At 54.5% G+C, this 50,804-nt stretch carries 50 protein-coding genes and 3 pseudogenes; 28 read left to right on the top strand and 25 right to left on the bottom strand.

What is annotated here, in order from left to right:
* Positions 1-2,971: 2,971 nt before the first annotated feature.
* Together istB (C7964_RS16650) and C7964_RS16645 are read right to left on the bottom strand one after the other, a co-directional pair.
* Complete coding sequence (gene istB / locus C7964_RS16650; RefSeq protein WP_110280786.1) at positions 2,972-3,670, bottom strand: IS21-like element helper ATPase IstB; 699 nt, start codon at positions 3,668-3,670, stop codon at positions 2,972-2,974.
* 29 nt (positions 3,671-3,699) lie between these two features.
* A protein-coding gene (locus C7964_RS16645; RefSeq protein WP_110280785.1) for an IS3 family transposase occupies positions 3,700-5,053 on the bottom strand; the annotation gives its coding sequence in 2 pieces (ribosomal slippage) (positions 3,700-4,716 and positions 4,718-5,053; 1,353 coding nt in all).
* Between the two features lie 355 nt (positions 5,054-5,408).
* On the opposite strand from C7964_RS16645, the pseudogene C7964_RS20360 reads away from it, so the two are divergent.
* Positions 5,409-5,615, top strand: a pseudogene (locus C7964_RS20360) (transposase domain-containing protein); the annotation flags it as partial.
* Between the two features lie 248 nt (positions 5,616-5,863).
* Positions 5,864-6,391, top strand: a complete 528-nt coding sequence (locus C7964_RS16635) for a hypothetical protein (protein ID WP_146214886.1) — start codon at positions 5,864-5,866, stop codon at positions 6,389-6,391.
* A gap of 94 nt (positions 6,392-6,485) precedes the next feature.
* Here C7964_RS16635 and C7964_RS16630 read toward each other — a convergent pair whose 3' ends face one another.
* Entirely contained in the window at positions 6,486-9,122 is a 2,637-nt protein-coding gene (locus C7964_RS16630; RefSeq protein ID WP_110280783.1) for a PAS domain S-box protein, read from the bottom strand.
* Positions 9,123-9,127: 5 nt separating this feature from the next.
* Entirely contained in the window at positions 9,128-9,691 is a 564-nt protein-coding gene (locus C7964_RS16625) for a putative pterin-binding protein (RefSeq protein ID WP_146214885.1), read from the bottom strand.
* Between the two features lie 187 nt (positions 9,692-9,878).
* On the opposite strand from C7964_RS16625, the gene C7964_RS16620 reads away from it, so the two are divergent.
* A complete protein-coding gene (locus tag C7964_RS16620; RefSeq protein ID WP_181417224.1) occupies positions 9,879-10,520 on the top strand; it encodes a response regulator in 642 nt (213 codons plus the stop codon).
* 959 nt (positions 10,521-11,479) lie between these two features.
* The gene (locus C7964_RS16615) at positions 11,480-12,202 is read left to right on the top strand and encodes a hypothetical protein (protein WP_146214884.1); all 723 of its coding nucleotides are present in this window, start codon (positions 11,480-11,482) and stop codon (positions 12,200-12,202) included.
* 89 nt (positions 12,203-12,291) lie between these two features.
* Here C7964_RS16615 and C7964_RS16610 read toward each other — a convergent pair whose 3' ends face one another.
* A complete protein-coding gene (locus C7964_RS16610) occupies positions 12,292-14,418 on the bottom strand; it encodes a calcium-binding protein (RefSeq protein WP_110280779.1) in 2,127 nt (708 codons plus the stop codon).
* Between the two features lie 984 nt (positions 14,419-15,402).
* Here C7964_RS16610 and C7964_RS16605 point away from each other — a divergent pair.
* Positions 15,403-16,185 (top strand): IS630 family transposase, encoded by a 783-nt coding sequence (locus tag C7964_RS16605; protein ID WP_286164015.1) that lies wholly within the window; start codon positions 15,403-15,405, stop codon positions 16,183-16,185.
* Here the strand turns inward: C7964_RS16605 and C7964_RS19780 are convergent.
* The 6 genes from C7964_RS19780 to C7964_RS20405 all read right to left on the bottom strand — a co-directional run bounded on the left by C7964_RS19780 (position 16,154) and on the right by C7964_RS20405 (position 20,167).
* Positions 16,154-16,369: a hypothetical protein gene (locus C7964_RS19780; RefSeq protein WP_146214883.1), complete on the bottom strand. Its 216-nt coding sequence runs from the start codon at positions 16,367-16,369 to the stop codon at positions 16,154-16,156. The genes C7964_RS16605 and C7964_RS19780 overlap by 32 nt on opposite strands.
* An 874-nt stretch (positions 16,370-17,243) precedes the next feature.
* Entirely contained in the window at positions 17,244-17,390 is a 147-nt protein-coding gene (locus C7964_RS20035) for a hypothetical protein (protein WP_181417223.1), read from the bottom strand.
* Between the two features lie 154 nt (positions 17,391-17,544).
* Positions 17,545-18,695, bottom strand: a protein-coding gene (locus C7964_RS16590; protein ID WP_502693574.1) for an IS3 family transposase whose coding sequence is annotated in 2 segments (ribosomal slippage) — positions 17,545-18,443 and positions 18,443-18,695 — 1,152 coding nt in all. Because the reading frame shifts where the segments join, the coding sequence is not laid out codon by codon here.
* 197 nt (positions 18,696-18,892) lie between these two features.
* Complete coding sequence (locus tag C7964_RS16585; RefSeq protein WP_220000189.1) at positions 18,893-19,480, bottom strand: hypothetical protein; 588 nt, start codon at positions 19,478-19,480, stop codon at positions 18,893-18,895.
* Between the two features lie 116 nt (positions 19,481-19,596).
* Positions 19,597-19,881 (bottom strand): HU family DNA-binding protein, encoded by a 285-nt coding sequence (locus C7964_RS16580; RefSeq protein ID WP_110280777.1) that lies wholly within the window; start codon positions 19,879-19,881, stop codon positions 19,597-19,599.
* Positions 19,882-20,014: 133 nt separating this feature from the next.
* Positions 20,015-20,167 (bottom strand): transposase, encoded by a 153-nt coding sequence (locus C7964_RS20405; protein ID WP_502693575.1) that lies wholly within the window; start codon positions 20,165-20,167, stop codon positions 20,015-20,017.
* 259 nt (positions 20,168-20,426) lie between these two features.
* On the opposite strand from C7964_RS20405, the gene C7964_RS16575 reads away from it, so the two are divergent.
* The gene (locus C7964_RS16575; protein ID WP_110280776.1) at positions 20,427-21,335 is read left to right on the top strand and encodes an IS3 family transposase; all 909 of its coding nucleotides are present in this window, start codon (positions 20,427-20,429) and stop codon (positions 21,333-21,335) included.
* A 278-nt stretch (positions 21,336-21,613) separates the two neighbouring features.
* Here the strand turns inward: C7964_RS16575 and C7964_RS16570 are convergent.
* From C7964_RS16570 to C7964_RS20155, 3 genes and pseudogenes are all read right to left on the bottom strand, one after another.
* Positions 21,614-22,339, bottom strand: a pseudogene (locus C7964_RS16570) (IS91 family transposase); the annotation flags it as partial.
* Positions 22,340-22,377: 38 nt separating this feature from the next.
* Entirely contained in the window at positions 22,378-22,530 is a 153-nt protein-coding gene (locus C7964_RS20355; protein ID WP_220000188.1) for a phage integrase N-terminal SAM-like domain-containing protein, read from the bottom strand.
* Positions 22,470-22,625, bottom strand: a complete 156-nt coding sequence (locus C7964_RS20155; protein ID WP_220000193.1) for a hypothetical protein — start codon at positions 22,623-22,625, stop codon at positions 22,470-22,472. Before C7964_RS20155 ends, C7964_RS20355 begins: the two co-directional genes overlap by 61 nt.
* Positions 22,626-22,911: 286 nt before the next feature.
* Between C7964_RS20155 and C7964_RS16560 the strand changes: the two genes are divergently transcribed.
* From C7964_RS16560 to C7964_RS16535, 7 genes are all read left to right on the top strand, one after another.
* Positions 22,912-23,199, top strand: coding sequence for a hypothetical protein (locus tag C7964_RS16560; protein ID WP_181417222.1), 288 nt, complete (start codon positions 22,912-22,914; stop codon positions 23,197-23,199).
* 200 nt (positions 23,200-23,399) lie between these two features.
* Positions 23,400-24,038 (top strand): outer membrane protein, encoded by a 639-nt coding sequence (locus C7964_RS16555; protein WP_181417221.1) that lies wholly within the window; start codon positions 23,400-23,402, stop codon positions 24,036-24,038.
* Between the two features lie 411 nt (positions 24,039-24,449).
* The gene (locus C7964_RS16550; RefSeq protein WP_110280773.1) at positions 24,450-24,821 is read left to right on the top strand and encodes a helix-turn-helix domain-containing protein; all 372 of its coding nucleotides are present in this window, start codon (positions 24,450-24,452) and stop codon (positions 24,819-24,821) included.
* Between the two features lie 70 nt (positions 24,822-24,891).
* Complete coding sequence (locus tag C7964_RS16545; protein WP_110280772.1) at positions 24,892-25,359, top strand: hypothetical protein; 468 nt, start codon at positions 24,892-24,894, stop codon at positions 25,357-25,359.
* Positions 25,360-25,498: 139 nt separating this feature from the next.
* On the top strand, positions 25,499-25,912 hold the full coding sequence (locus C7964_RS20150) for a transposase (RefSeq protein ID WP_220000187.1): 414 nt from the start codon (positions 25,499-25,501) through the stop codon (positions 25,910-25,912).
* Positions 25,896-26,036, top strand: coding sequence for a transposase (locus C7964_RS20350; protein ID WP_220000186.1), 141 nt, complete (start codon positions 25,896-25,898; stop codon positions 26,034-26,036). Before C7964_RS20150 ends, C7964_RS20350 begins: the two co-directional genes overlap by 17 nt.
* 530 nt (positions 26,037-26,566) lie before the next feature.
* Positions 26,567-27,046, top strand: a complete 480-nt coding sequence (locus tag C7964_RS16535) for a transcription termination/antitermination NusG family protein (RefSeq protein WP_181417220.1) — start codon at positions 26,567-26,569, stop codon at positions 27,044-27,046.
* Positions 27,047-27,167: 121 nt separating this feature from the next.
* Here the strand turns inward: C7964_RS16535 and tnpC are convergent, their stop codons facing one another.
* The 5 genes from tnpC to C7964_RS16510 form a co-directional block, all read right to left on the bottom strand.
* Positions 27,168-28,805 (bottom strand): IS66 family transposase, encoded by a 1,638-nt coding sequence (gene tnpC / locus C7964_RS16530; protein ID WP_110280770.1) that lies wholly within the window; start codon positions 28,803-28,805, stop codon positions 27,168-27,170.
* Positions 28,806-28,867: 62 nt separating this feature from the next.
* Positions 28,868-29,215, bottom strand: a complete 348-nt coding sequence (gene tnpB, locus C7964_RS16525) for an IS66 family insertion sequence element accessory protein TnpB (RefSeq protein WP_110280769.1) — start codon at positions 29,213-29,215, stop codon at positions 28,868-28,870.
* Positions 29,212-29,592: an IS66-like element accessory protein TnpA gene (tnpA, locus tag C7964_RS16520; RefSeq protein WP_110280768.1), complete on the bottom strand. Its 381-nt coding sequence runs from the start codon at positions 29,590-29,592 to the stop codon at positions 29,212-29,214. Before tnpA ends, tnpB begins: the two co-directional genes overlap by 4 nt.
* Positions 29,593-30,470: 878 nt before the next feature.
* The gene (gene scpB / locus C7964_RS16515; protein WP_110280767.1) at positions 30,471-31,049 is read right to left on the bottom strand and encodes an SMC-Scp complex subunit ScpB; all 579 of its coding nucleotides are present in this window, start codon (positions 31,047-31,049) and stop codon (positions 30,471-30,473) included.
* Position 31,050: 1 nt separating this feature from the next.
* On the bottom strand, positions 31,051-31,944 hold the full coding sequence (locus C7964_RS16510; protein WP_110280766.1) for a DUF1403 family protein: 894 nt from the start codon (positions 31,942-31,944) through the stop codon (positions 31,051-31,053).
* Positions 31,945-32,057: 113 nt separating this feature from the next.
* On the opposite strand from C7964_RS16510, the gene C7964_RS16505 reads away from it, so the two are divergent.
* The 3 genes and pseudogenes from C7964_RS16505 (at position 32,058) to C7964_RS16495 (ending at position 35,393) form a co-directional block, all read left to right on the top strand.
* The gene (locus tag C7964_RS16505) at positions 32,058-33,167 is read left to right on the top strand and encodes a tyrosine-type recombinase/integrase (RefSeq protein WP_110280765.1); all 1,110 of its coding nucleotides are present in this window, start codon (positions 32,058-32,060) and stop codon (positions 33,165-33,167) included.
* 60 nt (positions 33,168-33,227) lie between these two features.
* Positions 33,228-34,111 (top strand): annotated as a pseudogene (locus tag C7964_RS16500) (recombinase family protein).
* A gap of 115 nt (positions 34,112-34,226) precedes the next feature.
* On the top strand, positions 34,227-35,393 hold the full coding sequence (locus C7964_RS16495) for an ATP-binding protein (protein ID WP_110280764.1): 1,167 nt from the start codon (positions 34,227-34,229) through the stop codon (positions 35,391-35,393).
* Between the two features lie 154 nt (positions 35,394-35,547).
* On the opposite strand, the gene C7964_RS16490 is transcribed toward C7964_RS16495, so the two are convergent.
* Positions 35,548-36,618, bottom strand: coding sequence for a ParB/RepB/Spo0J family partition protein (locus tag C7964_RS16490; protein WP_110280763.1), 1,071 nt, complete (start codon positions 36,616-36,618; stop codon positions 35,548-35,550).
* Entirely contained in the window at positions 36,615-37,925 is a 1,311-nt protein-coding gene (locus C7964_RS16485; RefSeq protein ID WP_110280762.1) for an AAA family ATPase, read from the bottom strand. Before C7964_RS16485 ends, C7964_RS16490 begins: the two co-directional genes overlap by 4 nt.
* Positions 37,926-38,295: 370 nt before the next feature.
* Here C7964_RS16485 and C7964_RS16480 point away from each other — a divergent pair, with 370 nt between their 5' ends.
* Entirely contained in the window at positions 38,296-39,003 is a 708-nt protein-coding gene (locus C7964_RS16480) for a DnaA N-terminal domain-containing protein (RefSeq protein WP_110280761.1), read from the top strand.
* A gap of 135 nt (positions 39,004-39,138) precedes the next feature.
* On the opposite strand, the gene C7964_RS16475 is transcribed toward C7964_RS16480, so the two are convergent.
* Complete coding sequence (locus C7964_RS16475; RefSeq protein ID WP_110280760.1) at positions 39,139-39,585, bottom strand: RES family NAD+ phosphorylase; 447 nt, start codon at positions 39,583-39,585, stop codon at positions 39,139-39,141.
* 530 nt (positions 39,586-40,115) lie between these two features.
* Between C7964_RS16475 and C7964_RS16470 the strand changes: the two genes are divergently transcribed.
* Positions 40,116-40,577: a hypothetical protein gene (locus tag C7964_RS16470; protein ID WP_181417219.1), complete on the top strand. Its 462-nt coding sequence runs from the start codon at positions 40,116-40,118 to the stop codon at positions 40,575-40,577.
* A 49-nt stretch (positions 40,578-40,626) separates the two neighbouring features.
* The gene (locus tag C7964_RS16465) at positions 40,627-41,565 is read left to right on the top strand and encodes an ArdC family protein (RefSeq protein WP_110280758.1); all 939 of its coding nucleotides are present in this window, start codon (positions 40,627-40,629) and stop codon (positions 41,563-41,565) included.
* A 162-nt stretch (positions 41,566-41,727) separates the two neighbouring features.
* On the opposite strand, the gene C7964_RS16460 is transcribed toward C7964_RS16465, so the two are convergent.
* Positions 41,728-42,309, bottom strand: a complete 582-nt coding sequence (locus C7964_RS16460; protein ID WP_146214880.1) for a hypothetical protein — start codon at positions 42,307-42,309, stop codon at positions 41,728-41,730.
* Positions 42,310-42,813: 504 nt separating this feature from the next.
* On the opposite strand from C7964_RS16460, the gene C7964_RS16455 reads away from it, so the two are divergent.
* The 7 genes from C7964_RS16455 to C7964_RS16425 all read left to right on the top strand — a co-directional run bounded on the left by C7964_RS16455 (position 42,814) and on the right by C7964_RS16425 (position 46,955).
* Positions 42,814-43,203, top strand: coding sequence for a DUF3768 domain-containing protein (locus C7964_RS16455; RefSeq protein ID WP_110280756.1), 390 nt, complete (start codon positions 42,814-42,816; stop codon positions 43,201-43,203).
* A 150-nt stretch (positions 43,204-43,353) separates the two neighbouring features.
* Positions 43,354-44,010 (top strand): ParB N-terminal domain-containing protein, encoded by a 657-nt coding sequence (locus C7964_RS20025; protein WP_110280755.1) that lies wholly within the window; start codon positions 43,354-43,356, stop codon positions 44,008-44,010.
* A gap of 72 nt (positions 44,011-44,082) precedes the next feature.
* A complete protein-coding gene (locus tag C7964_RS16445) occupies positions 44,083-44,676 on the top strand; it encodes a regulator (RefSeq protein ID WP_110280754.1) in 594 nt (197 codons plus the stop codon).
* Positions 44,676-45,329 carry a DUF6927 domain-containing protein gene (locus C7964_RS16440; RefSeq protein WP_110280753.1) on the top strand — a complete coding sequence of 218 codons (654 nt, stop codon included), beginning with the start codon at positions 44,676-44,678 and terminating at the stop codon, positions 45,327-45,329. Before C7964_RS16445 ends, C7964_RS16440 begins: the two co-directional genes overlap by 1 nt.
* A 125-nt stretch (positions 45,330-45,454) precedes the next feature.
* Entirely contained in the window at positions 45,455-45,781 is a 327-nt protein-coding gene (locus C7964_RS16435) for a type II toxin-antitoxin system PrlF family antitoxin (RefSeq protein ID WP_110280809.1), read from the top strand.
* Positions 45,778-46,296 carry a type II toxin-antitoxin system YhaV family toxin gene (locus C7964_RS16430; protein ID WP_110280752.1) on the top strand — a complete coding sequence of 173 codons (519 nt, stop codon included), beginning with the start codon at positions 45,778-45,780 and terminating at the stop codon, positions 46,294-46,296. The genes C7964_RS16435 and C7964_RS16430 overlap by 4 nt, the downstream gene beginning before the upstream one ends.
* A gap of 416 nt (positions 46,297-46,712) precedes the next feature.
* Positions 46,713-46,955 carry a hypothetical protein gene (locus C7964_RS16425; RefSeq protein ID WP_110280751.1) on the top strand — a complete coding sequence of 81 codons (243 nt, stop codon included), beginning with the start codon at positions 46,713-46,715 and terminating at the stop codon, positions 46,953-46,955.
* Positions 46,956-47,011: 56 nt separating this feature from the next.
* On the opposite strand, the gene istB (C7964_RS16420) is transcribed toward C7964_RS16425, so the two are convergent.
* Positions 47,012-47,803 (bottom strand): IS21-like element helper ATPase IstB, encoded by a 792-nt coding sequence (gene istB / locus C7964_RS16420; protein ID WP_110280750.1) that lies wholly within the window; start codon positions 47,801-47,803, stop codon positions 47,012-47,014.
* Positions 47,793-49,322 carry an IS21 family transposase gene (gene istA / locus C7964_RS16415; RefSeq protein WP_110280749.1) on the bottom strand — a complete coding sequence of 510 codons (1,530 nt, stop codon included), beginning with the start codon at positions 49,320-49,322 and terminating at the stop codon, positions 47,793-47,795. The genes istB (C7964_RS16420) and istA overlap by 11 nt, the downstream gene beginning before the upstream one ends.
* Positions 49,323-49,683: 361 nt before the next feature.
* Here istA and C7964_RS16410 point away from each other — a divergent pair, with 361 nt between their 5' ends.
* Both C7964_RS16410 and C7964_RS16405 read left to right on the top strand, forming a co-directional pair.
* Entirely contained in the window at positions 49,684-50,277 is a 594-nt protein-coding gene (locus C7964_RS16410) for a transposase (protein ID WP_110280748.1), read from the top strand.
* On the top strand, positions 50,264-50,804 hold a 541-nt coding region (locus C7964_RS16405), incomplete at its 3' end, for a relaxase/mobilization nuclease domain-containing protein (protein WP_181417218.1). The genes C7964_RS16410 and C7964_RS16405, both read left to right, overlap by 14 nt.

Genomic DNA, 50,804 nt, shown 5'->3' with positions numbered 1-50,804 from the left:
TGTCGGGTTCGCACGGTCGATATCAACCGTATCGTCATCACCCGCGCCGAGGTTCAGCGCAGCGTCCGTGTAGCTGTCGTTCGCCAGCGTCACAGACCCCGTGCCGTCAAAGCCATCCGTCGCCGTGTAAGTCGCCGTCCAGATCTTGCCGGTACCGTCAAAGGCACCACCGCTCAGCGCGCCGCCCACAACCGTCAGGTCAGTCGTAGCGTCAAATCCGGTCGGAACTTCACTGAAGGTAATCGTCACCGTCGTGTTGTTCGTCGTGTCGCTCAGCGATGCTGCCGTGATCGCAACCGTCGCCGTTGGGTTCTCGATTTCGATAGAATACCCATATTCAAAAGTCGTTAGAGTGGAGCCAGACCGCTCAACAGCAACAACGATTTTTTGATCGGCGTCGTCAATAAATGACTTACCCTGGATGCCGATTGTGAAGGAGCCATCCGCGCCAACATTCGTTGAGCTTGTAACCGAATCTACGGTCACATAAACAACGTCCCCTGCCACAAAACCCACCACTTTACCCGTAACCGCAATGTTACCAGAGGTGGACTCATCAAAATTCACAATGTTGTCGGCAGTGACACCATCAACAATCACAGCAACAAAATTGGAGGGGGCTGCAGCCAGATTGGTTACAGCCTCATTTAGCACTTCCGCTGCTTCCTCGTCCTGAGCGTTAACAATGACATTAAGGCCCTCGGCTGAGAGAGCATCCTGGTTCGCATTCTCAAGGTAATCTTTCAGACGCGCAGCTTCAGCTTCATCGGCAACCGTGATCTCGATGAACCCAGAGCCCTCCACGTCGCCCCCAAGCGCGATGAACTGATCACCGGTCACAATCAGCTTGGAGTTAGAAATGATGTTACTTTCAGTACCAGGCGCCAAGTCCGCATCGATAAATGCTAGCCGCGCATCCACCGTGCCGTCAGAGATTTCGAGTGTGCCCGAACCGTTCAGCACAATGCGAGACCCGGCAATAAGTGTCAGCACATCGTTATCATCCATCGGCATGTCGAATTTCAACGAGCCATTAGTCAGCTCAACATCAACGAGAATGCTTTCAACAACCTCAAGACCAGCACCCGCCACAGCCTCGGGCAATACGAATACTACGTCACCCGATCCCTTTACGCTAAAGCCCTCCAAATTAGAACTCTGCAGCTGCTCGACAGTGACTTCTAGAGTCTGCCCTGCTGCAACAAGAAGGGTTTTGTCCTCCACCCCGTCCAACAATTGCTCTGCAGCGTCAGTTTGGCGCGCGGGGCCTTCACCACTGCCGAAGATAACCGTAGTGCCGCTCGTGAAGTCAACAAATCGGATAAAACCATCAACTAAGTTTGCAAATGAAAGTTCATCGCCAGAAACACTGACCTCAAAAGCTGGATCGCTTCCGCCGCCACAAGCCGCGAGCGGAAGAATCAACAGGGTTGATGAAAGACCTTTGTTAGCCTTCACCTTCTCAGCTGCCTTATCGGCCCATTTCTTCAAGAAGGCCTCACGCGCCTTTCTGGCCTTAGGAAGCTTAACCTCGCGACCAAGGCTTGCAACCGAAGCCATAGCACCAGTCGCCACAAATACACCATCTATGACCGAGCCGTCGATGCCAGCCGGGAGAACCTCTGTGCGCTCCGCGCCCTCGAAGCCTAGGAAGATCTCTTCGCCATTCATTACGATCTGGGCCAGGTTCGCGGCGTTCAGGTCTTTTGCCATGATAGTTCTTCCTTCTTTACACCGCTGCGCAGCGGTGCTGCTCGGTCATTGTCGTGTTTGCGATTGCTACAGCTGCTTGGCTGCGCGAGTTGGGGTTGGCTCTAAAAACGAACCAAGCGGAGCGCATACGAAGCACTTCCGCTGAAAACTTTTCGATGCGTGGCGACGCTCGCCGTCGCGTTCGATGGCGTGAATACGCTCTAAAAGCGCTCACCTTCAGAAGTGACGGCAGTGACGGGACCGGGGAAACAACAGGAACATCCACCGTCAGTGCATCTGACAGTGCCGGCGCAGCGCCTCCGCGCACATGAAACGAGTCTATTACGCCCAAAAACTCGTTTCTGTCATGAAACATGACAGTGACAGAGTTTCTGGTCGGCTTCGTTTCTTGTTGTTTCTCAATGCTTTGACGCATCTTCTCCTGCTCTTGTTACCGTCACTTTCAGTCGCACTGTGACGCTGAGAGGGATAGCATCTCAGGCTTGGCCCTGCATTCTATCTAAAGTTAACTTTTTCAACTAAAGCGCTACGAACTTATCTTTCGTCAATTGATGATTCAGCGTAACAGTATGGAAAAATTAGAAAATTATCCAAACATGATCCAAGTCTCTGCAGGACTACGCGAGGCCAAGTACCGCGAAGTTGAGACAACAGCCCCAGCAGGTTTCGACAAAGTATATTAGGGTCAGTGGACAATCATCTTGAGGTCATGAAGACTGCTACCAGGTTCAAACACGCTGCGTAGCTGTATCGGTTTTGTCGTATTTTGTAGCTATCCATCTGAACTGTTTGATCTTTGAGGAGTAATTTTCTACCAGTTGCCTCCATTTGTAGACGTCCACGTCATAATCGCGCTAGATTTTGTGGTGGGCTTTGGGGGGATCACGGCGGTTGCATCGCGCTGATCGAGGCCTTGTAACAGCCAGTCCACGTCGAACGCCTTGCCCACAAACAGCGCGTCAAAAGAAACGTCTCTGATCAGCGGCGCGACATCTTTCGTATCATGCGCTTGTCCCGGCAGCAGCAGGAAGTGCGAGTTTCACTAATTCCCGGACAGCTCTGGGGAGACATGCGCACGGTTAGTCATTAACTGCGCCGTTACGGCATTCTGTCGGTCATGAACAAGGCCGGAAGGAGCCATGTCGAGACGTGCGCATTCCGGAGCATCCGGCCACTCATTCCAACAACATCCGGCCACTGATTCCGGGGTATCCGGCCACCCTGTGACGCGTTGCCGTGAGGCAGTGGGTTCGTGGTATCAGGTTTGAGGGTTTTCGTCATCTGTTTTGGCGGTTGTTTTCCGCATGGACTGGCCTTCAAGTTCGATGTGGTGGGCATTGTGAACGATGCGGTCGAAGATGGCCTCCGCGAAGGTCGGTTCACCGATGATGTCGTGCCGGGCCTTGATGGGTAATTGGCTGGTAATCATGGTTGATCCGCGGCCATAGCGCTCTTCGACGATTTCCATCAGATCGCGGCGCTGCGTGGCGATCAGCCGGTCCGGCCCCCAGTCATCGAGGGTCAGGAGCTGTGCCTTCGTGATGCTGCGGAACAGGCGAGGGAAGCGCCCGTCGCCATGGGCCGGTTCCAACTCTTCGAAGAGGCGTGGCATGCGTCTGTAGACCACGGTCACGCAGTCACGAAAGGCCGCTTGCGCCAATGCGCAGCCAAGCCAGGTCTTGCCGACCCCACAGGGGCCGGTGATGATCAGGTTGCGCTTGTCGGTGATCCATCTGCCAGTGAGCAGGCTCTGGAGCAGCGCCTTGTCGAGGCCGCGGCGTGCGCGGTAATCAACATCTTCCAGGCAAGCGCCTACATGGCGCAGCCTGGCGGAGCGCATCCTGGCCTCGAACCGTTTTGTCTCACGGCTGGCGATCTCACGGTCGATGGGCAGACCAAGCCATTCAGCGTGGTGTCCGTCGTCATATAAAATGGGACATCGGAGGGGCTTGAGCATTGGAGGCTCTGGCTCGTTTGTGTGATTGATTATGCGGCTTGTTTTTGATGTTGCAAGCGGCGTTGTTTGATTGTGTTTTTCTTGATCTTTTCCCTTTCTCTGAGAATGGATTTGTCGCGGCCGAAGTATACGTCTGCGGGTGTGACGTTGTTCAGGCTCTCGTGGTAGCGCTGATTATTGTAGTAGTCGACGAATGCGCCGATCTGGCGTTCGAGATCACCGGGTAGGTAGTAGTTCTCCAGCAGAACCCTGTTCTTCATGGTCTGGTGCCAGCGTTCGATTTTGCCTTGGGTTTGCGGGTGGAATGGCGCACCGCGGACATGCGTCATTTTCTGATCCTCCAACCACTTGGCCAGATCGCCTGAGATGTAGCATGAGCCGTTGTCGCTGAGCAGACGTGGCTTGTGCCGCACAACCGCCTGGTCGCAGCCTGATGCTGTCAGGGCCAGTTCAATCGTGTCTGTCACATCCTCGGCCCGCATGTTTGTGCAGAGTTTCCAACCGATGATGTAGCGGCTGTAATCATCCAGAATAGTGCTGAGATAATACCAGCCCCAGCCGATGATCTTGAAGTAGGTGAAGTCGGTCTGCCACATCTCGTTGATGGCCGTGGTCTTGTCCGTGAACTCATCGGCAGCTTTGATCACCACGTAATCCGGTGCGGTGATGAGATCAGCAGCTTTGAGAATACGGTAAGCTGATGATTCAGAGACAAAATACCGCACCTCATCCGTGTACTTGACGGCCAGTTCCCGCGTGGTCAGCGCTTCATGTTCCAGCGCAAACGCAATCAAGTCGTCACGGCGGGCATCCGGGATGCGGTTCCAGACCGATCCTGGGCGTGGGGATCTGTCAGCCAGCCCATCCAGGCCGCCATCGACATAAAGATCATACCATCGATAGAATGTCGTGCGCGGGATGCCCAGCATGTCGAGGGTCTGCTTAACCGGCAGATACGCCCCCTCAACGGTGCGGATGATCTCCAGTTTCTTGGACGCAGGGTATCTCATTCCTCGAACTCCCCAGCCCCTGTCATGCTTTTTTTTTGAGCAGACGGTTTTCAAGGGTCAGATCAGCGACGCACTCTTTCAGGGCCAAGGACTCAGAACGCAAATCCTTTACCTCAGGCGATGTGGCCTGCCGCGCCGTGTCGCCAGATAACCGGCGCTTGCCAGCTTCGAGGAACTCCTTAGACCAGCTATAATACAGGCTCTCAGCAATACCCTCCCGGCGGCATAGCACCGAGATGCTTTCCTCGCCGCGAAGGCCTGCCAATACAATACGGATCTTCTCTTCAGCTGAATAGGTTTGCCAGGTCTTGCGGCGGATGTTCTTGACCACCTTCTCGGCGGCCTCTTTCGATGTTTGTGGCTTCTTCGTCATCTCGATCTCCTAATCGATAAGATGAACCAGAAATCCTCCCTTGTTCAAATCCTCAGATATGTCCCACAGGTGCTGACGTCAGACAATTCGTTTCACTTATATCATTAGGGCGTTGTGGCGGCTTGGTAGGGCGTCTAAACGCCGAAATAAATTGGCATTTGCGCTGCCGGTCCTCAGCAGCACTCTTTCGCGCGCGAGCTAAGTCGCGCATTGACTCATGCGTTTTGTCGGGCATCCAGATCGGCGTCGATTCCCCAGCAAACAAAATCCGGGCAAGTCGATTGGCAGCCAGTCAATCTGCCTTTGCGTGCTCACCAGCACGCACCGAAATGAATGAAGACGAAACAACAAAGCGGCCCTGAACCGCAAGAACGCGCTCTTTGCGGGTCACGACGAGAGCGGCCTCGCCTGGGGTCGCATCGCATCGCTGATCGAGACCTGCAAGATCAACGGCATTGAAGTTCATGACTATCTGTCCCGCGTATTACTGGCTGTCGCCGAAGGGCACAAACCGATCAAAATCGAGCAGCTGCTACCCTGGAATTGCGCCAAAACCGTGTGATCGGCGTACCACTAAATTCAAACTTTCATCTGAAGCGACACATATTTGTCTTAAGATAAAGCCTACATCTGTCGCGCCCTGACCGACTTTGTGGTACCTTTGAAAGGCTTTGTAGGCGAGGGCTAGGGCAAATGTTCGATCAATCACATGGAAATTCTGAGGATAAACTGTTGGTTAGCGACGCAGAGGGAACCGTTGATGTCTCTATGTCGCATTGCAATAATCAACTTAGAAGGCGGTCCGATACCATGGGATTACTTGTTAAGGGCGAAAGAGAAATTTCGCTCCAACAATTAAAGCCATATACTAAAATGTTCAGCCCAAAGATAGAAGTCGATCAGCCACCTTTGATATGCACACAGAATTCAGAGCCTCTTGGTGATGTTATAGGTTGGTTCAGAGCAGCGGGCTTACCTGTAAACGTTTGTGGTGGTCTTTCTGATCTGCAGTATCATCTGAAATCTAAAGATTTATCGCCATCGCTGATTATAATTGATTTAGACGGCATGGCCGATATAGCAATAACGTTCCGCCGCATGTTGAATTTACGCCAAGAGCATCCAGAAATTCCAATAATGCTCATTTGCAGCGATAACAATTTTAATGACTTCACTACTGAGCGTTTTGCCGTAGCAGACATTTTTCTTGAACACTGTCAATTGTCATTTGATATCGAAGACTACGTTGCGATTGCAATGTTGAACAACAAGAGGTGGGGAAACCGCAACGGTATAATAGCGAATAAATTGGCAGATCTAGAACCAAGACTTCAATAATGCGGCCCGAACCCCTTCCAGAACAACGTCGACCGTCTCTCCAAAAAGTGGGCATCAGGCCACCCAAACCAAAATAAACCCCAAACTCATCTGATCATGAAGGCATGGTAGTAACTTTTGGCGAAGGCGTACTGTTCACCTGAGCCATGAAAATTGATGATAAGTCCACACAAGTGTCGAGCAGGGGCTCTTCTGAGCTCAATAATGCCGCTTTCGCACGATCCTCGAGAAACACGAGAAGCGCAGAAAGTTGCTTCGCACCAATCATTCCAGCACTTCCCGCAGATCTGTGAAGTAACTCTGCAGCACCCATGTGATTGCCAATTTTGAGGAATAGCCTCACTTGCGTAATATCGCCTCTTAGCATCGTGTCAAAGCTTGTGATAAATGCCAGCATTTCGTCTGTGTTAAACGTCTCAAATAGATCGCAAATAGGGCCTTCAGTATTATCCAAATCAGACCGAGCGCCGTTCAAAGTATGTAATTTCTCCTCTTGCTTAGATTCAATAGTGCGTTTGAGAATACCTGCGAGATCACCTAACCTAAGTGGTTTTTGTAAAAGCTCATCCATACCTGCCTCGCAAACTGAGTTGCGAACCTCTTGTGAATTATGCGCGGAAATGCACACAATAGCTTTTTGAGGCTCGCCAATCTTCCTTATCAGTGGTGTGGCCTCAATACCGTTCAAATTGGGCATGCTCAGATCCATTAAGATCAAGTCATATGACTGATAGATACACTTCTGAATTGCAGCCAATCCATCTTCTGCATAGTCAAAACGGCAACCAAGCTTTTCCAACATTTTGCCAATCATTGTGTAGTTAACCTCGTTGTCATCGACGATGAGAACCAATGGCGGCGTTGTCTGCGCATTAAAAGTCTCTTCAACATGCACATTTGGTCTTTTCTTGCCTTGAGTCTCCAAGATCTGACCGTCCGCAATCTTGAAAACACACCTGAAGCTGAAAACACTGCCGACTCCAAGTTGACTTCCGACGGTGATCTCCCCACCCATCCTTTTGCTGCAGCGTTTGACAATGCCTAATCCCAAACCGGTACCCTCAAATGAACGGGTATAGGTGTCATGGCTCGTCTTAAAATCATCAAATATCGAAGCCAGGTCTTCCTCAACGATGCCTGCTCCCGAATCTGCAACCCTTACTACTAACTCAACTTTCTGATCCGACATAATGGTTGTCTGAAGTTGAACAGAAATATGCCCAGCTTTTGTGAATTTATTTGCATTCGACAAAAGGTTATCAAACAAAGCATCAAAAAGGTATTGATTGCCAATTATTTTTAGGTCTCTCTCAGTAGAGAACTCAAGTTCTATAGTATTGCTTTTCTGTTGCAAAAGTGGCTGGAGCAGTACGAGCATGTTCTGCAAAGACGCGACTGGATCAATAATATCTGCATTCTCAAACAACACACTCTCATTCAACTGTACAATTTCCAATGTCTTGTTTATCTGTTCAAGGGCTTTTGTACCTGATTTTTCTCCGAGTTTGATAAGTGATTTTTCCGCGGCAGTACGTACTTGGTCATTGAGCAAATCAAATGTAGCCAACACACCCTGCAGAGGCGTACGCATTTCATGGCTCATGACAGCCAGGAACCTTTCTCTGACAGCCGCCTCTTTTTTTGCCTCTTCAAGCGCCTCTCTAAGCTCGATATCCCTTGCTATTCGCGCTGAGATATCACGCAAGATCCCGATGAAAATCGTTTTGCCTGATCTGCCCGTGCTTTCTGAAACTGTAACTTCGACTGGAAACTCACGGCCTGACTTGTTACGGGCTATCATTATTTGCCGCCCCTGATCTACAATGCTTTTTTGTCCGGTTCTCAAGTATCTGGCCATGCCTTTTTGATGGGCGGCTTTTTGAGCTTCCGGGATGAAAAGGTCTTCCATTGAAGCCCCAATGGCCTCTTGTGCTGTGTAGCCAAAAATTTCATGTGCCGATCGGTTATATTGCAATACTAAACCTTTCGAGTCTGCAATTATGACTGCATCTCTTGAGGTTTCAACAATACGACGAAGATTATCAGCTATACTGGAAGTTATAATTTCTTTTTTTTGTAGTCGGGCCAATAGTAATAGTGATGCCGCCAACATGCCGAAGACCAACACAACAATCACGCCTAAAAGAACTGTAAACCGCGACAACACACCCAGCTGATCAAGACGTGCATCTGAAGTGTCCGCGACCAATATTTTCAGCATTTCAGTCGTGAAGCTGCGAACATCATCGTCCGACTGATCCACCAAGGCCAATAGATCTCTAACGTCGGCGATAGATGGCTCATCCCAGCCGTCTATTACTTCGGCTAACTCAATCTTTCTTCTGTTCAGCCGGTCTAAAATAAGGCCCGGGGCATTAGTCGCTTGCCCAGCCATAGCTCCATATACAAATTGCACTGCATTTGTTCGGCTATAGTAAATGTCGAACGCGCGCCTTATTTCTGAAATATCTGGACTCTTCCCTTTTTGCATACTCAGAAGGCCACGAGACAGAGCAAGCTGCAGGTTTTGGAGATCCACTTCAGTTTGAACGACTGTCCAAGTCACATTATCAGAGTCAGCGTTACGCACGTTTTGTGCTGAGTCCCTTATAACTCCATAATAATACGCTACCAAGATAAGGCCAATAAATGTCAGAATGAACGCAAGTCCAATTGCAACGCGTATGGTAACCGCTTCAAGCTGGCTCTCTCGGTCTGACGGCTCAAACATCTACTTCAAGTCCTGACGACAGTCAGCTTTCCAAGTTGCCAAACACTCACTGCGTAAATAAGTTCGGTGCGATACTGCTCGCTCTTATCGTAAGGAAAAACGATCCAAAGCGGCCCCTTCTCACGTACAGAAAATCTATTTCCATTTATCCTGTTCGCAACAATTGGGGCGACGTCCTCAATTAATGAACGCGGGACTGTGATGCTATATTCATTCAGCGCGCTGGCGATCACGTCACCTGAACCGCCACCAACAAAATCAATTAAGCTTTTGAGTGTTGGTCCTGAGAAAACATCTATTTTTTCTGTCCATATCGTTGTAGTTGCGAACTCTGCGTGAGGCAATTCATCAAGCATTGTCTGATCAAAAACAAATTTGTCTTGGACGTTTCGAACAGATATGTCGCCATCGATTTGTAATATTACGTCTCCGGCAGGTCGGCGGGCTGAAGCCTGTTGCGACACAGCCGCCGTTGCCCCTGTTAGAAGCAATGGTACCGAAACAACAAAGTTACGTCGAGTGAGGTTCATTGAAGGCCCCGCCGGTTTCATATTTTTTTCCATGCTCATGTTTCCTCTCCCTCTATTGTCGCCAACAGGTGCGATACGTTATCGTTGGATACATCTCACACTCCCATAAGGATATCCATACTATCGTTCGATAGCGCAAATTACTTTTAGATACTCTTATCTGGCTTATTTTGGCCATAAAAACCAAATATAGGTTGGTCTATCAAACGAACTGATGAGCGCTAAAATGTTGTATAATCCAAAGACTGCCAAGCCGATAACTCTGTTGATTGTGGACGACCATCAGCTGGTGCGTGAAATGATGTACACATTCATTTCAAATCAAGACAATTTTGAAGCTACGTTAGCGGACTCTTACCATGACGCACTGGCCAAAATAGAGGCGGCTGGCAGCTTTGACGTCATCCTAATGGATGCTCAAATGCCAGGCATGGACGGCATTGTCAGTATCGAAAGCCTGGTAAGAGCTAATCCAAGTTCATCCATTGTTGTGTTTTCAGGGACTGTGTCGAATGAGTATGTTCAAGAAGCGCTGTTGGCGGGCGCTAAGGGCTACATTCCCAAGTCACTTCCATTCAAGTCCTTACTCAGCGCGATCACACTGATTGCGTCAGGAGAGGTGTTTGTTCCATCAACATTCTCAACTGCAAACACAGACTCGGCGAAATCGCGGTATTTCAATCTCTCCGATAGCGAACTTGCGGTTTTGCGAAAAGTACGTGCCGGCTGGTCAAATAAAGAAATTGCCCGAGAGATGGATGCAACTGAGGTTACGATCAAGATGCATATGCGTGCCATCTGCATTAAGCTTGGTGCAAAAAATAGAACGCAGGCCGCTGTTATTGCATTACAGGAACAAATCTCCTGAAAAGAACTGTTGGGACCTCTTGCGGATCATATCGTGAAGAGAGACGCTAATAACACTGAGATGCGGGGGATTATCCTGCGCCACTAGAAGGTGATCCAAACGAGTTGCGAGAAGTTCATTTGCCGAATCTATCAGCGAATGTCCTGGGGATGCTTTGGCCCCGATCGATACGCTGCTAGAGCGTGATGTGCCGAACTGGGGCTGTATGCATGGAGGAGAAGACGGAACTGTTCAGTTTTTAACAGTTGGCGAGACGACAAAGACAGCGCGACTACGGACCTATATGCGCAATGATCGCCCATGGGATGGGGCGCGACCCTTAACCAAAGCGGCGTAGGCGAGCACCGAAAACAATACTGAAGATGCAAATTTGTAAACTGGCTGTCACCAAGCCGCGAAAAGCGGGAGGTTCTAACGAAACGTTGACGCAAGAGGCTAGCATACGCGATTTGGCTCATGGCTTTGCACGCGGACACGCAAATTGTGTGATCTTTGCTGCTGAGCCCTAAAACATTCGCGTGTCGATGGGATTGCGTCATCCAGTCCGGCACCGCTATAGATGATTTTCTTGACTGAATGGTGGCTGAGTGGGCGCAGATCGCAAAGCGCAGCCCAATGACTAAGCGGACAGATTGTTATAGCATCACAACATAGGTCAATCTCTCAAAGGAGTGTGGCAAGAAAGCCACCCAGCTTGAGGATGTATTAGTCAATGCGCCGACTAACATCAGCAAGGCGCATGGCCTGAGAATTGGCTATTCAAGCGGCTTTGGAGATCGCTGAAAACAAGTGAATCAACCTATATGCCTTTGACACGGGTTCAGAGCTTCTAGAAAATAAGAAGATTTCATATATGCTAAAGTTAAATGGGCCTGTTCGACGCATATTAAATAGACCTGCGACATGAACATTGAGCGAAAGATAGAACTTATCAGAGCTGCTGCCTAAATGAAACTCTGGTGGGGTTTAACGATGTTATATGCTGGTCGAAGATCAAGGACCACCTCTCTCGAGAAACGAAGGATTTCGCCTTGCTTTGGTCTTCAAGATTGACGAACTGCCGGTCAATGCATGCATCTCGGCTCAATGCAATCAGCTCTTGGCTTTTTGTTGCCTGCGCGTTGGCGGCCTGTGGCGGATCAGGAGGCGGACAAGACATCGTCAGCAAACTAGACGACATGGATGCTGCCATTGGCACTTTGCTGGCAACTTACCCTGCAGCCGGTTTTACGCCCCTTGAGGAGTTGGCGTCAGGTGGTAACTCCACCTATCGCGGTTATCTTTCTACGCAATATGGCTCAACCTCTGACGACAAAACCTCTAGACTTGTGGGCGCGATGGAGATCCATGTGAGCTTCGACAGTTCAACCGAAATGGTTACCGGATCCGCCTATGACTTAATCGACGAGGAAAGTGCTCGACTGGATGGAACACTGACGTTGTCTGGCGGAACGTTGACCGGCGCCGATCAGAACCTGGATGCCACGTTCAGGTTTGATGGGGAAGGCAGCCTTACTGATACAAACGAAAACACAATTGATATCCAGCTGACTTTTTCCGGCGACTTCCTTGGCGTGGGAGCGGCCGCAATTGGTGGTGACGTGAATGGAAGCGTCGTCGTAAACGAGGGAGCATCCAAGGATCTTGCAGGCATTTTTATCTCTGAAAAAGACCTGCCCTAATGGCTGAACCATTTCACTGTCGCGGGAGTTTTGCCCCACGTCAGTAGCAACATGCGTCAATGATACAGTGCATCTATCATGCAAGCATATCAAAACTGAAAGACATCCGCCTCATCGAAGACCAAGATATCCAGCAGCAAATCCTCCAGGTCATCAATCCCGTGCAACATCAATGAATCGCCGGTTGGACAGGCCAGAAAGACACCGTCGTCAGTGGTTGTAGCGGCACTCTGAAGCCAGATTTCAAGGGGCAACCCACCCAGAAGAGTTTCAGAGATGGCAAGGGTGTCTACCCCTGACGCAAAATCATGGATCATATCATTCCCGCTTGTGAACACGAATGTATCAAATCCGCTGCCGCCCCATAAATCATCATTTCCGGCATCCCCTGAAAGCAGATCGTTGCCCGCATATCCGTTGATGATGTCGTCGCCATCGCCTCCGAAGATGAAGTCACCGTTATCATTTCCCAGTTTAGCAATTTGATCATCAAAAGTGGCATCGCCACCCAAGAACGTTAATCGACCACCACCACCGTCAAGACGATCGTTACCGCTCCCTCCATAGATGAGGTCGGTGTCGCTACCGCCAGACAACGTTTCATCGTCTTCGCCGCCAACGACAGTATACAATGTTGCCGAGCTGGCGATCGGCTCGCCAGTGATGGCTTCAATCGCTTCAACGGTCTGGAACACAAGGCTTTCATCTTTATCAAGTGTCAGCATGATGATTTCATGAGATTGATCGAACGTTATCGTCATCATTCCGTCAATCACGGACGCATCATTGTGGCTGAAACGTGAAGCACCGCTCTGTTCCCCTGACTCAACATCAAGGTTGACGACGGAAACGAACTGCAAATCGCTGAACAGACCAAGATTGACGTCGACTGACAACCCATCACCAGCAATATCTCCCGCGACAAAGAAGATCGTGTAGTTTGTGTCGCTTTCGTATGTATACGAGCTGTATTCGCTTGTGATCGTTCCAGATGACCCCAAGAACGTACTCTCCATTACGTTTTCGCTCATGAGCTGTATGATCGCAGCCTGCGGAGACAAATAATCAGAGAGGCGGTCAGTCACAGTTGTTGTCGCCATATCATCTCTATATCGAAACGATCCCACGACTCCCCACACTGCAGCCCGATCAACACCGGCCGCCATGAAATATGCGAAGAGTTCAACAGTATTGGCTGCTGCAGAAAGCTCGTATGGCATCGAACCGCCATCAGAGCTATTGGTCGACCACGCAGAAATGTAATAATCGATTTCCTCTCGACTGATCCCGTGTGTTGCGAATTCAGCGACCCAATGATCAAAGATCAGATCGCGCTGATGCAGTGCCGACTCAGCATTCGTATAGGTATGAGAATTGAAAGAGAGGATGTGATGCCTCACAACATCAATATGAACTATCGTATCTCCGAGGATACTTATCATCATTTCGTCGATTGCAGTTTGCCGATCAACGTAAGGCATGTCGGTTTGCGGGATGAAACCAAGATCATCAAGCCTCTCGATGGGATCTCCCGACCCATCAAAGAAGGGCGTGAAGTAACCTGCTTCGACTAGGTTAACAAACTCATAGCTGCCACGTCCCATCTGGAAAGCTAATTCGAAGTTGATGTCACTGTCGGCGAGTGATTGCGCGATTTCCTCGATCATTGCCTTTGCAATGACAGCATACTCGATTGGGTTTGCATAGGCTTCATTTCCGATGTCAAAAGTGATGGTTTCCGGATAAACGCCCTCGTTAAAGGCACCCGCCTTAAGGCGATCAAGGAATACTGTCACATCGGACTTGGCAACTTCGATGGCGCGCGCACGAACGTCTCGGTCTGTGAAGTCAGCACCGGAGAAATAGCGTTCAACCGGTATAATGATCCCCAAGGTTACATCACGCTCGACCGCTAGTGCCATTGCCTGGCTCAAGGTCCCTACATCATCGCGGTTCAGATGATTGTTCTCATCGTATTCAAGCGCGAGGGGGCTAATCAGCTCGGGATGGGTAAGGTCAAATGCAAAATTCGACCTGTCGCCCTCCAGTGTCTCCAAAGAAATTTCGCCACCGCCAAGACGGATCCTGCCATCAACAACGTAGCCATGCTCTGAAACCGCTCCGCCGGGGAAGCGCACATTCGTGAGCCCCAAGAGATCAGTGTGTTCTTCAAAAAAGTGGTAGCCATAATTGTTGACGCCAATGGCGCCAAACATATCGGATGTCATGTGGTGAACTGGTACTTCAATGCTCGTGACAACGATGGGATCAGATCTCCTACCTGTCATTTCTTATACCTTCTAGCTCAATTTTTGGTACGGTCGAGTGTGGGTCAGTCAATCAACAAGCAGCTAGCCAGGTATTCTTTGGGGTTCTGATTGGGATTGCATGTAAGTGGGATGTTTTATTCCTAATTCTTCAGGCCTTTTTGGGTTGTGTTGTTTGCAGAAGCTACAACCTAAAAATGATTTTTTAATATCTACAATGGCATATTGCTCACTAACTTCGCAAATTGCAGTCTAAAATGTTGGCTAACTTCAAGGGGCTGCAAAGAACCAAGCCTACCGCTCGGCGGCTATCTAACAGTTACAACCGCCTGATGTTGAACGTGCAAAAGATAGAAACGTCGCGCATTCGAAACGAATGATGCGCACTAATAAATCCATTTGCTGGTCTAAGTCTGACACTGTTTTGAAAACCCGCAAGATTTGGTAAGGATTGGACAGTACTGACCCCAGATAGTTCCACATCATCCGAATTTTTAGACTTGGATCGTTCCTTTAGCATCGCTCGCCTGACATCGGCGAAATATGCCAACCGGGCTAGAAAAGACGCAAACATAAACAGAGCTATACACGGATTCATCGGACACCCGAATTTTGACGGGTTGACGTGGCGGTTGCGACCGATTCAAGTAAGAGCATGATCCGCCCCGGTTTTTTTTCTCCTGCAGAGCGACGTGAACTTGTGTCGTGCGTGCGCAGTCAGCGCGAAGATCATGGTATTGCGCGTCGTGCAAATGCGATCTTGCTGCTTGATGATGGCAAGTCTTGCCAGGCCATAGCCTAGTTTCTCTATCTGGACGACGATACAATCCATGGCTGGTATAAAGCCTATAGCGAGAGCGGCTGGGACGCGCTGTCCGTCGACAGCTGGAAGGGCGGCTAGTCCCGTATGACAGCGGATCATGAGGCGGCCTTATGCGACTGGCTGAAAGATCGCTTTGCCGCTCGACGGTTGAGATCAGGAGCCATATTTCTCAGGCGTTTAGCCTACACTACTCCCATTCCGGCTGCATCAAGCTCCTGGCCCGACTGGGGTTCAAGTATCGAAAGCCGAAAGGTCTTCCACGCGTTGCCTCTGCCGAAAAGCAGGCCGCATTCATCGATATGTACGAGCAATTGCGGAACGGATTGGGCGCAGATGAAGCCGTATACTTCGCCGATGCCGTGCATCCCGAATACCAGACAAAGCCTGCGTTTGGCTGGATCAAGGCAGGCTCAAACCCCGCCGTGACAACCACCGCAGGGCGTGGGCGCGTGAACATCCATGGCGCGCTCAACCTTGAAACCTTCGATGCACCCTTTGTTGAGCCGAGCACCGTAGACGGGATCAGCGCCGCACAGCTTCTTGCCAAGATTGAGGCGCGCAATCCCGACAAACGCCTCATCTATATGATTTGGGACAACGCCGCTTACCACAAAGGGCCAGACGTTCGAAAATTCCTTGCACGGCCGAACTGCCGCATTCACCTAATCCAACTGCCGCCATATTGCCCGCACCTGAACCCCATCGAAAGATTATGGGCCGTCATGCACCAATCTGTGACCCACAATCGCCACTACAAAACGCAAAAGCAGTTCGCGAATGCGATCCTGCAGTTCTTTCGAGAAACCCTGCCCAAAGACTGGAAAACCTTCCGCAGCCAATTGTCAGACAACTTCAGGGTCGTCACACACGAAAAATTTCGGGTTTTAGGGTGAGTGCGGTATAAATCATAAACGAGGACTCTAAGGGCAGCAGGTCACACGGAACCAAACCTTCCAGAAAGTCCAGCAACCGGCGCCGTCCAAGGCGCTTTCGGTACACGATCACATCCGTTGCGTCCAATCCAGAAGGGCTACAAACGGTCTTGCCCAGATCAATCCCCAATACTGCAATACCCATTAGAATGCTCCTCTCCCCACCTATGCTCGCAGCAATAGCTGCGGTTTGATTGAAAGGCAGTTCATCCAAGTATTTCAGCAACTCTCGGCTGATGTCTTGCCACTTCGCTATAACGAAAAAACCCCCCTCGATTTTACACAAGGGGGGCCGTGAGTGGGGGCGTTTTCGTACTAGTTAGTCTAAACCTGCAAAACTTAAACATAGGTAAGTTAAACTTCTTTCCTTACACCAAACAAAGCAACACATCGAAAATATTAACGCTGCTATCTTACGATATACATATACTTCTAATGTGTAAAAAATCGACGAAGGATAACATAAGCTGCCCCTCAACTTCTCCATTGCACCTGACTGGCTCATTCTTCGCCATGTCGTGCAGGTAATTGGCGCGCCAATGACGACAGAACTGCCGACAGCCGCGCGCAAAGAGGCGCAAGGGCAAATGCATATACCGGATAATTTTAGCTTGCACCCTCAACCTGCGGCCCCAAGCAAGGAGCATAAAGCTGTCGCGCTTTTGTTCCGGGCGAATTGCATGGGTTCCACTTCGGCGCGACCGTCCACATTGTCCGGAAACCATGCTTAGTCAGCAGTTCGTCATTGAAGCTCGACCCAAGGAATGTCTCCAGGACCACCACGATCGCCTGCTTCACACCTTGAGTGTCGAGCTTGTCGAGCGCGACGAACATCAACGCGCGTGATATTACCATATGCCGGACGCGGGTGGCGACTTGATCAGTAAATATTGCTCACCGCACCTTTCGTAGGCGCTCTCTTGCATGGCGCGCATGCCAAGCTCGTTAGAGTCGTGGAAGCGCTGGTTTGGACATAGTTCACCGAGACTGATGAAATGGGTTTTGGAACGCACAGACTATTACTTCCTGAAAAGTTCGATACATTCGCTGAACACAATCAGCCGGTTCTGGCGTTCGCCCGTGATCTTGGCCAGAATGCCGTATGCAGCCATGGCAGACATCAAGGTATTGGCCGTGTTCGTCGTCGCCCCAATAATCGAAGCCACTTAGTGCACGTCGACAACTGGCCATACATAACCGCGAGGGCGTTCTCTTAACGGCGCGAACTGAAGCGCAGAAGAACATCCTGCTCGATCCTCTCTTTGAGTATGCGAATACTCCTGAGCTACTCCCCATTTGTTGGACAGGATCTGGCGTAAATTAAGCTAATCTTTGCACCTGCTGATCGGGTTGTGTTGTTTCGTTTCGCTGCCAGTAGATCACAGCAGGTGGTTTGCCGCCAAGGGCGGAGTGCGGGCGTTTTTGGTTGTAGAAGTCGATCCACTTCCTGATGCCTGATTTCGCCTCTGATCCGGTCTCCCAAGCATGCAGGTAAACACATTCGTATTTCAAGGATCGCCACAGCCGTTCAACGAAGATGTTGTCAAGGAACCGGCCCTTGCCATCCATTGAGATACGCACGTTTGAGCGCCGCAGTCTGTCGGTCCAAGCAAACGATGTAAACTGCGCCACTTGATCAGTGTTCATTATGTCTGGTGCGCCAAACTTGTGGATTGCCTCATTCAGAGCATCAGCGCAGAAGCCCGCCTCCAGCGTGTTCGAGATGCGCCAAGCCAGCACCTTGCGTGTGTGCCAGTCCATAATCGCGACCAGATACAAAAAGCCCCTCCGCATGGGCAGATACGTGATGTCGGCACACCAGACTTGGTTCGGCCGATCTACCCGCAACCCACGCAGCAGATAGGGGTAAATCTTGTGACCCTTGGCGGCTCTACTCGTGTTGGGCTTCTGATAGATCGGCATAAGGCCCATCAGTCGCATCAAGCGTCTGATCCGCTTCTCATTGACCACGTGGTCATCATTGCGCAGATGCCATATCTGACGCACACCGTAAAACGGGGTCTCCAGGAACTGCTTGTCTATCAGGCGCATCAGATCACGATTCATTTCGCTCTCGCCCTTCGGTTCATAGTAAAATGACGACCGCGAGATCGACAGCAACGCGCATTGCTTGCCGACAGACAGATCTGGAAGGTTCGGCTCAATCATCTTGCCCTTCACTTGCCGGTCCAGGGTTTGAGCTTTCTTGCCAAAAAATCGTTGGCGACGGCCAACTCCCCGATCTTGGCATGGAGGTCTTTGACCTGCTCGTCATCAACTTCCGGTGCCTTCCGGCTGCCACGCTCAAATACGCCTGACGCGCCTTCAAGCAAGGCACGCTTCCATTGATGGATCATCGTTGGATGAACCCCAAACCGACTGGCCAACTCGCTCACCGTCTCTTCACCCTTCAGCGCCTCTAACGCGACCTTGGCCTTAAACTCTGGGTGATCTTGCTTCCGTTTCGACATGTCCGATCTCCTTCATGTTGAAGATCAGCAGATCTACAAATCGCAGCTTACGTCAGTGTCCGAATTTCGGGGGGTAGCTCAGATCCAGATAGGCCGTTTTGTTGCGCTCAAACTAGACGGATAGATACAGCGCAGGCTTTACCAGTAAACCTTCGGAAGCGAGATAGAAAGAGATCATCAGCCGTCTCAGCCCTCCATTAGCTTCCAGAAATGGGTGGATTGTTTCGAACTGAAAGTGCCCGATTACAGTCCAGAGCTGCGGACACACACAGGTCGTTCGCATGCAGGAAAGCTTCCACATCGCTCATCACGTCTGGCACATGGCCATAGTGCGGCGGTATGAACGCCACATTCTTAAGGCTGACGCCGATCCAGTTTTGGCTTTCTCGGAAATGTCCCGGTCGCTCATGCTTCCCGCGGAGGCCAGTCATCAGGATTTCATGCGTCTGACGCAGCAGCCGGTTGGCCAGAGGTAACTTCTCCAGCGCACCAATCGCATAAGTGCTGGCGTAGATGTAGTGCTGAACCTCTGCCCAGTCGTCGCGCTCTTCGGGGTTCAGATAGTCCACGTTCTTGAACCCATCCTCGATATTGGTCTGCGCGACCTCATTCCAGCCGTTCAGTGCAATGCGGCGGTTGACGTAAATCTCTGCCAGCACCTCGTCGTTATAGTCATGCGCGATGCGTAACTTGGCGAGCATTTTTTCGGGGTCCCAGAGGTTCGCGATGGTGGCGGGGAAATGCACCTCGCGGGCCAGAAGGATGCCTTCGGCAGCCGCTATCAAATTAGCGCGGTTCTCCTCAGTGGTTTTCGGGACCGGGAAGGAATTCCAGCCGAAAATGTTGGAGTAGCAAAGGATAAAAATCCTGCACCTTGTATGAACGTTCGGCGTTCACGCTGCTAACCATCAGGATTCAACCGTTTGTGCAGGTCCTTGCCTGTACGGAAGAACGGTGCAGATTTTGCATCGAGAGTCATAATCTCTCCTGTACGAGGATTGCGCCGCCTGCCTACCGAACGACGCCGGACGCTAAAGATCCCAAACCCACGCAGTTCTACTCGACCACCCGCTGCAAGATGCGCACTGATCGTGTCGAATATCGCCGCTACGACCTTTTCAATATCACTGCGGTACAGATGCGGATTTTCTGCCGCAATCCTCGCTATCAGTTGGCTTCTGATCATTTCGGACCCTTGGTTCATCTACCAGACGTTTGCCCTTAGTGGGCTCGTTATCTGTTCAACGGATCAACCTATCTTTTGCCGTGAGGTGGAGCATTGGATAGCCAGTTTCAGATTGACTAGGGACTGTTGACGGTTATCGAAGTTGAATCATGGTTGCTGCGAGCCAGATGACGTCGGCGAAGCTCTGATCTGTTTTACATGACCGCATTCCGATACTCCTGTTTTCCTTGAGTTTGCCAAAGTAATTCTCGATGAGGTGCCGCCGTTTGCAGGTTTCTTTGTCCAAACTCGCGTGGAAACTGCGGTTCAATTTCAGAGGGCTGACAGGGATTGTCTCCTGCTGATCCAGAGCAAATCGTAGCAAGTTGGCATCGAAGGCGCGGTCGGCGAGTAGGCGGTCGACGCAGAAACCTTAGATCAAATCCGGCACCACACGCATTTGATGCACCTGCCCGGACATCAGTCTGAGCTACCCTCCGAAATTTGGACACTAACGTAAGCTGCGATTTGTCATCTGCTGATCTTCAACACGAAGGAGATCAGATATGTCGAAACGGAAGCAACATCACCCAGAGTTTAATGCCAAGGTGGCGTTAGAGGCGCTGAAGGGTGAAGAGACGGTGAGCGAGCTTGCCAGCCGGTTCGGGGTTCATCCGACGATGATCCATCACTGGAAGCAGGCATTTCTTGAAGGCGCATCAGGCGTCTTCGAGCGGGGCAGCCGGAAAGCACCGGAAGTCGATGAAAAGCAGGTCAAAGATCTCTACGCCAAGATTGAGGAGCTGGCCGTCGCCAACGATTTTTTTGGCCAGAAAGCTCAAACGTTGGACCGGCAAGTGAGGCGCAGTATGATTAAGCCGAACCAATCAGATCTGTCAGTCAGCAAGCAGTGTGCGTTTCTTTCAATCTCGCGGTCTTCGTTTTACTATGATCCCAAGGGCGAGACGGAGATGAACCTCGATCTGATGCGGCTGATCGACAAGCAGTTCCTAGAGACCCCGTTTTACGGAGTGCGTCAGATGACACGGCATTTGCGCAATGCAGATCATCTGGTGAAGGAAAAGCGGATCAGGCGCTTGATGCGACTGATGGGCCTCATACCGATCTATCAGAAACCCAGCACGAGCAAGGCTGCGAAAGGCCATCAGATCTACCCCTATCTTCTGCGTTGGCTGCGCGTGGACCGGCCCAACCAAGTCTGGTGCACCGACATCACCTATCTACCGATGCGACAAGGCTTTCTGTATTTGGTTTCCATCATGGACTGGCAAACCCGCAAGGTGTTGGCGTGGCGCATATCAAACACGCTGGAAGCGGAGTTTCGCGTCGACGTCCTGAACGAGGCTATCCACAAATTTGGTTTGCCTCAAATCATGAATACGGATCAGGGCAGCCACTTCACATCGTTCGCATGGACGGATCGGCTGTCCGCGACCTTATTGAAGCCGGATTGAACGAACCCGCGAGTTAGTTTTGCGCTATGGGGATTGTGTTTCTGGCTCAGCTCTGAGGTGGTATTTGCGACCGCGGGCAGACCGATGAATGGCGGCGCGCGGATGACAATTTGGCCAATAGCTGGTCTTCAGCGGTTGCGAAACCGGTGTGGTTTGCTGGCAAGTAGTGTTGCGCAACGGCCAGAACCGGGGCAACCAAGGCTTTGGGCCGTAGTGTGTCGCTACGGCCTGCATGGAAGCAGACGGTTGGATGGATATCCGTTGTCTGTTGTGGTCGATCATGAGCTGTCGCTCCAAAAGGCCCATTCGGGCGGCCCCTGACCGTGGTACCATACGGTGATCTTGACCATAGATAGGCCGCAACATGGGCATTGCCGCGCGGCAGGGGCCGCCTTCATTGCGGGTTTGGCGGAGCTCCTGATCGTCTGCATCTGATCGGCCAGCAATGCTCTGCATGCTGTGAGGCGGGCAGCACGCTGCCCGTTGGCGAAGGAGCCGAAATGGCGGATGCGGTGAAATCCGTCGGGCACGGTATGCAGAAGAAAGCGGCGGATGAACTCTCCAGGATCAAGGGTCATCGTCCTGGGCCGACGACCATGGCGATAGTCGCGCCAGCGGAACGTCAGCTTGCCATCTGCAATGCTGACCAGACGTGAATTGGCGATGGCGACACGATGGGTATATCGGCTCCGATAGGCCAGCACCTGTTCCGGCCCGCCAAAGGGTGGTTTGGCATAGACCACCCAGTCTCGATGACTGGTTGACGTCAGAAGCCGGGTGAAGGCCTGTGGGTCGGCGACTTCAGCGGTATCGCCGAAGAACTGTAGCTGTCCAGCGTCAAAGGCGACGCGCAGCGACTGCAGAAACAGCCGATGCAACCGGTGTGATAGCACTCGGACTGGCAGAAAGAAGTTTGGGCGGCAGGCTATCCAGCGCGTGCCATCGGATGACGGGCCACCGCACGGAACGATGCAATGGAGATGGGGATGATAACTCAGGGTCTGATCCGCTCGGGGATCTCCGCACGGTTCAGGGTGACACCCTAGAAAGAGCGCAAGGCGCAGACGGTCTGATTGAGCGCTGGCCAGGAAATGCCTTGCGCTACCAGATAGACCTGAAAAGCCCGAACATCTTCTAAACCAAGCTGATCTGGTGACCGGTCAAAATACCGGCTGAATTTGGCAACGGCATGCAATATGATCGTTGAGCGACAGGCGACAGGTTGCGAAGCGTCATGTCGTCGATCATACGGCGGCGCAGCGGGCTGACCGCTGATGTGGCAGTGGCCATGGGATGGTCTCCTGTTCAATGGTTGGTCTTAGCAACCAAACCTTCTCATCAGGAGGCCTATTCCTGCCAATAGCGGCGGACATCCCGCGTTAGCGGTTTCGTTCAATCCTGAACGCCAACAGACCCAAGATGCGCCGCATCAAAATACTGGGTGTTTCCCGCAAAGTTAATATCAAAAGATGACCAATTCGACGACACCTCCTCCTAGTAGCGCTCTCAAATACACTCGGCAAAGAGCATCATGAGCCACTCCACCTCTGATTACAGAGTGTCGTTAGATCCCATCTTGAAACCCGGGATCCCAAACGCCAACTTCACCCGTTTTGGCACGCAGCTTGAGGCAAAAACTCGGAGCAATCTGACCCATGGCCTGCGTGTTCGCGAAGTGCTGAAACAGCGCGAGCATGGTTACATGCCTGTGCCCGAACAGATCGTGGCGCTGTTGACAGCCACTACGCGCTTGCAAGATAACCTCGAGCCCAACCCTGTGGCAGAGGCGAAAAAGACCGTCAGCAAAGATATAAGGGCAGACTCGCCCGAGTTCTGCGACCGGATTCCACTGTCGAAAATCTGAAGGATGCAAACAGCGAAACGCTCATCACAGTGATGCGAAGAACGCTTTTGGACATGGAGCCGATAGCAGCCGATGGACACTCTCTCAAACCACGCCTATACACTGATTAAACTAAATCCAAACTGGGAACATTTTGCGCTGGCCTTTGTCTTACCTTTACTCTGCCGTTGACATGAATGTCTAGTGATTGGTCAACCAACATGAAATCTGTATATCTTGCGGTTATGATCGCCGTGTTTAGTCCCGCGCATGCATTTGCAGAGGGGCCAACCCAGTTACAAGTTGAGCAAAATGTCAGCACGATCGATCCCGTGCCTATAGCGCTGGACTGGTCTGGTTTCTATGCTGGTGTGACGGCAGGTCGGTTAGTGAATGGCTTCACGACATATTTCTATCGGGGCGTTTCGGGCGACTATTACGATATGTCAGGTAACGGTGCCGGCCTATTCGCCGGTTACAACGTTCAGAGGGATTCCCTTGTTTACGGTTTCGAACTGGCCGCTCAGTCGGCAAACTATGTAGCGAATAGCAACTTTTTCGCCCCGGAATTTACCAGCATGCTCGACCTACAGCTGCGCGGCGGCTGGTCAGTTGAGCATGCCTTGCCCTATGCCTTTGTCGGATACTCCAGGGGCAATTGGGAGAATGACAACGAGCTGACAAATCCGTCTGGCACCGGCATGAACTACGGCGTGGGTATTGATTTTGCGCTGGCAAACCATTGGCTCGCAGGCGTCAAGTACATCCAGCGGGACATGTCGACTGCTTTCAACGAGAACGATAATGGCGTCGAGCCTGAGTTCGGTACTTTGCAGTTGAGACTTGGCTACAGTTTCTAGTCAGAATTTAAAGCGTTTCGCGAAAACCTGAACCACACATTTTTGAAAAACGCAGTGTTCCGTCCCATCGTTGCGCGCGTTCAACCTTTCATGGAAGTCTCAGGTTAAAGGCAGAACGCTTAAGGTTTCGAGGGCGCTTGGAGTACTGAGGCATAAGCACCCGTTCACTGCCACTATCGCTGGATTGCGCGTGGCATTCAGCAAACAACCTAAAATCCAAAGATATATTGCGCGAATGCTTTCAGTGTGGCGTGTTGGAAATCGCCCCAAAGTTTGCGAGAGAAGCGTTAAACAACAAAGTCAGCCACAAAAAACAGCCGATTTAGAGTTTCACAGTGCCAGAAGCCACGTTCTGTTTGAAAGTCAGGAATCTTGGCAAAGCAATCAATCGCTGCGGAAGTAAGGAAAACAATGTTCCATCCTGTTGATATCCACGTCGGAAAGCGCATTCGCCAGCGCCGCCTACTGCTGAAGACAACCCAGCAAGAACTGTCCAACCAGGTTGGCGTCAAGTTTCAGCAGATGCAAAAGTACGAGACTGGCAAGAACCGTGTCAGCGCTTCACGCCTCTGGAGCATCGCAAAGGTCTTAAGTGCCCCTGTGTCATTCTTCTTTGACGGACTGGAAGATGAGCGCACGACGGATCCAACGACAGCTCATTTGCCAGTCGATATTTTCAATAGCCAAGAAGCGCTGGACGTTTTAAGCGCCTACTTTGCTGCACCGGAAAATCAACGGCGCCGACTGTTAGAGTTAGTCCGAACACTTAGCGAAAATGACTGACAAAAGCTTGTTATCACTGTCGCCTTGAAACTGCCCATGATCAGTATTTTAGCCAGAAGCAAGACAAAAAATGGTTGAAATCGTTCTGAGTGAATGCCGTCACTGTGCGCACCATATGAAATGGCAAGCTGGCACCACGCAAACTGACGGTTGGTCAGAGGGCGAGCTCTTCCCAGCTTATTGCGATCAGTGCGATGAAATAACACCCGTGAACTACGCAGCGGATGCGCCAAAGTGCGTTCACTGCAAAATCGCAAACTTTCGGCACATCGACGACCCGTCAATTTCTGCAGGGGACGGGCAACAAACAGTGTATGCATGGTTTGGAGCAAAGAAAGACGGGTCGCGGTCAATAAAGATCACTTGGCCGACGTTCACCGGAAAAAAGCTTTCGATAAGACAGAAGCTTAGCCAGAGTTTTCTGGGATATTACACCGTACAGGTGCCCAATCGTGTCCAACATCAAATCACCGATGGCCACTATCTTTGTCCTAAGTGCAAGACATACAATCTCAAGCTTGTCAAAGATACGCCGTAAATCGGCACTTGCCGTCACTTGTGGTTTTTGCCAAGACTTTTCCCAGCAATTATCAACTAGGCAGCACACCCCTTAATTCGTGTTTGATTGTATAGGTTTGTGATTCACTCTCGGGCGAACATCGGGCGGGAGGATACAAATGGTGCGATTAGACGTGAGCGATCTTGAATGGGAATTCATCAAGGCGGTCTTGCCCAACACGACAAGGTGCAAGAAGCGGGTTGATGAAACCCGCGTGATCAACGGTATTTTCAACGTCCTGCGCATCGGCATCCCTTGGGCTGATCTACGTGAGCAATACAGCCCACCGACCACGGTCTACAACCGTTTCAACCGGTGTAGCCACCCGCGCCACTGGGACCAGATCATGGACACGATCGCCAGCGGGCATGACGTTGACATGGTGATGGTCGACGGGACCATCGTGCGCGCGCATCATTCCGCCACGACACTTAAAAAAAGACCCGCGCCGCTGTTTAGGTTGTTCACGGGGCGGACTAGGGACGAAACCACCTGTACTTACCAATCAGGATGGATTGCCGATCCAATATGAATTGACACCCGGTCAAGCCCATGACGCGCCGCCATGCACGTCACTGCTCGACAACCTGCAGCCCGATCAACACGTGCTCGCGGACAAAGCATATGACGCAGACTGGACCAGGGACATGATCTAGGAACAGGGCGCTATCGACGTCATCTCTCCCAAGGTCAACTGTAAACTGCCCGCAGAATTCGATGCTGAAATCTACCGAGAACGTAACAAATTCGAGTGGTTCTTTGGCAGGCTGAAAACCTCGCTCCGTCGTATTGCAGCCGGATACGAAAAGACGTTTCGCAACTTCCTATCGATGATCAAACTGGCATCGGTCAGACTGTGGATCGAGTTTTATCAGTCGGCTGCCTAGATACCATGAGCAAGCCACAAAGTGGTTAGTCCCAGCATCTGGTGGATCAAATTTAAGATGAACCTATTTGGCTCAGATGTCCAATTCTTGCAGATGTATTCTTGGAGCGTGAGGCCGCTGAGCGTCATGAGTCTGCGGACCACTTAGCAACTACCGTCTCATCTATACTGCGCGCTCATCCAAAGATACGCAATGCAACCCCCATGCATATTGGCGCATAGGCGGAAAAGGCCGCACACAAGGTGTGCGGTAGTATAGTAGTTAGAGGTTCATCACAAATGAGACAATCTCGATGGTTTTTGGCACAGGCCAAGTCAAACAGCGTTCAGATTTCCCAGAGAAATCTGCAGATAAAAAACTTCGAGACCTTTCTGCCGGTCGAGGAAGAGCCAGACCAGTACTACGGTGCGACGTTGGCGTCCACGCGCCCTCTTTTTCCAGACCACCTTTTTGTGGCGCTTGATATGTCTCAGGACTTCTGGGTCCAAATCCAATCCATCTTTGGCATCGCACACATTGTGAAAATCGGTAAATCACCTGCTGTTGTGCCAACTCTGCTTGTCACCGAGCTGATGCAGCGATGCGACAGGAAAGGCCTGATGCGGCCCGTCAAACCACAGAGACCTGTTGATCAAGTTACGACCACAAGAATACCCTTTGCAAATTTCATGGCAGAGGTCGAAAGCACCGCACCTGACCGCCGAGTCTGTCTCCTCAAGAACAGAATAACGGCACCTTACCACATCGTTGCGTCAGGCAACCACCTGCACTTGGTCTAGACCATCCGGCAATTGCCCCGGTCAAATGAAACGAACCAACAGATCGACAGGCCCTCTACGTTTCGCGGACCCAAATGAACCAGTGTCGTGTCGTAAGTAACCACGCCATTGCTACCGCAGCTCACGCGGCTTGAATGTTCGTCACGGATGTCAGCGGCGTCCAGTTCCAGGGCAGCAATTCATCCTGTCGGTTGATCTTGTGATCGTGGATGCGGTCGAGGATGTCGGCAAGATAGGCCAGCGGGTCGAGACCGTTCAGCTTGGCCGTTTCAATGACAGTCATCGCGCGCGCCAAGGTTTCCGCACCGGTGTCGGCTCCTGCGAAGAGCCAGTTTTTCCGTCCTATACCAATCGGGCGCAGGGCGCGTTCGGCCGGGTTGTTGTCGATGGCCACGCGTCCGTCAGACAGAAACAGGCTGAAGGCCTCCTGCCGGGCGAGGCCATAGCGGAATGCCTTGGCCAGATCGCTTTTGCCCGAGATACGCAGAAGCTGCTGTTCGGACCAGGCAAAGAAAGCCTCGACCTTGGGCCGGCTGAGCTTTTGCCGCGCCGCATAGCGGACGTCAGCGGGCTGACTGTTGATGTCGCGCTCGATGTCGTAGAACTTGCCAATCCGGTCGAGTGCCTCACGGGCGATCTCGGAATTGGTCGAGGACCAGAAGTCATGGAAGTCACGCCGCAGGTGGGCCCAGCAGGCCGCCTCGCGCAAACGCGGTTTCTCACCGGGCTCTGGCACGTAGAGCTTGGCATAGCATTTGTAACCATCCGCTTGAAGGATGCCGCGCGCATCGGCCAGGTGGCCAAGAACGTGCTCTTCTTTCCAGTCTGGCGCAAAGCGATAGACAGCACCTGGCGGCGATGCCCCGGCCCATGGCCGCTGGTCGCGCACATAGGCCCAGATCCGGCCTTGTCTGACGCCTTTTCCCAGCCCCCTGTCGCGCAATGAATGATCCAGCACCCGGATAGGCGTATCGTCAGCGTGCAACAGGTCGCTGGCCATGATGTCCGCCTCGATCCGTTCGATCAGCGGCTGCAACGTCTTCATGGCTCGTCCGCACCAGCCGACCAGCGTGCTTTCGGGAATATCCGCCCCCATGCAGGCGAAGATCTTGTGCTGGCGATACAGAGGCAAATGATCGTCGAACTTCGAGACCAGCACATGCGCCAGCAGGTTCGGGCCTGCCATGCTGCCCGGGATCGGACGGCTTGGGGCTGGTTCCTGCACCATTTTTTCGCAGCGGCGGCAGGATTTCTTGATCCGGGCGATCTGAATGACCTTCATCTGCGCGGCGATCATATCGAGCAGTTCGCTGACATCCTCACCCACGACACGCAGATCGTCGCCACAGTCCGGGCAGCAAGTGCCGGGGTCCAGTTCGCGGCGTTCGCGCGGGGTCGTATCCGAGACACGCGGGCGCCGGCGCAAAGCGGGCGCATCGGCAGCGTCTTGTGGCGGCTCATCCTGCCCTTCGTCGATGAGCGCTTCATCGTCTTCGGCCACCGCCACCAGCAGGTCTTCCAGCGCCAGTTCTAGCTGCTCGATCTCGCATTCGATCTTTTCTGAGGATTTGCTGAAGGCTAGTTTCTGGAGCTTGGCGATCCGCAGACGCAGCGCCTGCACCAGCTGGTCATGGACGCGCAGGGTGGCCGATATCTTGGCATTTTCTGCCGCAATCCGCGCGTTCTCGGCCTGCAAAGCGGCGATCATCGCCAGCAATTCAGCGGGATCATCAGGCAGGTTTTCAGCAGGTTTCGACATGCGCCTGACTACCAAAAATTCGGCCAAAGCACCATAGAAACAAAGCAAATTAGGTGACAAAATCACCCCACCCGCGCAGGCGGAGCACCCCAATCCGGACGCCGCCAGTCGACCCCTTCCCACAGCATCGCAAGCTGCGCCGAGGTCAGACGCATTGCCCCATCCTGAGCATTCGGCCAAGGGAAACGCCCTCGCTCAAGCACCTTGTAATAGAGGCAAAATCCCTGCCCATCCCAATAAAGCAACTTCAGCCGATCACCGCGACGCCCCCGAAACGCAAAGACCGCACCACTGGCGGGCTTCTGCCGCAAGACGTCCTGGGCCAGCGCCGCCAGACCCGCGATCCCCTTGCGCATATCCGTCACCCCGCAGGCCAGATACACGCGCACGCCGGTGCCGGGGCCGATCATGCCCCATCCACCGCGCGGATCAGCCCCGACAGCGTAGCCGGATCGATCGTGCTTTCAAAATGCAAACTGCGCCCGCCACGCAGACGCAATTCAACCGCAACCGGCGGCGGTGCCTCAGCGACCGGCACCTGCGCCACCGGCACTCCGGCCGCAACTGGCATGTCCAAAGGAAAAAAGATCGCACCGGCATCAGGTGACCAAAGGCCCTTCTTCTTCAACTCATGCCGCCACGCATAAATCTGCTGCCGCGTTACCTCATGGTGCTGCGCCACCTGTGTCACCGTAGCCCCGTTGATCCCGACCGACATGACAATCTCAAGCTTGTCCTCGTCACGCCAGAAGCGCCGCCGCTCCAACCCAAGAATTTCACCGCGCATCCCAGACCCCGTCTAAGAGACGTCGTTAATGACGTCCTTAGCGACGTCTCTTAGATCATCATCCCAGCCTCAGGCAGACGGTGCCAATGGCGTGGTTACTGTCGTAAAGAATATACGATTGATCGACCGCAGCGGATCCTGTGCACACTTGATGAATCGGCTAAGTGTTGACCGCTTTTACTTCGCGTGGAAACCCCCTCTGATATTCCGCGAAGACCAGTAGGAACTTCAGGGTTAGCTCGTCGGATTGTTGGTGTTGGTCAGATTCCGTCGCAAAGTTTCCAGTTCACCAGTGAGGGGCTCTTTTGATCGCCAATTACGCGGCGAGCCTTGCTGTCGCGTTGCCCTTAACGATGAGACAGGACGCTTTGAAGACCATTTTGCCCCCGAAATCTTACCTATAAATATGAGACGACTAATCTAACCGAATGACATTCAATGGTTTATTAGATCTATTCTGCTGGCCCACCGTCTCAGATTTATGGGCAAGGATACCCCAATCAAAGGCAAAATCTCATATTTAAGCGCAAAGCACAGCCGTTGATTTCGTTGGATTTCCCATCTCACAATTAAGGGCTACGCGACAACTGCGCTTACTTCCAAACGAGACGCTCAAGACAGCCCTCCGCCAGGATTACACTGGCATACGGGAAATGATCATGGGCGATGCACCGCGCTTTGACTACGTGCTGAACACGATCGCAAGGCTCGAAGCCGAAATCAACACGCCGTGATTGCGACGGTCTTGTCGATTGGAAGACCACTCGCGGCTTTGACCACCTATCCGCCAATCCTCTCCGCCGAGTTCATCGTGAATTATTTGATGCCTTTCAATAACTCATGAATATTGCTATGATGGTGGCCGTCGTGGACAAGCGTCATCCTTCCGCCACAACGCCAGCATCCGCCAACTGCTCACGATCTGGAAGATCGAGCAGGCTCTCGAGCCCGAACGCGACAAGGAACTGCGCGGTCGTGACAAATGTGTAGGGTGCGCCTCGGCGGGGGCTTCGCGGCCCGGTTCTGATGAGGTCGCGTGCATGCAGTCGCCCAATCAACTCGCGGCTGATCTCCTTACCGAAAATGTCTTTGAGCCCATCGCGGGTGATCGGCTGGTGGTAGGCAATGGCGGCCAGCACCGCGACGTCGAATTCATTCAGATCCAGCATCTGATCCCCGCGATCCGCCGTGGCGCGGATCGCGGGCGCGTAGGCCGCCCGGGTCCGGAACATCCAGCCGCCGGCGACTTGAGCGATCTCGAATGCCCGCCCCTCCAGATCGGCGGTGAGGTCCTCGACCAGCAGATCGACCGAGGCCCCCTGCCCCACCACGCGCGCCAGGTCGTCGCGCGGCACCGGCGAGGCAGAGGCAAAGAGCACCGCCTCAATTCGGCGCATCCATTCACGCCAGCGCAGCTCCGGCGGCAGGTCGGCCAGTTCGCGATCAAACTCTGCCATCTTACACCCCGTACAGTCGGAAGGTGTCACGCCCGGTCAACTCGCGCACCGCACCCAATCCAACCAGCCGGTCGCAAAGCCGTCGCGCGGCACGGTCCGGCAAAGGTAACGCAGAGGCCGCGACCGCATCGCGGGTCAGGAATATCTCGACCGCCTGCCCTGCCCCTTTGGCGCGCAGTTTCGGCGCGTCCGCCTTCAAGTGGGCAGCACGGCGCGCCAGATCGGTGGCCAAGCGCACCGCCTCGATCGCCGATGGGATCACGGCACGGTGACAGGCCAGCCGCAACTCTTCGCCGCGCTTATAAAGGTCGGCACGCTTCAGACTCAAAGACAGCAGCGGCACCAGATGATCCCAACCAAGCGCCTGTGCCAAGGCCGCGTCCGCCAAAATCAGCGCCGGCACTTCGGCGCGGGGCACATCCGTCATGATGGTTTCCAAAACGGAGGCGGCGCGCGCAACCGGTGCCCCCTGCCCCACGCCGCACTGGTCGAGCCAGTTCGCGATCTGGTCAGGTTCAAACTCAGGCAAGGCCCGATGCAGCTGCTTCATCGAAACCGGCCGCTTGATCCCGCGCCGCCAACGCTGATAGGTTTCGCCCGCCGGCCCGAGTAGATCGCCGGGGCGCAGGAGGTGCACCGCGTCGCGCAGCTCCCCTGCCCGTTCAGGCCGTCCAGAAAAGACCATACAGGCTTCGGCGGCCTTTAGGGCCAGACGATCCCTCAACAAGGCTTGGGGCACCTCGTGGCGTCCCAACACAAGATGCAGGTGGCTCAATGCCGAGCCCGACAAAAACGCAACATCCTCAAGGGTTTCAGCACGCGTGGAGGTGACCCAGGCAGGCACCCGGGGTAAGGTGTCGACGTCGTTGATGTGATCTGGCCGGGCAAAAGTCATGCGTGATGCCTACATCAGCGCGGCGCTTTCTGCCAGAAAATAACGATCTAACCGCCTCACTTTACCGCTCACGGTTATGTCCAATAAGTTTGCATTATCGGACATAAGAAGATATGCTCAACGACATGTCAGAAAACCATGCGAAGTCGCGCTCAAAGCCGACAAACGGGTATTCGCCCAACGAGGACAACGAGAGAGATCGCCCTGACGGCGAGGCCTTGAGCCTGCCGTCCTTTGTCGCCGGCTCTGGCACGCTCGATCGCCTGGTCGACACCGCCCGCGACTATGCCCGCGCTGCGGCCTCGGACAACACGTTGAAGGCCTACGCCAAGGACTGGGCGCATTTCACGCGCTGGTGCCGGATGAAGGGTGCCGAGCCGCTGCCGCCCTCGCCTGAGATGATCGGGCTTTACCTCGCAGACCTGGCGTCCGGCTCACCCCCTTCCCCTGCCCTCTCGGTCACCACCATCGACCGGCGCTTGTCGGGCCTCGCCTGGAACTATGCGCAGCGTGGTTTCACCCTTGATCGCAAGAACCGCCACATCGCCACCGTACTGGCCGGGATCAAGCGCAAGCATGCGCGGCCGCCCGTGCAGAAGGAGGCGATTTTGGCAGAGGACATCCTCGCGATGGTCACCACCCTGCCCTTCGATCTGCGCGGGTTGCGAGATCGGGCCATCCTGCTGCTAGGCTATGCCGGAGGCCTCCGCCGCTCGGAAATCGTCAGTCTTGATGTGCACAAGGACGACACGCCGGATTCTGGCGGCTGGATCGAGATCTTTGACAAGGGTGCCCTGCTCACCCTCAATGCCAAGTCCGGCTGGCGCGTGGTCGAGATAGGCCGCGGCTCCAAGGATCAGACGTGTCCCATCCACGCGCTCACGCAATGGCTGCACTTCGCGAAGATCGACTTCGGTCCTATCTTCGTGGGCACTTCTCGCGATGGCAAAAGGGCCTCTGTAAAGAGACTAAACGACAAGCATGTCGCGCGTTTGATCAAGCGTACGGTCATGGACGCAGGCATCCGATCTGAGCTGCCCGAGAAGGACCGCCTCGCACGCTTCTCCGGCCACTCCCTGCGCGCCGGTCTCGCTAGCTCTGCCGAAGTCGACGAACGCTATGTGCAGAAGCAGCTCGGCCACGCGTCCGCGGAGATGACCCGCCGCTACCAGCGCCGCCGCGACCGGTTCCGGGTGAACCTTACCAGAGCCGCAGGGCTATAGGCCTCCGTCTGCAATTGGTCGTTTAGTAGCGATACCTTAAATTGCAAACGGCCCGATTTCATGCCCCTGATAGGCTATGCCCGCGTTTCCACAGAGGAGCAGACCCCCCTGCCCCAGTCTGAGGCGCTTCAAACTGCGGGATGCATCGAGATCTTCGAAGAGCACGGCTCAGGCGGCAACCGCGCGCGTCCGGTGCTTGCGCGTGTGCTCGAACGCGTCCAGAGCGGCGACACGCTGGTCGTCGTGCGGATCGACCGGCTTGCGCGGTCTCTGTCGCACTTGCTGGAAGTAATTGACCGGCTGGAGGCCAAGGGCGCATTCTTCCGGTCCCTACAGGACCCGATCGACACGGCATCGCCGCAAGGCAAGTTCACGTTGCAGGTTCTGGGTGCCGCGGCCGAGTTCGAACGAGCGCTGATCCGCGAACGCACCAAGGCGGGGCTGGCGTCGGCACGCGCCAAAGGGCGCGTAGGCGGCAACCCTGGACTTCGCACCAAGGACCCCGCCGCAGTGCGCAAGGTCCGGCTGGCGCGACAGGACGGCGACATGGAGCGCCTGAATGAGACCGCGCAGGATTGGGTGCCCCACGTACGCCGCCTGCGGCCCGATATGGCCTGGGAAGACGTGTTGCGGATCATCAACGCCCCCTGCCCCATCATCAGCACTGGACACAGAGCCGTCTACGGCGCGCTGTGAAAACCTACGTGCGCGATGGGTTCCTTCCCCCCGAGGTGCTGGACCGTGCTGGACGGCGCGAAATCGACGACCGCTTGCCTGCCATCGTCGCAGGCATAAAGGGCGCGGACCCTGAAATCACGTTGCAGGCGATCTGTGACCGTCTAGAGGCGATGCGCGAACGTACACCACGTGGACGCACGAGTTGGCAGCCGTCGTCCGTGAAGATGCTGCTGGAACGGGCGGAGCGAACTGGGTTGTTGAAGTGAGGTTTGGCGTAAAGCCTGTTCGTCACTTCAGGCTAATTCACAAATTGGGCTGGAACGTTAGCTGCACAATAATTTAACCTTGCAAAACTTCCATCTGATGGAGTAATTGCAAGGTATGTATATGCGCCAAACTCATCAACTTGTGCAATCCGCGCTGGAGAACCAAGCCGCTGTTGTGCTCCTCGGTCCCCGGCAGGTCGGGAAGACCACGCTTGCTTTCGACATCGCCTCAAAGCAACCATCGGTATACCTTGATCTTGAACGTGACGCGGACAGGCAGATCCTGACCGAACCAGATCTCTATCTAGATGAACAAAAGGGAAAACTCGTCATCCTCGACGAAGTGCAGCAGATGCCCGGCCTCTTCAAGAGCCTGCGTGGTCAGATCGACCAACGCAGGCGAGCTGGGTTTCGTACGGGGCAGTTTCTGCTTTTGGGGTCAGCCTCCAATGTTCTGCTGCAACAATCGGCAGAGTCACTCGCTGGAAGGGTCCGGTATATCGAAATGCCCCCGCTGCAACTTACCGAGGTTGGGGCTGATCAGTTGAATGCGCTCTGGTTACGTGGTGGCTTTCCTGACAGTTTCTTGGCTGCCAGCGATCAGGCCAGCATGGACTGGCGTCTAGATTTCCTGCGCACATATCTGGAACGCGACATACCCGCCCTCGGGCCGCGTATTCCGGCCGCAACCTTGCGTCGCTTCTGGACCATGTTGGCGCATGTGCAAGGCGGCCTGTTGAATGCTGCAGCCCTCGCAGAGGGGCTCGGTGTGTCGGGCCAAACTGTCGGTCGTTATCTTGATCTGCTCGTCGATCTCATGCTGGTGCGGCGACTGCAGCCCTGGCATGAGAATGTCGGGAAGCGTCTTGTGAAATCACCAAAGGTCTATGTCCGGGACAGCGGAATCGTGCACGCTCTGTTGAATATTCGTACGACCGAGGACTTACTTGGGCACCCGGTTGTTGGTGGCAGTTGGGAGGGGTTCTGCATCGAGGCTCTTCTAGCCGCGGCGCCTGTCGGCACCCAACCCTTCTTCTATCGCACCTCTGCCGGAGCCGAACTTGATCTGGTTCTGCGTTTGCCTCGTGGCGACATCTGGGCCGTCGAGATCAAGCGCACGACTGCGCCGAAGGTTTCTCGTGGTTTCCACACCGGCGCAGAAGACGTCAGCGCCAACCGAAAACTGCTGATCTACGCCGGGGAGCGGGATGTCCCAGTGGCAGAGGACATCCGGGCAATGCCATTGCAACAGGGCATCGTTCAGCTTCGCGCAATCGGGTAATCCCCTCCCTGAAAGTACGAGCTTGCCATTAATCCACGGCTGCTATTCATCTACCCGCTTCGCAAGCAAAACGGCGGTTACCCGTGGGTAACCGCCGTCTTTCCTTCAGCGCCGGCAACAAGGGGTTACCCGTGGGTAACCCCCAGATCAAAGGTCACAGGGACTTTATTTTGGGGTCATTCTCACGCAAGGCACGTCGGAATGCCTGCACCGCATATTCCAGCTGCGCTTTCGGCAACCCTGCAAAATCATCGTCCGCGACGATCCGGCACTCCCCTTTACGCGCCGTTACCTTCATATCGCCCACATGAAATTCGCGCTTTTCTTTCCGTTCAACGGGCGGAGTGCTGGTGGCAACATTTGGCTTGGCCTCCAGAAATTTGGTCAGCACAGCATTCTGTTCGTCGGCACCGCCGCAAGTCCGCAATTGCGCCCGCAGATCCGCCGCACTCTCGACAGACTTGAGCACGCGCGCCACATCCACACCTAGATTGCGCGGCACCGCCTTGGGCCACTTCAGATCATCCTCAAGCGCACAAAGCAAAAACACAAAGCTGCGGATATAAGACCGTTTGACTTTATGGAGCGATGCATAAAGCCGCGGCACCATGGCATCGGGATCAAGCTCATCGGTCTCGGCATCCTGCGCTGCAAGGATGGCAACCTGTGCCATCTCTGCAAAGCTCAGGTCTTCGCGCACAACATTTTCCTCGACCATATCTATGTAACGCGTGAGCCGGTCCCCCTGCCCAACATCAATTCGCGCAATCACGGTAGCAAAGGCCGAATGACCGGTTTCGGCGAATAGCTGCGACAAGGCCGTGTAGCGCCGCCAACCTTTCTTCAACTGCAAATTTCCCGCCGCATCACGGTATAGCTCCACCGGCTCTTTCTGACCGCGTTCCTTGATCGACGCTTTCAACTCTTCCATTTCGATCGAGGCAGCGACACCCTCAAGATCAAGCCTGTCGCGCGGCAGATCACTTGTCAGCACATCCGCGAGCGGTACAGCCGACAAAACGCGCCCGGCCTCTTGCGCCTCACGGTATGCCTTGGCGTCACTGGCATTCTGACGCCGCTGTTCAATCTTGACCTCGGTGGTTTCCTGCAGGCTTTCCGCCGCATCACGAACCGCTGCGCCCATCGGTCCAACACTGCGCTCACGTGGCTTTGGATTTGCGGGCGTATCAATCGAATCGAAACCGAATTTGTTTTTGCTGCTCATTTATCCGCCTCTGGTTTTGCGTTTTCCTGATCCCAAGCCTTCAACACAGTTGTTTTGAATTCGTTATAGGCACGGTCGAAGCTTTGCCTTGCGCGCTTCCATGTCTCACGGGTCATCTGGCGATAGTCCTGCTCATAGACGCTCATCTGGAAGCGCCCTGATTGTTCGACGGCACGGGTCATCTCTATTGGGTTCAGGCAGACATCAGCTCCAAAGACATTGCGGAACGCCTCCATCATCGCGTTATGAAGCGGATTGTTGGCCTCAAACCGTGTCATCAGCAAACGCACATCCATAAAGGATTTCGGCAAAGTCAACCCGGCGTCATCGGCAAGCCCGCCAAACCCCTCAGAAATATCCTCCATCGCATCACCTAGTTGGCCCAGATAGCTGGTCGTGCTGTCATACTCCCAATAGCCGGGGCCTGACGGGATATAGAGAATGTCGGATGCAAAAGCCGCATTCAGCGACTGATAGCCAATCGCGGGCGGGCAATCAAAGATGATCAGATCGTATTGGTCATCTGGTAGTTCGTCGAGATAGCGGGCCACACATCCAAAAAAGCTCCAAGCCTTATGAAGGCTGCGATACTGGGCGCTGGCAAATTCGACAAAGGCCGCGTTGGCGCAAGAGGGGATGATATCGATGGTAGGCCAGCAGGTCGGTTGGATGAAGTCCTGAAACCGCTGCGCGCCAATGGATTGCACATCCTCGGGCAATTCACTTGAAGAAGGGTAGGGGCAATCATCAGGATCATCATAGCTTTCCGTAATCCGGTCCGCTTCACGACACAGATCGCGGCACATGATGCCCCAGACTGTGTTCCACTCTTTCACCTCGACGATACCCATTGAGTGAGTGAGAGTGGCCTGTGGGTCGAAATCCACACAAAGAACACGGTAGCCATCAAGGGCTGCGGCATTGGCCAGGTGTTGCGCGACAACGGTTTTGCCGACACCACCTTTAAAATTGCTGACAGCAACGCGCACCGCGCGACCTTTGGGGCGTCTGGGCAGCAAGGTCTTGCCGCGAAACTTAACCCGGCGTCGCAGCTCGTTGATCTCTTCAAGCGTGAACCAGCGCTGGCGGCCATCATCCTCGGTCACTCCTTGGGGTAAAGAGGGATCGTCGGCGAGCTTCTTGCGTAAGGTGTCAGCAGGGACATCAAACATGAACTGGCTGATCTCCCATATCGAGAAGGGGCGCAGGGTTTTTACTTCGCCCGGAGAGAAAGTCGCGCGGCGCACTGCAGCTTGCTGTGTCAGGCTACGCTCGTTCATGGCTTGAAGGTCGGAATGGGTTCTCATGACATGCTCTTGTTTTTGACTATAATGTCGTGAATAACGGGAATTGGCAAAATCTGCAAAATAGAAATTTGAAATTCTCTGTTTTTACGTTTTTCCCGAAGAGAACGGGATAAACTGCCTCATCTCTTTCTATATTTGGTGTCATCAAACGGTTAGTTTTCGAGATACGGTGACACGAAACCCTAAATACGGTGACACAGAGGTGTCCCCCTTAACCATTTTAACCTATTCTTTATAAAAATAATTGACGGGGTTAAAAAATCCCGCTCTTAGCAGGTCCTTGACAGAAAACGGGAATTTGTGTCTTGCTATTATTCAAGCAGAATCGGCAACAACGTCGGCGCTTGAGGCAAGACAGTGAGATAACGCAATGGATGCGAAACGGCTAACTGGGGTCAAAGCCAGTTCATTAAAGTACGATTTATTGACTGCGTTATCAGTTGCCGGGCTGCATCTAGATGCGCGTCACCATATCTCGCTGTCGCGTTTGTTGCTGTTGATCACCGCACGATACAATTGGCGGCTAGATGAATTCTGTGTTGGTCAACGTGATCTTGCCCGGATGTGGAATGTGACAGAACGCACGGTCAAGCGCGAGATCAAGTTCTGGACAGAGAAGCGTATGGTAATCTGTAAGCGGCAAGGCGTACGGGGCAGGGTAGGGGCCTACCGTCTGAACTATCCTGAAATCTATCGCATGTCGGAACCTTACTGGGATCATGTTGGTCCTGACTTCTCTGAGCGTATGGTGCAAACGAATCCCGTGAAAGAAACAAAGGTTGTCGCGGTTGATTTTCGAACTAAGGCGACGGCAAACAACCAAACCGATGATATCCCAGCGACAGAAAATCATTCGTGGCGTGCAGCCTGCAAGCGGATGCGCGAATTGCACCCAGAACACTACCGCAACTGGATTTCGCTGCTGACCTTCGGCAACGATGACCAAGAAACAGTTGTACTCAATGCGCGCAACCAGTTTGTCGCGCACTATGTCCAGACTCATTTGATCGCCTTCGTAAATGAGGCTGTGGAAGCCACACTCGGACCGCGCCGCCGTATTTTGGTGCAGGTGCTGTAATAATGCTGCGCTGCAAATGCGATCTACCTTTCGGATGCTTAGAGCAATGACAGGACTGGAAAATCAGTTCACATCCGTGACGGATCGGTTTTCGTCGTCCATGACATCAAGGCTGCAGCCGTCACCGTTCCAGCTCTAGAGTAGGATGTTGAAGTCCGATGCCGACGCGCCCTTCGCAAAACTCCGGATCAGAAGTCCTGCGAACCCGGCAGCGATGAGGTTGTCGGCGAAATCCGACGTCGGCAGGGATAGGCTGTCGAGCATCTTCATGCGCCATGCTGAGTCGGCAAGCATAGCCTCTATCATTCCGTATTGCTCTAGTCCGTCCTGATCGCGGGTATCGAAAACTGGGCCGAGATCGGCGATGTAGGACACGAGAATCGTGGGTTGCAGGCTACCGATCTGGTTGGCCTCTCGGAGAGCCGTCATGGGATCAAGCGCCGTGTAGAGTGCAGGGATGCCCTTGGCATTAAGGCGCCCTCCGTAGAGTTCAGCGCCACGTCCCGAGAGAGGCTCGCGCGCATAAACCGAGTTTAGAGCACGATAGAGCAGTCCTGTGTAGCGGACACCCTTCAGAGGCATCAGGCGAAGACGCCTGCGTCGACTACGTCGGTGTATTCCAAAACCTGCTGTGCTTTGCCTTCGTGAACGAGTTGCATGGCAGTTCGGCAGTCAAACCCGAGTATAGCGGCTATATTGCTGAAACTAAATTTGGCAGGAGGTTCTGCGCCTCCGTTTCCCATTTTTATCCGTAACCCTGCATTGTTCTGAACGTCGGAAGTCCTGATTTTTGGGCCTGCAACTTGGCTGGAGGCGGGGTTTTTGCCGATCCAAGGCACCAGATAAGTTATTGATAATATGAAAAGGTCTGCGGCAGTTGGGGCGGGGTTGCCGATATACTTTGCCGATCTTGGTACCCAAACAGGACTTGCTGCCTGAAATCACCGGGAACCGCAGTTGTATCAAACCTTCGGCTGTTACCACGGTCCAATTGGCCCGTAGAAAGTGAAAGTGTTCTTCGGGTTTTGTGACTGACGGATGAGGGCCTTTGGGGTTCCTCGGACGGGTTCGGACCGGATTCCGGTCTGTCTTTCCTAATGAAGGGCAATCCGATGCAAACAGGTGTTTTGCGTGTGTTGCACGCGACCGCAGCCTCGTGGCGGCGACATAAAGAATTACGCCGAACTGGCCAGACCAAACTGGCTCAGCGGCTCGAACGAGAGGCCGTCCTGCGGGATTTCGGCTATCTTAGGCAGGCGGCGATGCTGCCGAATGCCCATGTAATCTGCGGAGACGGCGGCACGTTCTTCCATCTCGGTTGGTCCACCGTCTCGATCCTCGCGCCGATCGAGCGCTTTCCCTTGGCCACTCTTGCGGTCGCACGGGGGACCCCGTTCATCGATATCCGACCCATCAGTGACGTCATCGCCTTCGCGAACCTGCCGCGGGTAGCGCGGGACGGATCGAGCGATCCTGAACCTTCAAGTCCCGGCAGGTCCGTGCCGCTGACCACCTACATCGACATGGTCGAAGGGCTCGGCGCGAGGATCCTCAACGATCCGCGGTCCCATTAGTCAGCCTGATCACCAATTACTCTCACCAAAACTCGAAAGGAGGCCTGCAATGGCCCGAACCCGCACGCCCAAATTCGATGCCTCCGAGGTCATCACGAACGAAATCATCCGCATCATCGAGCGCGGCGTCTTGCCATGGCGCAAGCCCTGGACGGCAGGCGGCAGCTCACGCCCCCTGCGCGTGGGCGGTGAGCCCTACCAGGGGGTCAACAACTTCTTGCTAACGATGCGGACCGTGATGGTTGGCCACAGCTCACCCTTCTGGATGACGCTGCCGCAGGCCAATGCTTTGGGCGCAAAAGTCCGAAAGGGCGAAAAATCCTCTGTCGTCGTTTATTACGGTCAAAGCCGGAAAGAGCGTGGCGGCGAGGATGATCACGCGGAGAGCGATGATCATTCCGAGGAGGCCCGCAGTTTCCGCTTCCAGAAATCCTACCGCGTCTTCAATGCCTGCCAGATCGAGGGTCTGCCCGACAGCTTCTTCCCCGACCCGGAGCCCACGCCCGAACATCCGTCGTCCGAGCCCATCCCGCACATGCAGGCGTTTTTCGATACTATCGACATCACGACGGTCTTTACAGGGACGGAAGCCTACTACCTGCCGCCCGTGGACAAGGTCTTCATGCCCTCCATCACGCGGTTTCAGAACCCGCGGAACTTCTACGGGGTCTGGGCACATGAGCTGGCCCATGCCACGAAAGCCCCCCATAGGCTGAACCGTGATTTTGGTCTTTCGAAGTTCGGCAACACTTCTTACGCACGCGAGGAGATCGTCGCTGAATTGACCTCCGTGTTCCTTGGGCAAACACTTGGCTTCACGGCCCATACGCTCGAGTTGAACGCGGCCTACCTCTACAACTGGCTACGGGTCCTGCGCTTGGACAAGAACGCGATCTTCAAGCACGCCGCCGATGCGCAGCGCGCCTGTGACTACTTGATTGCCAGATCGGAGGCGGGTAGCGGAGGGCACAGCGCTGAGGCCGCCTGACGGAAAAGTCGCTGCACTGCCGCAAGACAGCTTCGAGCCCAAACTCGCGATTCATTCGCGCCTTTCGGACGTTCCGCAAGTGAAGACGGGACTAGCGTTTTTTTCGCAGAGCCTGCCGAGACTGTCTGCGGAAACTCCCATGAAAACAGAGTGTCTTGAATCTCAAGGTCCCAGATGGTTAATGGTACCGTCCCGACCGACACTGAAACGCATCGGAAATTCGAATGACCTGATGCTGAGAAGCGGTGAGACGCCTTGTTCCCATTGGTAACGTTCATGTGGAGGCCATGCCTCGATGTCCTGTTCATCGACGTCTGGCATAAGCGTCACGAAGAGCTGGAAGGGTTCATCGACAAGCACACCACCCCCTTTGAGAACCGTGTCCCGGTAGCTTCTGGCGACGTCATCGATCAGGATCTCGAGAGCCAACTCTTCTCTGGCGCTTCCGATCTCGACGGCCTGTTTTTCGTTGGACAGTATTTCGCCATAGGTCATGCTGTTGACCTGCCAAAGCAGCCTGTAGGTTCCTGACCGTCCCCCAGAGGTTGCGATTACTGCCTGCAAGTCACCACTGTCTGTCGTTCGCGCAGTCAGCTCGGAGATGGTCTGGCGCGTGTTCAACAAGTCTGCAAAGACAGCTACGCGTTGCTCCATCGCTGCAAGTGTCCCGGCGTGATGGATCGAGCGCTGCCAAAAGGCCAAGGCGGTGATCGCAATCAAGCCTAATGGAACGAGAGTCCACAAAAGAACTCTCCTCCATTCCCGGCTTCCATCTTCCCTAGCCTCAATTTCTCTCTTTCGGCCATTCCTGTAGGCGACGTACATGCAGCCCGCTGCAATAGATACGAAGACCGCTAGGCCGGTGGTCAAGAGCACCCATTCGGTGGCTAAGGGCCAAGGATTATCGCCAAAAACATAAAGCCATAGCATGCCAGCAACGCCGGCGAGCACGAAGTAGGCTGCGACCGGTGCAAAAAAAGGGCCCAGGCAACGCCGGCCAGCAGGTATCCGTATCGAAGCCTCATACCTTTCTGCTTATGGTCCTAAAATTCAGCGGTTCACATGTTGCGGAAGATAGATCATATGGCCTGAAGCCAATCCGATCAACTGCCCAAAGGTCCGTTTTATCTGGACTGCGGGCTTCTGAAGTGGTGCGCTCCTTGTTGGTACTGTCTGGCTCCATCCGCCAAACAGAAAAGAAAAAGCGGGCTTTGGGAAGGGTGTTTCAACTTCTCAAAGGAGAGCCCTATGACCATCACCGCACAGCCCCAGACAGAATGCCCGGATCCGAGTGTGATCGCCGCGCAGAACGACGCGTTTCGCAAGCTCGCGTGCCTTGGAGTGTCGCCGGTGCAGCCCATACAGGGCAGGATGCATGTGACCCGTTCGCTCATGGAGGCCGGTGACGGCTTCATAGCCGAGGCGGTGAAGGCGGCCGGGGAGTTTGATGTGTTCGAGCCCGAGAATGATCCCGAAGGATGGCATGATTTCGGGTCGGTCACGGTCCGCGGCGAGACCGTGTTCTGGAAAATCGATCTGTATGAAGCGGATTCCGACTTTCGCTACGGGGCCGAGACCCCGGACAACCCCATGACCACCACGCGCGTGCTGACCATCATGATGGCGCGCGACTGGTAGGGGAGGGGACACCCCTACTGACAGCCCAGACGATGAAGGCCCGCTGCCCCTAAAAAGGCAAAACGGGCCTTCTGTCGTTTTGATCCCCGAACTCGGGGATTGGTCACGCGCGAGCGCGGGCCGCACCATACCCATCGAAAAGGACATCCCATGACCGCAAGTTTCAAACCCGTTTCTGTCGCCATTGGCGATCTGACTGCTCATACAGCCAATGTGCGCAGCAATTCTCCGGAAACCTATGACCCCGAGAACACCGCGCATCTCAAGGCCAGCATCGCCGTTCTGGGCCTGCTCCAGCCGCTACTCGTCCAGAAGCTCGACGGCAAATACGCCGTGCTTGCTGGTGGCCGCCGTCATGCCGCGCTGAACGAGCTGGTCGCCGACAAGGCCAAGCTCGTCGCCTATGCGTCCGCCAGCACCACGCAGTCCTGCTTCGCACGGGACCGCCAGCGCGACAGCCTGATGCATGACTTCGAGATCGAGATCATGCCTGATATCCGGGCTCATTGGACGCCGAACGCGGCGCTGTTCAACCGCTTCAAGAAGGCCTGGCTCCTGAAGATCCTCGGCGAGGATCTGGGCCTCGCCCAGGAGGCGGTGACGCTGGCCTCGTCAAGCAAGAAGGAGATCGTCGCCTTCTGCGACAAGCTCTTCGCCGAGCCCTTCGCCACGCTCACGGACGCGCAGCGCGCTGCCGTGGCCGCCTGGTGCCCGCCGATGATGCAGACCGCCGGTGTCGCCTTCGATGAGGCGGAGCCCACGGTGGAAGCCCCGGAGCCAGACAGCGAGGTCGCGCAAGCGGCCTGAGCCATCACGCGACCCGTGCGAGGCATTCTCCGCGCGGGTCGACCCTCCCACACCCAACGGAAAGACATCCCCATGGCTATTCTCAAGTTCTCTGCGTCCGCTGTCTCGGCGCAAATCGCACATGCGCGCGCCTGCAAAACCTTCCTGCCTAACTGGAACGGACCCGTGGACAGGCCCGCCCTGATCCTCATCGTTGGCAATGGCGTGCATCTGCGCTCAAACGGCATCGATGGCACGACCACTCGCATCGTCATCATCGAACAGGCCGATCCCTCTTTCGCCTTCGCCGACGGCATGAACCCGTTTCGCGACACCGACTGGATGGCGCAGCGCCGCATGGCGTTTCGCGATCTGACCGGCCAGTTCTACACCGACATCCTCGACGATGTGCAGGTGCTCATCGACCGGGGGCAGGGGGCGATCCGGCTCGCCACCGATGGCCACAGCATCCGCGTCTTCGTGCGTCGCGCCTCGGACTATCTGATCGGCGGGACCTACGAGGTGCCCTCGGGCCTCGGCGGCACCTTCCGGGTCATCCTTAAGGATGCCTGCGATACCTTCGCGATCGTGCAGAACTGCGGCAATTGCGAGGATTTCGACGCCATGCAGCCCTACCGCGTGCCGCTCGATGCCCTGATGGAACTCGATGATCGGAGGGTGGCGTGATGGGTTGGCTCTTCTACACCGACGGCCGCGTCAAAACCTACGCGGATGAGAAAGCGGAGATCACCCGGCTTTGTACCTTCGAAGGCGAAAGGCGCAAAACCGAACTGGACAAGGCCTGCAAGGTCGGCTCCACCTGGTATGCGGCGGCAAGGGTCACCAATCTCGACGGCACCCCTGTCGAGGACGCGACCTATGTCACCGATGCAGACGGCTCGATCACATTCGGGGCTGTCTTCCTCACCCGATACGATGACTGCTGCTGGGGCTACAAGGACATGGAGGAAAGCGCGGGCCCGAACGAGTCGCGGGCTCCCCTTGGGCTGATCGAGCTCCTCTCCGACCTGAAAGACCCGGACGGCTACGCCCAGGACTGGCGCCAGCGCTGCCGGGACTGGGCGTCGATTCCAGACTACCAGGAAGGCGACAAGATCAAACTCGCAGCACCTGTGACACTCACTGATGGCAGCACATGCCAGATCGTCACCGCGACCCACTACAGGCGCGGGCGGCAAAAGCGCCGCTGCTACCGCATCGAGGAAACTGGTGGGCTCGTACGCCTGTCTAAGGCCTCGCTTGCGGGCTCGGAGCTGCTCAGCTCCGCGAAGGGTGCTGCCAGCCCGGTGCTGGCGGAGTACCTCGCGGGACGAAATTAGGTGCTGCGCCGGACAGTTGATCGACCTGTCCGGCGACAGCAGATCCTGCGGCTTATCTTGACAAGGCAATGCAAATGCATTACCTATCGCAGGCAGCAAAGACCCCATTCTTTCAGGAGACTGCCATGACAGCCCTCGCACAAGATGTCTCGAAACTCACGGATCGGTATCAGACGACCGTGCCGGCCGGTGTGCGCAAACAGCTCAAGCTGGGCAAGGGCGACCAGATTCGCTACTGCACCGAGCCGAGTGGCAGAGTCTATATCGAGCCCGTGCGCAGCGACGAGGATGATCTTGCGCTTGGAGCCTTTCTCGATTTTGTCGAGGCCGATATCAAGGCGCATCCGGACCGCATTCGGGCGTTCGATGGGGCTTTGCATGACCGTCTTGCAGCACTGGTCGGAGACGTTGACGTCGATCTGGATGCGCCGCTATCGCTCGAGGATGAATGAGCGGCGATAGCGTGCCCGCCCAAGCGCCCCTTGTCGTAAACGGATGGTCGATTTATGCGCATCCGCTCTTTCTGGACCAGCTCGAAGGGCTGATCCTGGAGGTCGAGGCGCGTAAGGCTCGCGATCCCAAGACCTGGCGCAAGAAAAATTCCGCGAAACGGCTGGCCGCAATCTTCAAGCTGGTGACCGAGGCCATACCGGCGGACCCGGGTGCCGCCGCCTTCCGGCAAGGCGGCACACTCGGCGATCACCGCAAGCACTGGTTCCGGGCGAAATTCTTCCAGCAGTATCGGCTGTTCTACCGGTTCAACAGCGATGCAAAGGTCATCGTGGTGGCCTGGGTGAACGACGACAAGACCCTGCGCGCCTATGGCAGCAAGACGGATGCCTACGCGACGTTCAAAGGGATGCTGGAAGATGGCAACCCACCTGACAATTTCGACGCGCTCTTGAAAGAAGCGGCGGCGGCGGACAAGCGGTTCGAAACTTCCCTTGAAGCGGTGCCCGATCGGTAAGTGGGGTCGAATGCCTGAAGGAGCGGAATCCCACGCTAAGGCTGCCAGTAGGGGGGGATTATGCGTTTCAATCTCCCGTCACCCTTGGGCCAAGTGAAATAGGAGACATTGGTGTGTCATATGGCTGGTACGATGAAATTCTCAGAAGTCCCTCCCTATCCGTACACCTGCCGTTCGCTGCATCGTGTACGAACTGGTAAGATGCGGACGGAGCGGACGTTAGATTTTCGCTTTACAACGACCCCTGTCAGCCCGAAGCGAAAAGTCGGCCGAAGTCCAGAGAATTAGAAATACGGTCGTTTCTGGTGTGGTTCAGCAGGGCTGATGAACAACTTGACTTATTTGGGTAATTCGCAAGTCTTGAACGTGTCGCTGTGTATTCATTCGGAACCGGTGTGAGAGGAGAGTGCGTAAGGATGATGATCAGGGATGCCATTCAGATGTATGGAGCACGTCAGCTGTATCTTCGCGGCCTGAGTGATTCAGAGCTATCTGAGCATCTTGTTCATTGGATGAATAACTGCACGCAGCTTTCCAGAACGGGTATGATCGATCTGTGCGCAACAGAAAACCCTGATTTCTTTCATCGCTTGATGGATGTTCTGGCCGAAACTGCCCTCCGGAATGAGGATATTTCGAAGGCTGTTGAATGTCATTGAGAACTGACCCGGTATTGTCACCGAGATTTGACCCGCTTCTAGTTATGTATCGGCAGCTATGCTTTGGTCAATGTGGTGGCCTCCTTTGATGTTTTCTTTGCAGCCTCTGAGCTTGCCTTGAAGCGGTAGCTGTCGTTGCCAGTTTCGAGGATGTGGCAGCGATGTGTGAGCCGATCGAGGAGTGCTGTTGTCATCTTTGCGTCGCCGAAGACCTGTGCCCATTCACTGAAGCTGAGATTGGTCGTGATGATGACACTGGTGCGCTCATAGAGTTTGCTGAGAAGGTGGAACAGCAGCGCACCGCCTGACGGGCTGAACGGCAGGTAACCGAGCTCGTCAAGGATGACCAAGTCGATCTTCGTGAGCATCTCAGCCATTTTCCCGGCCTTCCCAAGGGCCTTTTCCTGCTCCAATGCGTTGACCAGTTCGACGGTCGAGTAAAAGCGCACCTTGCGTCTGTGATGCTCGATGGCCTGCACGCCGATGGCCGTGGCGACATGGCTTTTGCCGGTGCCAGGCCCGCCAATCAGAACGACGTTTTCTGCGTTTTCTATAAACTCGCCGCGATGTAGTTGCCGGACCGTGGCTTCGTTGATGTCGCTAGATTTGAAGTCGAACCCAGCGAGATCCTTGTAGGACGGGAAGCGCGCCACCTTCGTGTGATAGGCAATTGATCGCACTTCTCGTTCTGCCATTTCCGCCTTGAGTAGTTGAGACAACATGGGGGTGGCTGCCTCAAACGCCGGCGCACCTTGTGCAACCAGATCATCGACCGCATGCGCCATGCCGTGCAGCTTGAGACTGCGCAACATGATGACGATGGAAGCTCCTGCAGGATCATGACGCATTGCGCTTTCCTCCTGCCTGTCTGAGGTCGTCGTAGCGATCCACATTTGCCTTTGGTGCGGTTTCCAATGCGAGGGCATCTGGTGGATCGATCTCTGGATGATCTGTCCGCTTTGGATCAATCAACCTGTGCAGCAGGTTTAGAATGTGCGTCTTGGTCGGCACCCCAGCTTCCAAAGCCAGCTCCACGGCTCGCAAAACAGCGCTTTCGTCGTGGTGTAGAACCAAGGACAGGATGTCGACCATTTCCCTGTCACCGCCTTCCTTACGAAGCATGTGGTCTTGCAGGCGGCGGAAAGCCTCGGGCATCTCTGTGAACGGCGCACCATTGCGCAGGGCACCGGGCTTGCGTTGTATGACAGCCAAATAGTGACGCCAGTCGTAGATGACCTTGCCTGGCTTACGATGAGAACGATCGATGATCCGGTCATGGGTGCAAACAGTCTGGCCTTCTGCAACAAGGACAAGCTGTTCAGGGTAGACATGCAGGCTCACCCGGCGGTTCGCAAAGCTGGCAGGCACGCTGTAGCGATTGCGCTCGAAGGTGATCAGACACGTTGGAGACACGCGTTTGCTGTGTTCTATAAAGCCGTCAAATGCAGGCGGCAGCGCCATCAGCATGGGTTTCTCGGCCTCCCATACATCGGCGATGGAACCAGGTAAGGCCTTGTGCGGTGTCTCCGCCCACAGGGCAATGCAGCGATCTTCCAACCACTGGTTCAGCTCTGCCAGATCGGCAAAGACCGGCATGACCTGCCACATGCGGTTGCGGGCGTCTTGCACGTTCTTCTCAACCTGCCCCTTCTCCCACCCCGCAGCAGGATTGCAAAACTCAGGCTCAAAAACGTAGTGGCTGGCCATCGCCTTGAAGCGCGCATTGATGTCGCGTTGTTTGCCTTTGCCAACGCGGTCCACAGCTGTCTTCATATTATCGTAGATGCCCCGGCCTGGAACGCCACCAAACACCCTGAATGCATGCCAATGAGCGTCGAACAGCATCTCATGCGTTTGCAGCGGGTAAGCGCGCACCAAAAACGCCCGACTGTGCGACAGCTTGATATGGGCGACCTGAAGCTTGACCCGTTCGCCGCCAATATTGGCCCAATCTTCGCTCCAGTCGAATTGGAAAGCTTCCCCCGGCTGGAATACCAACGGAACAAATGTTCCCCGACCGGTTGTCTGCTCAGCACGATGTCGATCTTCACGCCAAGCCCGGGCAAAAGCCGCAACGCGTTCATAGGATCCGTCGTATCCCAGCTTCACCAGATCAGCGTGCATTTGCTTGACCGTGCGCCGCTCTTTACGCGACTTGCGGGTTTGGATCAGAAGCCAAGCGGACAACCGATCCGCATATGGGTCCAGCTTGCTCGGCCGTTTTGGCGTCTTGAACTGCGGCTCTAAAACACCTTCGCGCAGATACTTCTTGATTGTATTCCGAGACAAACCCGTCCGCCGGGCAATCTCGCGAATTGGCATTTTGTCACGCAATGCCCAACGTCGAATGACACTCAAAAATCCCATGTCGATCACTCCATGTCTCCCTGACCAAAACCGTCAGGGCAATGTGTTCACATGGGTCAATTCTCAGTGACAATTTATGGGGCTACCGGGTCAGTTCTCAGTGAGAATCAACACCGTCCGAACACATGGGTGTTCGGCCAGACCCTCGGGCGGGGCTGGGGAAGGGGACCCATTGGACAGGTGGGTCGCCCGGTGGTGAGGGCGGCAGAGCCGCGTCCCTGCGGGCCGCGGCGTGAAGCGGACACCAAGGCTGCCTGAGACTGAATGCAACGAAAGTATATAATTGACAGCGCGGTATATTATCGTAAGGTGGGGGCAGCCTTGGTGGAAGGTGGCAGGAAATAGGGGGTCTTTCTTCCGCATGTCCCGAACAAAACGCCTGACAGAGATCGAGAAGATGCAGATCGTCCGCGAGGCCGCGGAGGGTGTGTCGACGTCTGAGCTGGCTGAGCGTTTCGAGGTCACATCGCGGGCCGTGCGCTACGTCTTGAAAGCCGATGCCGAGCGCCAGGTGGATGCCGCGATCCCGGTCGCCGCGGTCAGTGTGAAGGTCACGGCTGCGGATCTTGCGGCGCTCGAAGCGGTGCTGGCGAAGGCCGGGATCGAGAGCCGGGCCGAGGGGCTGCGGCGGCTGATACAGGCGGCAGGCGGGGTGTTCGTGCCGGACGCGCAGATGGCGGCCGAGATGGCGCGCTATCGCGCCTCGCTGCACGAGGTCGGCAATGGGGTCGCGCAGATCGCCAAGCAGATGACGAAGGCCAACCGGCAGGGGCAGGGGGCTGATGGTGGCACGCGTGCCGAGTTCACCGAATTGCGCCTTGCGCAGATGCGCGGGTTGGCGCGGTTCATCCTGGATTCCGCCGACGAGATCGATCTGCTCCTGCGGCGTCGGAGAGACGCGATGCAGCTCGAGGCCACGGCCGCGCTGAGGGAGTTTGCCCATGCGGCTGTATGATGCGGTTGACGCTGTCACAGGCGAGGTCTTCCGGGACGGCTGGAGCCGGATCCGGGGTTCGATGCAGGGGCTGCATGTGGCCAAGCAGACTCAGCTTACGCGCGCGGCAGCAGGGCATCGGCCGGCGGTCTTCAAGGCGATCCGGGGCGGCGGTACGCATACCAAATCACAGCTCACAAACCAGCTCGATTACCTCACCACCAAGTCCACCCATATCGTCGACAGTAGCGGGTTCCTGGATGGCAAGACGAAGCTCGAGGCGGGTGACATCAAGGATCTGACCGAGCGCTTTGCCAAGCGGTGGGATGCGGGCTTCAAGCCAAAGCTCGGTCAGACCACGCACATGCTCATGTCCTTCCCCATCGGCACGCGGGGCGAGGATGTGCGCGACATCGCGACGGATGTGGCCGAGCGGTTCTTCCAGAGTGACGCGGGGCATTTCGACTACATCATCGCGGTGCATGAGGACCGCGATCACCCGCATGCGCATCTGGTGCTGAACCGCCGCTCGCAGGAAGGCGAGTTCT

It is taken from the genome of Loktanella sp. PT4BL (assembly GCF_003201935.1).
Lineage (GTDB): Bacteria > Pseudomonadota > Alphaproteobacteria > Rhodobacterales > Rhodobacteraceae > Yoonia.
Note: the sequence above shows the minus strand (reverse complement) of the source record. Positions and strands in the feature narration are given on the sequence as shown.

Coding starts and splice junctions, on each gene's coding strand:
- C7964_RS20150 (WP_220000187.1), top strand. CDS start 25,499: ATGGTGCGATTAGACGTGAGCGATCTTGAATGGGAATTCATCAAGGCG.
- C7964_RS20155 (WP_220000193.1), bottom strand. CDS start 22,625: ATGGCCACTGCCACATCAGCGGTCAGCCCGCTGCGCCGCCGTATGATC.
- C7964_RS16470 (WP_181417219.1), top strand. CDS start 40,116: ATGCAAACAGGTGTTTTGCGTGTGTTGCACGCGACCGCAGCCTCGTGG.
- C7964_RS16625 (WP_146214885.1), bottom strand. CDS start 9,691: ATGAGCATGGAAAAAAATATGAAACCGGCGGGGCCTTCAATGAACCTC.
- C7964_RS16430 (WP_110280752.1), top strand. CDS start 45,778: ATGAGCGGCGATAGCGTGCCCGCCCAAGCGCCCCTTGTCGTAAACGGA.
- C7964_RS16605 (WP_286164015.1), top strand. CDS start 15,403: ATGCGACTGGCTGAAAGATCGCTTTGCCGCTCGACGGTTGAGATCAGG.
- C7964_RS16490 (WP_110280763.1), bottom strand. CDS start 36,618: ATGAGCAGCAAAAACAAATTCGGTTTCGATTCGATTGATACGCCCGCA.
- C7964_RS16510 (WP_110280766.1), bottom strand. CDS start 31,944: ATGACTTTTGCCCGGCCAGATCACATCAACGACGTCGACACCTTACCC.
- C7964_RS16480 (WP_110280761.1), top strand. CDS start 38,296: ATGGATGCGAAACGGCTAACTGGGGTCAAAGCCAGTTCATTAAAGTAC.
- C7964_RS16545 (WP_110280772.1), top strand. CDS start 24,892: ATGGTTGAAATCGTTCTGAGTGAATGCCGTCACTGTGCGCACCATATG.
- C7964_RS16485 (WP_110280762.1), bottom strand. CDS start 37,925: ATGAGAACCCATTCCGACCTTCAAGCCATGAACGAGCGTAGCCTGACA.
- tnpB (WP_110280769.1), bottom strand. CDS start 29,215: ATGATCGGCCCCGGCACCGGCGTGCGCGTGTATCTGGCCTGCGGGGTG.
- C7964_RS16495 (WP_110280764.1), top strand. CDS start 34,227: ATGTATATGCGCCAAACTCATCAACTTGTGCAATCCGCGCTGGAGAAC.
- C7964_RS16425 (WP_110280751.1), top strand. CDS start 46,713: ATGATGATCAGGGATGCCATTCAGATGTATGGAGCACGTCAGCTGTAT.
- scpB (WP_110280767.1), bottom strand. CDS start 31,049: ATGGCAGAGTTTGATCGCGAACTGGCCGACCTGCCGCCGGAGCTGCGC.
- C7964_RS16435 (WP_110280809.1), top strand. CDS start 45,455: ATGACAGCCCTCGCACAAGATGTCTCGAAACTCACGGATCGGTATCAG.
- C7964_RS16575 (WP_110280776.1), top strand. CDS start 20,427: ATGTCGAAACGGAAGCAACATCACCCAGAGTTTAATGCCAAGGTGGCG.
- C7964_RS16620 (WP_181417224.1), top strand. CDS start 9,879: ATGTTGTATAATCCAAAGACTGCCAAGCCGATAACTCTGTTGATTGTG.
- tnpA (WP_110280768.1), bottom strand. CDS start 29,592: ATGCGCGGTGAAATTCTTGGGTTGGAGCGGCGGCGCTTCTGGCGTGAC.
- C7964_RS16410 (WP_110280748.1), top strand. CDS start 49,684: ATGTCCCGAACAAAACGCCTGACAGAGATCGAGAAGATGCAGATCGTC.
- C7964_RS16630 (WP_110280783.1), bottom strand. CDS start 9,122: ATGTTTGAGCCGTCAGACCGAGAGAGCCAGCTTGAAGCGGTTACCATA.
- C7964_RS16465 (WP_110280758.1), top strand. CDS start 40,627: ATGGCCCGAACCCGCACGCCCAAATTCGATGCCTCCGAGGTCATCACG.
- C7964_RS19780 (WP_146214883.1), bottom strand. CDS start 16,369: ATGGGTATTGCAGTATTGGGGATTGATCTGGGCAAGACCGTTTGTAGC.
- C7964_RS16445 (WP_110280754.1), top strand. CDS start 44,083: ATGGCTATTCTCAAGTTCTCTGCGTCCGCTGTCTCGGCGCAAATCGCA.
- C7964_RS16610 (WP_110280779.1), bottom strand. CDS start 14,418: ATGTTTGGCGCCATTGGCGTCAACAATTATGGCTACCACTTTTTTGAA.
- C7964_RS16475 (WP_110280760.1), bottom strand. CDS start 39,585: ATGCCTCTGAAGGGTGTCCGCTACACAGGACTGCTCTATCGTGCTCTA.
- C7964_RS16440 (WP_110280753.1), top strand. CDS start 44,676: ATGGGTTGGCTCTTCTACACCGACGGCCGCGTCAAAACCTACGCGGAT.
- istA (WP_110280749.1), bottom strand. CDS start 49,322: ATGGGATTTTTGAGTGTCATTCGACGTTGGGCATTGCGTGACAAAATG.
- C7964_RS16505 (WP_110280765.1), top strand. CDS start 32,058: ATGCTCAACGACATGTCAGAAAACCATGCGAAGTCGCGCTCAAAGCCG.
- C7964_RS16580 (WP_110280777.1), bottom strand. CDS start 19,881: ATGATCAGAAGCCAACTGATAGCGAGGATTGCGGCAGAAAATCCGCAT.
- C7964_RS16635 (WP_146214886.1), top strand. CDS start 5,864: ATGGGATTACTTGTTAAGGGCGAAAGAGAAATTTCGCTCCAACAATTA.
- C7964_RS16550 (WP_110280773.1), top strand. CDS start 24,450: ATGTTCCATCCTGTTGATATCCACGTCGGAAAGCGCATTCGCCAGCGC.
- istB (WP_110280750.1), bottom strand. CDS start 47,803: ATGCGTCATGATCCTGCAGGAGCTTCCATCGTCATCATGTTGCGCAGT.
- tnpC (WP_110280770.1), bottom strand. CDS start 28,805: ATGTCGAAACCTGCTGAAAACCTGCCTGATGATCCCGCTGAATTGCTG.
- C7964_RS20025 (WP_110280755.1), top strand. CDS start 43,354: ATGACCGCAAGTTTCAAACCCGTTTCTGTCGCCATTGGCGATCTGACT.
- C7964_RS16455 (WP_110280756.1), top strand. CDS start 42,814: ATGACCATCACCGCACAGCCCCAGACAGAATGCCCGGATCCGAGTGTG.
- C7964_RS16555 (WP_181417221.1), top strand. CDS start 23,400: ATGAAATCTGTATATCTTGCGGTTATGATCGCCGTGTTTAGTCCCGCG.
- istB (WP_110280786.1), bottom strand. CDS start 3,670: ATGCTCAAGCCCCTCCGATGTCCCATTTTATATGACGACGGACACCAC.